Here is a 45,566-nt window from a genome sequence, read left to right on the forward strand (position 1 = left end):
ATCGGAAAGGTCCCACCTGTTCCCATCCCGAACACAGCAGTTAAGCTTTCCGAGCCGATGATAGTGCCCACCAGCGTGAAAGTAGGTCTCGCCATTTTTTTAAAAGCCCTTTGGTTCTTCGAACCAAAGGGCTTTTTTTATGCGCTGAATGTAGTGGGAATTGACAAAAACAGGCGTGGTGCGGACCGCGGATCGCCTAAAGGCTAGACTCCAGCGTGCATCCGGTTAGCCGTTACGCGCTAGCGTCGGTTCCGTCCCAGCTCTCCGCTCGGATTCGGCAAGCGGCGTCGATCTGGCAAAGTCCTCGAAGGAGACGGGAGTCCGTGTGGTTTTGTGAAACGTGTAGTTGTCGCTCGCGATGTCTCTCAATGGTCTCAGAGCCTCGGGGAACCGAGAATCGCCTCAAGGCGAGACACCAGCGGTTGGAGACTAGCCTTTAGGCGATTTTCGCTGGCGCACTCATTGCTTCGGCTGCATCCGAGCATAGCGTTCTTTAGAGAGGTGGCCACGAATGACGTCCCAGAGGATCCATTCGGCAACAACCATGATCATTGGGACGGTGAATAGCACGAACTGGATGATACTTCGTCGTTCGGCCCAATCGGGGTTTTTCTCTACGAACCAATAGACACAAAAAAGAGTGATCGATCCATTCGCGACGATCATTGTGGCAGTCACTAGGGCTGCAGCGGTGATCGAAACAGCGAGCATCGCGATTGGACGCCAGCGTGAACCGAATGATTGTTCGCGAATGTTCAAGGGATTGACGGAACTGTGTGTGGTATCGCTTCGAAGTGGCAAAACTCGAACGAGCTAGCGACGCCGGCGGCGCTCGCGTTCCAGTCGGATTCGGCAACCGATCGGCACTGTTTCGGTGACGTCGATTTTTTTCGCTTGCAGGATCCCGTCAACGGCATCACGAACGTAGTGCTCGTTGACTGCGTCGCCATCGGGGCTGTCATCGAACGCCCCCATGTAGACCAGTTTGTAATCGGCGTCGAGCACAAAGAATTCTGGTGTGTACTTCGCGCCAAAGTCTTTCGCGACCTGCTGCGATTCATCAAACAAGTATGTGAACGGATACGACTTTTCTTTTGCGCGTTCGGTCATTGCCGGCAACAAGTCTTCTTCGACTTTGTTGACATTGATCGCGACCACTGAAACTCCCTTAGGAGTGTACTGTTTCGTGAATTCGATGATTCGGTCTTCGGCGTCCAACGCATACGGGCACGAATTGCAGGTGAAGACAACGACGGTCGCTTTGGCGTTTTCAAGCTGATCGGATGAGTGAGTCTTGCCGTCCGTTCCGGGTAAGTCTTTCCAGGTTGGTGCTTTGTCGCCGATGTTCAAGACACTGTTGTATTTGCCGGCTATCGATGGCTGCGAATCGACTGATAACACGACAAGAATTGCGAACGCCGAAGTAACGGCAAATGCGATGGGGCGTAGGTGTAGTCGGTGCATAGGAAAGCTATTGGTGAATCAGGACAGCGGCCTGGTATTGTCGGTCCGCGGCAAGTGAGGTCGCCGACGCGCGGGGCAGCATGCAACTATGGCGTTTTGATCGTTGTTTGCTGGCTAACCGAATACCAGTCATCCAGTTTTCCTGCGAGGCGGGCGACGATATCGGGGTGCTGCCCGGCTACGTTTTTTGATTCCGTGGGATCTTCCAGTAGTTGGAACAGTTGCGGTCCACGCTCGGTGCGCGGATGGGTGGATTTGTATCGATTGACTTCGCCATCGTACGTCAGCAAGAGTTTCCAGGGGCCCTCGATGACCCATCGGTAAAGCAGGCTTGCTTCGGGATTTTCGATATCAGCGATGTCGTGTGCGAAGCCTTCACCATAGAGCGTATCGCGTTCGATCTTTTGACCGGTTTTCAGGGGCTCCAGCAGATTGAGGCCCGGGAGTTCCGAATCTGGTTGACCACCTGCCGCAGCCAGCATGGTGGGGTAAATGTCTAGGCTCGTTGCGAGGTCGTCTCGACGACCGGATTTGATTTGACCGGGCATCCAGTAAAGGATCGGTGTGCGCACGCCGCCGTCATACGGGGATTGTTTGCTGCGAGGTGCGTAGCCGTTGGCATTGGGATTTTGGATCCAACCGTTATCGGTGAGGTAGACGATCATGGTGTTGTCATCGAGCCCGCGCTCGCTGAGTGAGTCCATGATCTGTCCACAGGTTTCGTCAAACCATTCGCACATGGCGTAGTACTTCGCGACAGTCAGCGGGCGGCCATCGCGGTATTTGTCCAACAGACGCTTTGGCGGCGTGTGCGGGGTGTGTGGCATAAAAGGCGCATACCAAAGATAAAATGGCTTGTCCTGTTTGACAGCGGTGTCGAGAAACTGGTTGATTTCGGCAATGCCATTTCGCCCGATCTCCAAGCCGACGTCGCCATGACGCCCGCCTTTGTTGGGAAAGCCTTGCGTCATCCCGTGAGAGAACCCGGCGTTGGTATAGCTGCCTTCCCAGAGTTTGCCACTTTGGTGACTGAGGTAGCCCCGTTTTCCAAGAGCTTCGGGCAGCGTTTCGAAGCGATCGAGGTAGGAAATCAGTTGGCTGCGGCGCTGATTATAAAGATTGGAATCTTTCTCAGCGTACTTTGGCGAAGGGTCGTTGCCGGTGATTCCGTGCGTGGACGCGTAATGTCCGGTTAGCAGCGTCATTAACGATGGGCGGCAAAGACCTGTCGGGACGTATCCACGCGGAAACACCGCCGCTTGGCTAGCGAGCCGATCGAGGTTTGGCGTTTTGACATCGGGGTGTCCCATGAACCCATAGTCCGTCCATCCCATGTCATCGCTGAGAAGCAGGACTAGATTTGGCGGACGTTCTGTCGTCTGAGCAAAACTGCTGTTGGTAAGCGGTAGCCAAGCGAGGAGTACGAACGAAAGTCTTAGCAGGGAGACAAGGCGTGGCGATGGATTCATGGGGGAAGGTCGCAGGTGGGGAGGGTTATTGCGGGAGCAATTCTATCACGACGCCCTTGAACGCTGGGGTTTTACTTTGCGGATCCGCTTGGCGGCTGACCAACACGTTGGCTTCGGGGTAGTACATCAACGCGTTGCCACTGCGGATCGCGTCGTAGCCTCGAGCGTAAATATTGGGTAGCTCACCAGTCTCGCTGCGTACGGTGACCAACTGGTCGTGAACCAGCCCCAGACGTTTCAGATCGTCGGGATGCATCAACACGATGTCGCGTCGTTCTTGGTTGCGATAAAGGTCTTCTTCCTCGTAAACGACGGTGTTGAATTGACCTTCACTGCGAACTGTCATTAGACGTAGCTGCTTCGCATCGGTGCCTTTCAGATCGGGAATCGAATGGCAATGCATGACACCGCGTCCGTCGGCAGTTCCAAAGCTTGGTTGATGGAACGTTCGACCTTCGATTTGAAATTCTTCTTTGGTTTCATCGATTGCGCCGATCTTGGCATAACCGGGGACAACCGCAGCAATCCATTTGCGAATTGTCGCGGGTTGGCTGAGGTCGTCCCAGTCGATTCCGGGTACATCGGGAAGCAGTTGTTTGCCGATCGCTGCAATGGCGGAGATCTCGCTTCGTGGTCCGGGTAAACGCGCTGGCCCACCATCGCTCATCCGGACATAGTTGAACATTGATTCCTGGGTCGTCGGCGCGGGTTCTTCGTCGCGTGCGAGTACCGGCAGGATAATGGTTTCTTGGGCCAAGCCGTGGACATGTCCTGTGTTCATCGTCGTGCTGAGCATCACGTTCAATTGCAGATTCGAAAGTGCTTGGTCGGCGAACGATGAATCGGGGTTCGAACCATAGAGATTGCCGCCCAAACAAAAGCCGACTTTGATGTCGCCCACTGCCGCCGCTTCCATGCACTCGAGCGTGTCCATGCCGGGTGTGTCGGGAAGCTGGACACCGAATTTATCTTTCAACGCATCGAAGATCTGCGTCTTTAATTTCGGTGTCACGCCGACCGAACCGATCCCTTGGACGTTGCTGTGCCCGCGGATCGGCATCAGCCCGCAGCCTTCACGCCCGACCATCCCGCGGGCGAATGCGAGATTGGCGATCGCTTGGACGTTTTGGACGCCGTGGGCGTGATGGGTGATTCCCATCGTCCACGAGAACACGCATCGTTTCGAATTGGCGTAAAGTTTTGCGATCGCTTCGATTTCGCTCCGAGCCACACCGGACTTCGATTCGACTTCATTCCAAGAAAGCTCGTCGATTGCGCTCGACCATTGCTCGAATCCGTTGGTGTGGTTTTGCAAAAAGCTTGTGTCGAACGCGCCTAGTTGTTTGGTTGCTTTGGCAAGTCCCCAAAGCAACGCGAGGTCACCACCGATGTGTGGTTGTATGTAGTGTGAAGCGATCTTGGTGCCTTTTAGTAGCGAGATCGGATCGCTGGGCACGCGGAAGTTGATCAAGCCGGTTTCGCGAACGGGATTCACAACGATGACGTTGCCGCCGGAGCGGCGGACACGCATCAAGCTGGTCATTAGCCGTGGATGGTTGCTCGCTGGGTTGCCGCCAATCAGGAAGACCGTGTCAGCTTTTTCGAGATCGCCCAGCAAGATTGTTGCCGTGCCACTGCCAACGCTGCTTTGCAGTCCGACACCGCTGGCTTGGTGACAGTAATAACTGCAGTTGTTGACGTTGTTGGTCCCGTAGACGCGGGCGAGAAGCTGAAGCAGGAAACCGGCTTCGTTGCTGCTGCGGCCACTGAAGTACCAGAAGCTTTCATCAGGTTTAGTCTGAAGAAGACGGCCGGAGATTGAATCGATCGCCTCTTTCCAGGTAATCTCTTCGTAGTGTGTGGCACCCGCTCGGTATCGCAGAGGGTGGATGAGGCGACCGAGGTTTTCCAATTCGCGAGGCGTGCGTTGTTTCAGCGACTCGATCGAATTCTGTTTCCAGAAGTTTGGACTGATTCCCGGTTGCATGTCAGCAACCATGGCCTGCATGCTCTTCTTGCAGACTTCGAATGTGTGGCCGAGCTCGTTGACCATGCCGCCCTTCTGGCCACCCATTCCGACCGCACAAGTCTTGCAACTGTTGCGAGAACGAAGTGCTTGGTAGAGCTTCCAAACGCCTCCTGCTTCGCGACCTTTTTTGATGGTGTAGAGAATCGCGCGAAATCCGCCACCGCTGCCGACTTTCAATGGATCATCCCTCTAAAAAACGTCCTGCATCAGAAAACACCATCCTAGCAGAGCAATGCCGGGTAGGCAGCCACCAGCAGCCGTTCATGGCAACCCAACCGGCAATCTTTGCCGCGTCCGTGTTAATCCTTCGTTTGGCGAATTCGTTGTATCAATCGTGACCCTACGACCGACATGATTTGCGGTGGGTGTAGGCGACTTTTACATGTTCAGGAAAAGGTTGGAGACGACGCGATGCCACTTCGAAAGCTCTGGAATTCGATTCGTGGTAAATCGGAAACTGAGCCGAGCAGCGATGTTCAGCAAGAGGTTCAAGCAGAACTTCGAATCGCGGTTGAAACCACGCCGCCGGTAACGGCCAAGCTCAAATCGATCCCACCCCAACAATCACCAACGCCTGTTGCTGTTACCGACAAGGCAGTTTTAGCGCAGTCGAGTGTTGCCGATGCGACCGTTGCCAAAGCGGAGATCCCTCGACCGAAATTGAATCGGGCCGACAAGCAGCTTTGCAAGCAACTTGCTGATTCTTCCGCCAACACGGTGCTGGAAATCGGGATCGGAGATGGGAATCGCGGGCGTGGAATCGTGGACGCGCTAACTGGTCGGGAGCAATCGACACCCGTTTGCTACATTGCGGTGGACTCATTCGAGCTCGGTGGCAATCCGCTGACTCTACGAGAATTTCATCGCCAGCTCCGCGAATACCCAGCGAAAGTTCACTTGGTTCCGATGCCGGTCGAGCAGGGGCTCGATCGGGTGCTACGAACCTACGGCCAAGTGGACGTGATTTTGTGGTCGGTCGATTCCGTTCCAAGTGACTCCGAGAAGTCATTGTTGTCACGTTTGAGCAAGCCTGACACAAAGCTGATGAAGTGCGACGATGGATGCTGGTCGGTGTTGTCCGCGACGTCCGAATCGACGATTCGCAAAGCCGCCTAGGTTGGCATTTAATTCTTGCTCAATTCCGGTCCTGATGGATTCACTTCTTCCGGTTGAGCGGAACAATGGGCTGCACACCTGTAGCGAGAGCGGATCGCTGAAATAGTCTGCCTATTCGGCATTTCTTTCAACGTGAGCTACGCTTATAAATCGAAAGGTGTAGTGAATCTCTCCCCCCTCACAAGGTGAGCCCCGATCCATGTGTGGAATCGTTGGTTACGTCGGTGCCAATAATGCTGGCGACTTCCTGCTCAACGGCCTTCGTCGGCTGGAATACCGCGGCTATGACAGTGCCGGAATCGCGATTACCTGCGATCAGCAATTCCATGTGACACGAAGCGTCGGGCGAATCGATGCGTTGGCGTCGCGTCTGGGCAGTAACCCGGTCGACGGAAAGCTTGGTATTGGGCACACGCGCTGGGCGACACACGGCCCAGCAACGGAAGAAAACGCTCACCCGCATCTCGGCGGCGACGGCGAAGTGATTCTCGTGCACAACGGTGTGATTGAGAATTACCAGTCGATCAAAAACGAGTTGATCGAAAAGGGCTACGAATTTCATTCCGCGACCGACAGCGAAGTTGTCGCGCACTTGATTGCGGAAGGTTTAAAAGTCACGAAATCGAGTGACGGTGAGCCTAGTTTACGCTACGCACAAGCTGTCCAATGGGCGATCGCCCAGCTGCGGGGCACTTACGGACTGGTGGTGGCGTTTCGTGACCAGCCTGACCTTTTGGTAGCGGCACGTTTTGGCAGCCCCTTGGTTCTCGGTGTCGGAAGTGGCGAGTACTTCGTTGCCAGCGATTCATCGCCGCTCGCCGGTTGCACCGATCGCATCGTTTACATGGCCGATCATCAACTGGCGATTTTGACGCCCGACGGATTCACGGTTCTGCATCGCGACCAAGGAAAGGTCAACGTCCAGATTCAACCGCTGGAATCGGTCGAAGACGATGTCAGCCTGCAGGGTTATGACCACTACATGCTCAAGGAAATCTATGAGCAGCCCGAGTCGCTCCGCAATGCAATGCGCGGCCGACTGGACGAGGAAAACGCGACAGCTGTCTTCGGTGGTTTGAATCTTACGCCCCAGCAATTGCGCAGTGTGGAACGGATCATTCTGACCGGTTGTGGAACCAGTTGGCACTCGGCACTTGTGGGAGAGTACTTGATCGAGGAGTTGGCACGGATTCCTGTGAGCGTCGAGTACGCCAGCGAGCTACGGTACCGCAATCCGCCGATCGAAAATAACACACTTGTCTTCGGTCTGACGCAAAGTGGCGAGACGGCTGATACGCTCGCGGCATTGCGGGAAACGAAGCGAAAAGGGCATCGTACGCTGGCGATTTGTAACGTCGTTGGTAGTTCCATCGCGCAAGCAGCCGACGGCGGGGTGTACCTGCACGCAGGTCCCGAAATCGGGGTCGCAAGCACCAAGGCCTACACCAGCCAATGCACTGTGCTGGCGATGCTTGCATTGTATTTCGGACGCATCCGTCACCTCAGCTATGAAGCCGGAACGAACATCATCGCTGACTTGATGAAAGCACCGGGTGCTGTCCAAGAGGCGCTGACGTGCAACGAACACGTTAAAAAGGTTGCCGAGAAGTACCAGAATGCAACCAATATTCTGTACCTAGGCCGCCAGTTGAACTTTCCGACTGCCCTGGAAGGTGCACTCAAGCTGAAAGAAATCAGTTACGTCCATGCGGAAGGATACCCGGCCGCTGAAATGAAGCACGGTCCGATCGCGTTGGTCGACGAAAACACGCCAAGTGTGTTCATTGTTCCACAAGGGACGACGTACGACAAAGTTCTGGCAAACATGGAAGAGGTGAAAGCACGCGGCGGTCCGATTATCGCGGTGGCAAGCAAGGACGACCCCCATATCGAGGAGGTCGCTGACGACATCATCCACATCCCCGATGTGCCATCGTTGATCCAGCCAATTGTTACGGTTGTGCCGCTTCAGCTATTGTCGTACCACATAGCTTTGCTCCGCGGATGTGATGTCGACAAGCCACGGAATTTGGCGAAAAGCGTCACGGTGGAATAATGTCCGCGGGGGGCGTCTTGTCCCCGTGTTTTTTGGGTAGAAAGGGATTGCGGACCTTGCTCCGCAAATTACGCTTTATTTCTTGATGGTGCGGGGGCAAACACCAAGTGCATCTCTGTTCAGACTAGTTGGGATTTAACATGAACCGACACGGATTGACGTTTAACTCGCGCAAGGCCCTGATGAATAACATTGGCGAATCGGCTGGAACCGAAATCGCCAACCTGATCTCGGAGATGGCCGCTGAAATCGACGAGCTTCGTCGCACCAAGGTCAGCGTCACCAAGATCGTTCCAAATGCAGAGGAAATCCAAAGTGCCGCGATTCAGTCGCGTCTCTAACGGACTCGTCGCCTGGAACACCGCAACGTCTTCTTCAATTGGCGTGCGGGACCACAATCGAAAAACTGATCCGGCCCCAACGTGGGCCGTTCTTTTTTGGCTGCGACGATGCTTTTTTCGGCAGCCCGTGAAACGTCTGTTCTGCTGACAGGTTTTCAACAATCGCTTGATTGAATTGCCAACTCTGCAAGCAATCGGCTGATTTGATGCACAGTAAGTGTGCATCGCTCGTTTCGGTAGAGCGATCTGATCTGTACTGGTGACCAGTTGTCCGGAATATTTTTGCATTGGAAGAGACGCCAGGGTCACCGCATTCCGGCGTAACGCCGCCGATAACGCCCGTTAGTGATGTTTCCTGCCGATGGAAACAGACCACCTTCGTTCAGTGGCACGGTGTTTGCAAATAGCGGTCTGGTAAGGGAGGAAAGTATGGAGACGCACTTTCTTCAGGGATGATCGCTTGAAGCGTAACGGGGAATTACGCTTCGAGTAACAGATAGTGATGTGAGGTCTTGTACCGAGCTCACTGGATGTAATGGCTTTCGAGCCGGGTGATCAGGTTCCGGTGCCTGATCACCCGACTCTGCCATTAAGCTTCTGACACCGGAAACAAAAAAAGCCAAGGCGTTTGCCTTGGCTTTTTTCGTTGGTCTTCGGTCGGTGCGGCCGCGGTTAGTTGCCGAATGGGTCGCCGCCAAATGGGTCATCACCAGCGCCTGCTCCAAAGGGATCGCCTCCGGCAGGAGCTGAATCACCGAATGGGCTTCCCGAGGCACCGGCGCCGAATGGATCATCGGCGGCGGCTGGTCCCGCGTCAGCCGGCGCGGCAGCATCAATCGCTGGCTCGTCGTTTTCGAATGGGTTCCCAACAACGTCTTTCAGGAGGTCGTCGTTTTGGACAGACGCATTTGCTGGTGGGGCGTCGTCCAAGAATGGGTTGTCGACTTTGGGGTTCGCCGGAGCGGCAGGAGCTGGCGAAGGTGCCGTGGACCGCGCGACGGGCGGTGCCGGTCGGTTGCCGCGAGCATTCAACTCTTGCATGCGAATGTCCGAACGCTGCGAAGCGTTTGCAAGGGCTGCTAAGCGTGCCTTCTGACGGATGTTTTCAAGCTTTAGCCGAGCCGAGCCTTGGAAGCGAGAGAGTGAGCGACCGATATACTGGCTGCCGCCGTGCATCGCTTCGATTTCTGCTCCCGTTTCCCAGTCTGATTCCGCTTGCTCTGGACGCCCTTGCAAGTGAGAGACGATACCGCGGAAATAGTAGGCGCGTGGGTCACGGGATCCGCCATCGATCGCAGCGGTCAATTCGTCAAACGCACCGGCGTAGTCACCGGCATAATATGCGTGCACACCACGACCATAGACTTCGGCGAGGATCGATTGGTTTTGGGCGAACACGGGTTGGTTCACCAACGCGGTTCCTGAACTTAAAACCGCGGCAAGAGCTGCCATAGAGAGCAAACGTCGAGACATTGCGAGTGGATCCTTTTTCCCTGTGCGAGCGGGCAAGAAGTTCATTGCAAAAGAAAAGAGTAGAAGCGGACGGTTCTAGGATAGTTGTGCCTGCATCGATCGGCAAACGGTTTCGCACGGAGAAACGGGCACTCTCCAGGCAAAACCCACCCGGTTAGAATCGAGAAACCCGCTTGAAGAGCAGTGTTCTGGTCCGTCTGGGGAGCGTGTTTGTCGCTCGCTGTTGATCAGTTCGGCGCTGCGGGGCGGCCAACGGATTCCTTTAAAAGCATACCCACCGCGGCGCGGAGTGGCGGGTCATAGGAAAGTGCTTCTGGGCCTTCAGCAACATTCGCCGCCGCTTCATCGTTTAATTCGACATGATCCGGCGGAGGGGTGACAGCTGGCCTGTTGTGATTGTCGGGTTCCGCCGCGCCGGATTTCGGTTCAAGCGTTGAAAGTTCATCCGCGGGATTGGAAGGATCGGGGTCAATCGCGTCTGGGATTTCTTCGTCCGGCTGACTTGGTTGATTCTCTGCGATCGGTGGTGTCGGCTCGTCCGTGGGGGCTTGCTCAGATTCGATCGCGGGTACGACTGCTTGGGACGGATCTTCTTCTTCGATTCCTGCAAGCAGTGGATAAGACGCCCTGTCCCAGCGGATTGCCAGCTGTTGAAGCTGTTGCAAGTCCATTGGGATGTTGAAGCCGTCGGTAGGCTTCACGCCCCATTCATCGTCTTCGGTCGCGTCGGCATCTCGATGAATATTGCGATTGCTTGGCCGATAGTACTTCGCAACCGTCAAGCGAAGTGCGCTTCGACCGTATTGCAACGGCTTGATTTCCTGGACGGTTCCTTTGCCGTAACTGCGTGTTCCCGCGATGATGGCCCGACCGTTGTCCTTTAGACTGGCGGCAACGATTTCGCTGGCACTTGCGGAGTTTCCGTTGATCAGGATCGCGACTGGGCGGTCAGGATCAACCAACACGTCTGGACCGGCATGGTAGGCTTTTTCGAGTTTACCACCGCGTGTTCGTGTCGAGACAATCGTTCCTGAGGTCAAGAACATGTCAGCGACGTCTCGGGCGGCGTACAACAAGCCGCCGCCGTTATCACGCAGGTCGAGTACGAGCGCCGTGAAGTCATTGTTGAGCGATTGCAGAACCTGTTCAAGTTCGCGTACTGTCTTTTCGCCAAAGCTCTTCAGACGAATGTAGGCGACATCTGGGTTTGACTTCAGGCGAAACACCCAGGCGTTGTTTTCGTCGCGGTGATCACCCACAACGGATTCGAGTTCGATCGTGGCCCGTTCGACGGACATCGACTGTTCGCCAGAGTCACGTTTGATGACGAGGTTCACCGAAGTGCCAGGCGTTCCTTTCAACCGGCCGCTCACTTCGGGAAGCTTCATCTGCGAAACATCGACGCCATCGACTTTGATGATTTGGTCGCCTGGCAGCAGACCAGCTTTTAAGGCTGGCGACCCGACGAGTGGTGTAATCACGCGAACGGGTTTGCTCTCGTCACGCTGACTGACCAAGATGCCGATTCCGGCAAATTCTTGGTGCATGCTGTCTTGAAACGACTCGTAGGCATCGACGGCGAAGTAGCTGCTGTGTTCATCGAGTTCGCCGACGACACCTAGAATCGCGGACTTGAGCAGATATTCGCGATCGATCGGGTCAACGTAGTTGCGTTCAATTAAATCGATCGCTTCGCCGACAATGCTGGCGGTCCGCATCTTTCGATATTGGACATGGCATGCCCAACAGGAGACGACGGCAAACAAGATGATATTGAAGTTGCGCGATGGCATTTCGAACGTCTCGATTCTGGCCAGGCCAGACTAGGGCTTCAGCACCATGATTTCGACAGTTTTGAAATCGCAAGGGTGGCTTTCTGACTGTAGCGAGATCGTGCCGCCTTCGAGCAGCAGTCCGTCTTGCTTTGCGATCAAAGTTTTTGAGTGTTCGTCGGATTCATCGAGTTGCGGTTGGGTGTATTCGAGGACCGTCTTTCCGTCGATGATGTGGCGAATGACTTCGGACCCGCGAACTTCGATTTCCACGGTCACCCATTGGTCGCCGTGAAACGTTTCGGAATTCGAATTGGTGCAGTGTGGTCGGTGCAGTTTGCCTTGGTAAACGACGTTTGTTCCGGGGGTGCAAAGATTCGCTGTCGTGCGATCGTCTTTGCCATTTCCGCCAAGCAGTTGAACTTCGATTGACGCGGGAAAGTCCTGGTCCAATGTCATCGATTGTGGCGGCTCGCCATGGATCATGACGCCGCTGTTTCGAAACGCCCAACCAGGACCGCCTTCGGTCTGATCGCTGACGAAGCGATACGTCACACGGAACCGGTAGTGTGAAAAAGGCTGGTTGTAAAAGAGGTGTCCGAAACGCTCGTCGAATGTCGGGTATGCCGACTCGTCGTAGCGGACTTTTAACAGACCGTCTTCGACTCGGAAGGTGTTGCCGTAGTTTTCACCCGACTTGTGATAGCGGACTTTTGGAGTCCAGCCGTCGAGGTTTTTTCCATTGAACAGCGAAACCCATTCTCCCGCCGGAAAGTCCTCCGCATCGCTTGGTGTGCCCCAAACCGGGACGAGAAACAAACTGAGTAGGACGATCGGCAGGTAGTTTCGCTGTTGCATGATCAATTCTAGGTCGAGAAATAATCGGGAGGGCTACCAGCTGCGAGCAGCTTCGTAGGCAGCAATTTTATCCTCCACTTGCAGGGTCTGCCCGATATCATCGAGTCCCTGCAGCAGTTTTTCGCGACGACTTGGATCGACTTCGAACGACCGCTTCCATCCTTCGGAGTCATAGATCTCGAGCTTTTCCAAGTCGACGGTCAGCTCGTAGGTGCCTTTTGCCTCTGCTTTGGCGAACAGTTCATCGACGTCCGATTCGGGCAGCACGATTGGCAGGACACCGTTTTTGAAACAGTTGTTGAAGAAGATGTCCGCGAACGAAGGAGCGATGACGCTTCGGAAACCGTAGTCATCGAGAGCCCAGACGGCGTGTTCGCGGCTGGAACCGCTGCCAAAGTTACGACGTGCGATCAGGATCGATGCGTCTTTAACGGCTGGCTGGTTCAGTTCGAATTCAGGGTTCGGTGTTTCGCCGTCATCTTGGAAACGCCAATCGTAGAACAGGAACTGACCGAATCCGGTGCGTTCGATGCGTTTGAGGAATTGTTTCGGAATGATTTGGTCGGTATCGACGTTGGCGCGGTTCATGGTCGCGACGACGCCGGTGTGTTTGATAAAGCTTTGCATGGTTGTATCCCGGTGTAAGTCTTAGCCCTTGTAGCCCCAATCGCGAATGTCGACGAAGTGACCTTCGATTGCGGCAGCAGCTGCCATCGCGGGACTGACCAAGTGCGTCCGTCCGCCCTTGCCCTGACGGCCTTCAAAGTTTCGATTGCTGGTGCTGGCACAGCGTTCGCCCGGTGCCAACTTGTCGGGGTTCATCGCCAAGCACATGCTGCAACCGGCTTCACGCCAATCGAAACCGGCTTCGCGGAAGATCTTGTCCAGGCCTTCGCGCTCGGCGTGTTCTTTGACTTGACCGCTACCTGGGACAACCATGGCGCTGACTTTGTCGCTGACGCGATGGCCTTTGACAACAGCGGCGGCGGCACGCAAGTCTTCGATGCGGGCGTTGGTGCACGAGCCGATAAAGACGCGGTCGATTGAGATATCTTGGATCGCTTTTCCGGCTTCCAAGCCCATGTAACTGAGCGCGTCGCTGGTCGTCTTTTGATCCGTCGCGTCGTCAAAATCGGCAGGGTTGGGTGTCTTGCTGGTGATACTCAAAACTTGACCGGGGTTGGTTCCCCAAGTGACTTGCGGCTGGATATCCGAGCCGGCAAAGGTCAACGATTTGTCGTACGAAGCGCCAGCGTCAGTGCTCAATTCGCTCCAGCGTTTGACGGCCGCGTCGAAATCCTTGGGGACTTCGGGCAGGCCGCGCAAGTAGTCAAAGGTGACTTGGTCGGGGGCGATCATGCCGGCGCGGGCGCCCGCTTCGATCGACATGTTGCACACCGTCATACGTTCTTCCATCGTCAGCGCGCGAACTGCGTCGCCGGTGTACTCCAGAACGTATCCGGTCCCGCCCGCGGTACCGATTTGGCCGATCAGGTAAAGGATCATGTCCTTTGCCGTGACGCCTTTTGACAAGCTGCCGTCGACACGAAGTTCGAAGGTCTTTGGCTTGAATTGCAACAGCGTTTGCGTTGCCAGTACGTGTTCGACTTCGCTGGTTCCGATCCCAAAAGCGAGGGCGCCGAACGCGCCGTGCGTTGCGGTATGACTGTCACCACAAACGATGGTCATGCCGGGCTGGGTGTAGCCGTTTTCTGGGCCGATAACGTGGACGATCCCTTGGCGAACATCTCCGATGTCGAACAGTTGGACGCCAAATTCGGCACAGTTGGCACGAAGCGTTTCGATCTGCTTCCGACTGATCGGGTCGGCGATTGGCAGAGACCGGTCCGAGGTGGGAACGTTGTGGTCAGGTGTCGCCAATGTTCGCTCAGGGCGACGAACCGGGCGATTGTTTAATCGGAGGCCTTCGAAGGCCTGCGGGCTCGTGACCTCGTGTACCAAATGCAGGTCGATGTACAGAATTGCGGGGCCGGACTCGTCCTGGTGAACTACGTGCTGATCCCAGATTTTATCTAAAAGTGTCCGCGGGCCGGACGAAGATGCATCGGTCATCGAAGGGAATGGTAAGGGTGGGTACGGGAAAGCGGCTTTTTGCCGCCTCACTTTCGGCCGAAAGCCGTTTTTTGTCAATGAGCGGTTTCGCCGCACAGGGGGAATTCAGTTTTCGGAAGGAGCCCAATGAGGGCTGGTAACTCCGCATTGCGGGCCGTTTAGGGAGCACATCAGACAGGTTGCCATGACGGCACTCTTTTCGAATCCTCCCCTCTGGCGGGACCGGACGAACGCGAAGTTTCAAACAGCATCAACCAGTAAGGGCCATGGAACAGGCCTTTGGTCTGGCGCAGTCAAGAACCCGGTTCTACAAAATCCCCAGGAGCGTTTAAACTTCGCATTCCTGAGTGCCGTAAACCAGCACTCAAGACTATCGACCCGCTCTGACAATTGACGATTTCGCTATGGCCATTTGGATCGACCGCTTTTTAATCGCCTGCCTGATTCTGGTAGTTGCCGTTTTGACGGTAACGTCCGTTCCGGCACTTGGCGGACAGACTCTTGGTGGGTCAATGCTTTTGACCCACATGATGGCAAGCGGGATGCTGGTGTTCGGACTACCGCTCTTTGCATTCGTGATGGTGCGCTACCTGTCGCCGAGGCACTCAACTTCGTGGCTCTACGTGCTGGGTTACCTGTTGATCGTGGTCGCTGGACTCGGCACCATCGCAAGCGTTTTCTACTGCATGCTGCCGATTCCATCGACGGACCAGATGCACGAATTGATGCAGGTTCACAAATGGGCCGGCTTGGCGATGACGCCGGCCATCGTTTTATTCCTGATCGGGATGCGGCTTACACGATCAGCATCGCGTCCCCATAGCTGAAGAAGCGGTATTCGCTCTCGACCGCTTTGGCGTACGCTTCAAGGATCAGCTCCCGACCGGCAAGTGCGCTGACCAGGATCAGCAGCGTGCTCTTGGGCAGGTGAAAGTTGGTCATCAAAGCATCGACAACCTTGAACTGATAAGGCGGACGGATAAACAGGTCTGTCGTTCCGGACCAAGCATCCAACGCGCCGTCGAGTGCAGCGGCGGCGCTTTCAAGCGTTCGTACCGAGGTCGTTCCCACCGCGACACAGCGCCCACCGGCGGTGCGACGTTCGTTGATCAAGGCCGCGTTTTCTTCGCTAATTTCGGCCCATTCGGTATGCATCACATGGTCGTCGAGTGACTCCGTGGCGACCGGACGAAACGTTCCCAGTCCGACGTGGAGCGTTACCGATGCGGTCTCCGTGCCGCCCGACTGAATCTGTTTCAAAAGCGGTGGTGTGAAGTGCAATCCGGCAGTCGGTGCCGCCACACTGCCTGGCGTTTTGGAGAACACCGTTTGGTAACGTTCGACATCGTCATCTACCATGTGTCCGTCACGGATGTACGGTGGCAACGGCACTCGGCCGTATCGCTGCAGCCATTCGTGCGGCGGGCTGTCTTCGTCGAGACCCTCACTGGACATTTGACCGAACGATTCTGTCGCGGGTCGCGGCATGACCAGCAGATGCCCCTCGTTGGTTCGCGCGACGACTTCGAGACGCATGCCGGGTAATCCGTTGCGGTCCTCGACGGTGATGGTCTCACCGGCGACCAATTTGCCGCGGGTCTTGGTCAGAACTTCCCAGATCCCCGAATCTGCATCGGCACGCAAGAACAATCCTTGCCAACGTCCGCCCGTGCGCGTCCGAAAGCCGATCATACGGGCCGGGATCACGCGACTGTCGTTTAGAACTAACGTGTCTTCGCTACGCAACAGGTCGGGTAAGTCGCGTACGTGGTGATGCTCGATCGTTCCAGATCGGCGATTAACCAACATCAAGCGTGCGTCACTGCGGGTCGGCAGGGGCTGTTGGGCGACTAATTCACGCGGCAACTCAAAATCATAAATATCAATTTCGCTCATCGCCGCAGTGTACCTTCGGAACTACCAATCGGTACACAGGCCAACGCCGTCCTCGAGTCACAATCTGTACCTTGCCGAGCGAATCTTCTGGACAGATCGGGACTGTACAAAGCCACTCTGCTTTCAAGCGAAAACTGCTTCAAGCAGCTGGCATTGTGTAGATCGCGTGAACACCACGTGCGGGCCACTTGAAGTTGTGCTGTGGGGTGGGGTTTCGACAGCTGAAGACGTCGTCGGGTGGGGGCGAGGTGGTTACCCTAGACTTGATTGGCGAGGGGGATCTTTGGAAGGTTGCTGTGTGATTAACAACGGCGACTGAGTGATTGACGCATTGTCGTTGGCTAAGTGTGAATACGAAGTCGAAATCCGCGAGGCTTGTACTCGATGTCGCGTTTGGACAAGCAATTGGATCGTCTATCGGGAACGGAGCCGGTTTGTATCGAATGGGGTGCCGATGCCGATCTCGAGCAACTGCGTTCATTATTGGTGCGCGAGATCGATCGACGGACTCATCGCGTTCCACTCGATCTGCGCAAAGTCCCCGATGCACCGCCCGAGTTAGTCGAGCTATTGGTCGAGATGCGACGTTATGCGCTCGAACGTTCGAAGATCCTCTCGATGAGCTGGGTGTTGCCGCCGCTGCGTGATGCGATTGAACGGCGCATTCATCAACCGATCGGTACGACGGTCGCCCCGTCGGCCGATCCCGACTCCGAGCAAGCAAGTGATCGAGCCAAGGAGCTGCTCAATGTCGTCGAAAAACGTAGCGAATATGACCTTTCGAAAGCGGAAAAGATCGAGAGGTCAAATCGCGTCTATCGCAAAAAGGGACTCGCATCGCACGTGGTTCGATACCTGGCGATGTCGGGGCTGATCATTGCCGGAGTCGCAATCATTTCGGCCAGCTACTACTTTCTTACTAGCGAGCCACCGCGGATTCTTGATCGCAAAACCTTTGAGGAGGTTTCGGAATCCGCGGTGCCGTAAGGTCAACGGTCCTCGCCTTGGTGCGACTTCAAAGCCGTATCCGTTACTTCACCAAACGGTCAACGATTTCGTTCAACGTTTGGCTTGGACGCATCGCGTCGGAAGCCTTTTCGCAGTGTGGCTGGAAATATCCGCCCAGATCAACCGCGTCGCCTTGAGCCGCGTTAAGTTCGCCGACGATCGTGTCTTCGTTTTCACGTAGAGCGGTCGCGATTTCTGCGAATTGGTTGGCCAGTTCTGCATCGTCGGTTTGCTTGGCGAGTGCCTCCGCCCAATACAAAGTCATGTAGAAGTGGCTGCCTCGAGTGTCGAGTTCACCGACACTTCGTTTTGGCGACTTGTCCTCTTGCAGGAATATTTCGGTGCCAAGATCCAGTGCCGCAGCGAGGACTCCGGCTTTCGCGTTGTCAGTTTTCCGGGCGAGGTCTTCGAGTGAAACAGCCAAGGCCAAAAATTCGCCGAGCGAGTCCCAACGCAAGTGTCCTTCGGAGATGAATTGTTGGACGTGCTTTGGGGCCGAACCTCCGGCTCCCGTTTCGAAAAGTCCACCACCGGCGAGCAGCGGAACGATCGACAGCATCTTGGCACTCGTGCCGAGTTCCAGAATTGGGAACAAGTCTGTGAGGTAATCGCGAAGCACGTTGCCGGTAACAGCGATCGTATCCTTTCCATCCTTCGCACGTTCGCAAGCCAATCGGGTTGCGTCGACGGTGTCCATAATCTGGATGTCTAAACCGTCGGTGTCGTGGTCCTTCAAGTAGGTTTCGGTCTTAGCGATCAAGTTGCGATCGTGAGCTCGATTGCGGTCCAGCCAGAACACTGCGGTCGCTCCGGTCAAGCGTGCGCGTTCGACACCCAATCGGACCCAGTCGCGGATGGCGACGTCTTTGGTTTGGCACATCCGCCAGATGTCACCGGCTTGAACGGGATGTTCGAAGATCGTTTTGCCGTCTTGGTCGGTAACGACAACGGTGCCGTCGCTGGGGACTTCGAACGTTTTATCATGCGAGCCGTATTCTTCGGCTTTCTTTGCCATCAGGCCAACGTTGCTGACGCTGCCCATGGTGGTGACATCGAAGGCCCCGTTCGCTTTGCAGAAATCGATGACCGTTTGATAGACGCCCGCATAGGAGCGATCTGGGATCATCGCTTTTGTTGGGTGCAGCTTTCCGTCTGCCCCCCACATCATGCCGCTGCTGCGGATTGCCGCTGGCATCGATGCATCGATAATTACATCACTTGGGACGTGCAGGTTCGTGATGCCGCGGTCCGAATCAACCATTGCCAGTGACGGTCCGGCTTCGTAAGCGGCGGCAATGTCGGATTTGATTTCAGCGGCTTTGTCGGCGGGCAATTCGTCGAGTTTTTGCTCGAGCGATGCCATGCCGTTTCTCGAGCTGAAACCGATTTGCTTGAGCGTATCGGCATGTTTATCGACAACGTCGGCAAAGTAGATTTCGACGGCGTGGCCAAACAGAATCGGGTCGGACACTTTCATCATTGTCGCTTTGAGGTGCAGCGACAGTAGAATGCCGGACTCGCGGGCATCTGCGATTTGTGCGGCATAGAAATGACGCAAAGCGCTGACACTCATCACCGACGCGTCAACCACTTCGTCGGCTTCGACAGCCAATGGCGCACGCAAAGCTGTCTTGGTGCCATCAGCCGCGATTAAGTCGATGTTCAGCTTACCTGCGGCTTCGATGACGGCCGACTTTTCACTGCCATAGAAATCGCTGTCTGCCATGCTCGCAACGTGCGACGGTGAATCCGAAGACCAGGCGCCCATCGAGTGCGGGTTGGCTTTGGCGTAGTTCTTAACCGCCGCGGCGACACGTCGGTCACTGTTGCCTTCGCGAAGGACGGGGTTCACTGCGCTGCCGAGCACCTTGGCGTAGCGAGCCTTGATTTCTTTTTCTTCGTCGGTGGCTGGTTCGCCCGGATAGTCTGGGACTTTGTATCCGGCAGCTTGCAATTCTTTGATCGCAGCAGTCAGCTGAGGAATCGACGCGCTGATGTTGGGAAGTTTGATGATGTTTGCGCCAGGGGTCTTGGCGAGTTCGCCAAGCTGGGTCAACGCATCTTCAACACGCTGTGAGTCGTCCAGCGATTCAGGAAAGTTCGCGAGGATGCGGCCGGCGAGCGAAATGTCTTTCGTGGTGACGGTGACACCGGCGGCGTTGGTGAAGGCTTGAACGATCGGCAACCAAGAAAAGGTCGCCAACGCAGGCGCTTCATCGGTGAAGGTGTAAACAATACTCGAAGCTTCGTCAGACATTTCGATGACCGCTGGAGGCAAGTGTGATAATGATGGGCCAGTCACTGGCCCAAACGTACCAACCTGCCACCGAATTGTCACCTGGACTAGCCCAGACGAACTGCCCAGTCAAAGCGTCTGGGCGAGTCAACTGGGCTGGCAAGACACCCGGTCCTGTTGTTTACAGTTCGATGAGGCTTTCACCGGTCATCTCGGCCGGTTTTTTCAATCCCAGCAGCGCCAGAACGGTCGGCGCGATGTCTGCCAGTCGACCACCCTCACGCAACGTCTTGCCTTCCAAACCCGGTTCGACAACGATCAATGGCACGTCGTAGGTCGTGTGTGCGGTATGTGGACCACCGGTTTCCGGATTGACCATCTGCTCGCAGTTACCATGGTCAGCGGTGATTACCAAGGATCCGCCCTTCGCCAACGTCGCTTCGACGATTTTGCCGACACAGGCGTCGACCGTTTGAACCGCTTTGACGGCGGCTGCCAAAACGCCGGTGTGGCCGACCATATCGCCGTTGGCAAAGTTGACGATCAACAGTTCGCTGCGTCCCGATTCGATCTCTTTCAAGACATACTCGGTGACCTCCGCCGCTGACATCTCTGGCTTTTGGTCGTAGGTGGAAACGTCACGCGGCGATTGGGCCATTTCTTGGAACTGGCCTTCGAATGGATCGTCACGGTAATCATTGAAGAAGAACGTGACGTGCGGGTACTTTTCCGTTTCAGCACAACGGAACTGTTTCAGTCCGTTTTCGCTGACGTACTGGCCCAGAATGTTTGGCATCTTGGCGGGCTTTTCGAAAATCACCTTCACCGGCAAACCGGTTTCGTACCCCGTCATGGTGGCGTAGTAAAGGTTGTCAACCTTTTGTCCCCGATCGAATCCGCCACCGTCGATGTCCGCCCACGCTTGATCGTCGTAGACGAACGCCTTGGTGATTTCACGGGTGCGGTCACCGCGATAGTTGATGAACACGACTGAATCACCGTCTTCAACCAAGGCAGGGCTTTGTCCGTCAGAAACAATGGTGGTCGCTTCGATGAACTCGTCGCCGCTACGACTCGGTTCGGTCGGGTTGTCGTAATATGCCTGAATGGCTTCGAGTGCGGTCGCGGCCGTTCGGCTAGCCCCTTTGGTCAGAGCGTCATAGGCGGTTTGAACACGTTCCCAGCGAAGGTCGCGGTCCATCGCATAAAAGCGTCCGACAACGGTACCGATTCGACCGACACCGGCATCGGACAGTTTATCTTCGATCTTTTTGATGTAGTCCAACCCGCCGGTGGGCGAGGTGTCGCGACCGTCGGTGATTGCGTGAATGACCAAACGATCGGCGGGCAAACCGGTGCTCTTGTAGAGGTCGACGACGGCCAGGGCGTGGTCGAGGTCGCTGTGCACTCGGCCGTCGCTCATCAAACCCAGGATGTGCAGTTTGCCACCGGTCGTTTTGAGGTGTTCGAGAGCCCCAAGCAGAACCGGGTTTTCGAAGAACCGGCCTTCGCGGATCGCACGCGTGATTCGCATGACTTCTTGGTCGACGATCCGCCCCGCACCAATGTTTTGGTGACCGACTTCGCTATTGCCCATGACACCTGCTGGCAATCCGACGTCTTCGCCCGATGTCTTGATCAACACGTTCGGATAGGTCTTCATGAGATCGTCGGCGACAGGCGTTTCGGCCTGGACGACGGCGTTTGCGCTATCCCACTTGGGAAACGGGTTTTTGCCCCATCCATCTCGGACGATCAATACCACGGGTTTTCGACGTACTTCGGTCATAGCTTGGACTGTGCGGTGTGTGGGGAAGATGTACGGGGGTCTATGAAAATTGCGTGCTTCAGTTTCTCAAATCGTAGCCCAGATTCGCAAGCTTCCAAAGTGGGCGTGCGGCGGTCGATTGCAATCGCAATTGGGAAACGCGGCACGGAAGTGTCGAGAACGCAGATCAATCAAGTTGCCTTAACATCGATCAAGACTGACAAGCCACCTAGCCCACGGACCGCAAATCAGAGCCGTGGTGCGGTTGGGCACCGATGTTGCATCACCAGATCGCGAAAATCCGTTCCACCCATGTGAGCACGAGAGCCACGATGCCAGACAACGAACCACGTTGCCCTTTTCAAACTCAGCAATTCGGACGCCCCGTCGACGACAACCAACATTCGCAATCGGCTGGCCCTCGCGGGCCACTCTTGATGCAAGACGTGCACTTGGTCGAGAAGATGGCCCACTTCAATCGGGAGCGAATTCCTGAACGCGTCGTCCATGCAAAAGGCTACGGTGCGTTTGGCAAATTCACCGTGACGAACGACATCAGCGACTACTGCATGGCGGATCTATTCAGCAAGGTAGGTAAAGAGACGGAAGTCTTCGCCCGATTCTCAACCGTCGGCGGTGAATCTGGATCCGCTGACTCCGCACGCGACCCTCGCGGGTTCGCGTTGAAATTTTATACCGATCAAGGCGTTTGGGATCTCGTCGGGAACAATACGCCGATTTTCTTCATCCGTGACCCGCTGAAGTTCAGTGATTTTATCCGGACCCAAAAACGCGAACCGCAAAGCCACTTGAAGCCACACTGGCGCCGTTGGGATTTCTGGGGCGAAGTACCGGAGGCATTGCACCAAGTAATGTTCCTCTACGGCGATCGCGGGACGCCTAAAAGTGCACGGTTTATGAATGGATACGGCAGCCACACGTTCAGTATTTACAACCGTGACGGTGTACGGCATTGGGTCAAGTTCCACTTCAAAACGGAACAGGGAATCGAGAACTTCAGCGATGAAGAAGCGATTCAGATGGCCGGCGAAGCGCCCGACTACTCGACTCGAGATCTGTTCGACGCGATTCAATCGGGTGACTATCCCCGCTGGAAACTGTGTCTCCAAATGATGCCCGAAAAAGATGCCGAGACCTATCAATGGCATCCTTTCGATTTGACAAAGGTCTGGCCACACGAAGATTATCCGTTGATGGAAGTCGGCGTTTTGGAATTGAACCGCAACCCACAAAACTATTTCCAAGATGTCGAACAAGCAGCGTTTGAACCGGGGAACCTAGTTGACGGGATCGGGATTTCGCCCGACCGAATGCTGCAGAACCGAGTCCTGAGTTATCCGGACGCACACCGGTACCGCCTTGGCGTCAACTATCACCAAGTTCCCGTCAATTCACCTCGTTGTCCCTACGCGACGTACCACCGCGATGGCGCTATGCGAGTCGACGGGAATGGCGGTGGAAGCGTCGACTATGAACCGAACAAGATGAACGGCCCCAAGGAGACTGGTCACTGTTTCGAGCCACCGATGCCAGTTCATGGCGACGGTCGGCGATATGACGAGTTCGCTTGCGACGAACAGGACTACTTCGGTCAACCGCGTCTATTTTGGAACAACGTCTTGGACGAAGCGGCGCGAGAAAGGCTCTGTACTGCGATTGCCAATTCAATGGCGGACAGTCCAGAAAGAATCCGCGACAAAATGTTGCAGCAATTCGCAGCAGTCGACGATGAATTTGCCAAATCGGTTGCCTCGAAATTAGAAGAGCCAGCCGAAGAACCGATCCCGATTGCTTAGGCTGGGACGCTCCTTTTGGACGCAATTGCATCCGTCTGCATTCAACGCGGCCCGGCAAGACGATGACTTGCCGGGCCGCGTTTCGTTGAAGACCGATTCGTTAGTGCGTCTACGCACTACCAGATGCGGACACGTTCTTCGGGGGCGAGGAACAGTTGGCTGTCATCACCGATATTGAACGCTTCGTACCATGCGTCCATGTTGCGGACGACGCCGATGACGCGAAATTCGCTTGGACTGTGCGGATCGACGCTTAGACGTCGGACCATTTCGGCATCTCGATATTTACGACGCCAAATCTGTGACCAACCGAGGAAGAAACGCTGGTCACCCGTCAAGCCGTCGATGAGCGGCGCGTCTTTGCCTTCGAGAGACAGTTTGTAAGCCGCATAGGCGACGCTTAACCCACCGAGGTCACCAATGTTTTCGCCCAGTGTTAATTCGCCGTTTACGGTACGTCCGGCGATCGGCACATAGCTGTTGTACTGTTCGACCAAGCCTTGCGCCCGTCGTTCGAACTCCATGCGGTCTTCTTCGGTCCACCACATGCGCAAGTTTCCGTCGCCATCGAACTTGCTACCTTTGTCATCGAAGCCATGGCTAAGCTCGTGCCCGATGACCGCACCGATTCCGCCGTAGTTGACAGCATCGTCAGCGGCGAGATTAAAGAATGGCGGTTGCAAGATGGCGGCGGGAAAGACGATCTCATTCATCGTCGGGTTGTAATAGGCATTGATCGTCTGCGGTGTCATGTGCCACTCGTCACGATCGATCGGACCGCCAAGTTTGTTGATGTCGCGATCGTACTCAAATTTTGCCGATGCCAAGAGGTGATCTGCCAGCACGCCGTCGCGGATTTGCAAGTCGCTGTAGTCTTTCCATTTGTCTGGATAACCGATCTTGGTCGTGAATTTGGAGAGCTTTTCCAACGCTTGCTTCTTGGTGCCTTCACCCATCCAATCACGCGTCTTGATGCGTTCGCTGAATGCGAGGATCAAGTTGTCGACGAGTTCGTTCATGCGTTGCTTGGCGACGGGCTTGAAATGCTTTTCTACGTAAAGCTGCCCAACCAATTCACCGAGGACGCTTCCAGTGACGTTCACGCCACGCTTCCACATCGGCTGTTGCTCGGTGATGCCGCTGATTTCGGTATCATGAAAATCGAAGTGACGTTTCTCCATCGCTTCGCTCAAACCGCTGGCAAAACCGTCGATGGTGTGATATGTGAAATAGTCCTTCCACTGGTCAAGGGTGACGACCTTAAAGATTTCGGCGAGTCCTTCCATGTAACTCGGCTGGCGGATCACAACCGTTTCGACATCGCCGATCGAGGCCGCGTTGGCGTAGTCAAAGTATTTGAAAGCGCCCAGCAGATGATCCAGCTCTGAAAGGGTGCGCGGGTTATAAGTCGCAACCGGATCACGGTTTTCGGTCTTGGTCCAGTGGATCGTGGCCAAGCGTTCTTCGATCATGAAGACGTTGTTGGCGGCGGTTTCTGGATCGGGATGTCCGGCCGCCTTGAGCGTCTCGGAAATGTATTCCTTCAGCTTTTCACGAAGTTCGACGTAGCGTGTTTCGTCGTCGAGGTAATAGTCGCGGTCCGGCAGTGATAGACCAGACTGTGTCAGATAGACCGTGTATTGGTCGCTTTTTTTTGCGTCGACGGAGACATAGGGGACGAAGGGACCTCCCACACCGGCACGCCGCAAGATTCCGACAACAGAGGCTAGGTCGGTTGAATTTTCGATCGCAGCGATCTTGTCCAACAGTGGCTTGATCGGTTCCATTCCCGCTTCGTTGCGTGCTTCCACATCAAGCACGCTCTGGTACAGGTCGCCAACTTTTTGGCTAGGCGTCCCCGCTGCCGCTTGGGTCTTCGCGGCCTCTTCGATCAGGGCGCGTACTTGTTCACGCGTGTCGTCGTCCAAGACGGTGAAAATACCGTAGTTGGATTTGTCCGCCGGAATTTCCGTTTCGGCGAGCCACTTTTCGTTGGCGTAGAGGTAGAAGTTTTCGCCCGGCTTGACCGTCTCGCTGAACAGTGACTGGTCGATGCCGGAGACCTTACCGGCCGACTGTGCGAGCGCTGATGTGTCTTGCGTAAGAGTGCTTGCCACGAGAAGTGCCAAGCCGAGTGGTTTTAGATCCAATCGCATGTCGTTGTTATCTTTCCGTCGAGTGAAGGTGACGTGTGACATCTTCATTCTAGGCGGCAAGCGATAAATCCGGCTAGCGTAGACGCCGGGTGTCCCCCGAGGTCCGCGGCGCAGATGAGTTTGATCTGAACGCTGTGCCGCGGCAGTGGCGATCTAGCGGGCACTAACGATGGTCCGCACACCAGTCTTTCGTGCGAATTCCGCTGCGGATTCGCCATTCACGCAATTCGTCGAGCAGTCGCCGCTTCACATCGCGGAACGCATCATCATTCCAGCGATTGGAGATCTCGTCCGGATCATTTTGCAGGTCGAACAGTTGACCGTTCGGTTCGTCCAAGAAATGAACCAATTTGTAGCGCTGATCACGAACCATGGTCATGAATTCACACCCCGTCAGCACACCGTCTTTCGCCTGTTCGCAGTAAACGTAGGGGCGACCGGAAAACGACTCGGGGTTTTGGAAAGCGTCTGCGATCGAGATCGCTTCCAGCCCGGCTGGACATTCGACACCGGCCCATCGAAGAATCGTTGGCCCCAGGTCCATCTGTTGAACCAAGCCCGTTAATTTGGTGCCTGCGGCAAATCGATTTGGCGCCCAGACGATCATTGGGACGCGAGTGATTTGTTCATACATTGTCCACTTTTGGCTTTGCCCATGATCGGTCAAACAATCGCCATGGTCGCTGGTGAAAATCACGATGGAATTGTCGAGGTAGTCTCGTTGCTCCAGCGTCTCCATGATCTCACCGATCTTTTGATCGATCATGGTAACGTTGGCGAGATAGTATGCCCGTTGTCGATGACGCTGTGCTTGTGATACTTCAAGCGGCATCACGACCGAATCATGATCGATCTGCGAGTTGTGAACACGCAATTCGCGAAGTGCTGGCGGTTGCTGATCGAGTTCCTGTTGGCTGACCGGTATCAGCGGCAATTCCTTGTTCAAATACGGTTCGGCGTATCGCTCGATCGGATCATACGGTGGGTGAGGGCCTGGGAAACCGATTTGCAAGAACAGCGGGTCTTTCTTCGGCGTTGACTCGAGCCACCACTTTGCCATGTCACCGACAAAGAAGTCCGGGTGTGTGTCTTCAGGGAGTTTCCATTCGAAGGCACCGAGCCGTTGATCGTAGTCGTCGAGCTGACGATATTGCTCGCGCTGTTGTTTGACCAAACCGCGATAGCGAAGCGCCTTGTCCCATTCGTCAAAGAAGTAGCGTCCTTCGAGAAAGCGATCTTTGTTTTCTACCACAAAGCGTTCGTGAAATCCCAGTTCCGTTAAGTACGGCCAAGTGTGCATCTTGCCGATGTTGACGCAGTAGTAACCCGCGTCATTCAACTGTTCGATCCAGCTACGTCGCCAACGATCGGCATTCTTTAAGATTCCCGTGGTATGCGGGTAATAGCCTTTGAATAGACTCGCGCGTGCCGCCGCACAGGAAGCAGCGGAAACGTGGCATTGTTCCAGCGACACGCCCTCGCGAACCAACCGGTCGAGGTGCGGCGTGTCAACGTGGGGATAGCCGAGCGCGGCGATCGTGTCGTAGCGTTGCTGATCGGTGATGATCAGAATGATATTAGGGCGGGTCACAAAGTCGGCAGTTGATGCGGGAAATCTGGTTGTCAGTTGGCGACCAGTTTACCGCTTCGTACTACAGCGATTTTAGAAACCAAGCGACCTTCGTCGAGAATTGATCGATATCGGTACCCACCCATCGCTCAAAATCGGATAGTCGAGTGAATCGGTCGTACGGTTGATAAGTTCCGCGTGCGTTTGTACCGGCGAGCACTTTCGCATACGCATCGGGCTCGCGTTCGGCGAGGTAAAACATCATTGCCCAAGCGACCGAGTACGCTTTGTCGATCGTTTGCGATTGGTGGAACATGCCGTCGTTACCCACCAAGTCTCGAACCGCTTCGGAGAAGCCGGAATTGAAATCTGCTCCGTAGTCACGGCGAAGCACGGCAAGACTGTCTTGGTTGGCGCGATCGCGAGGTGTAAGGCCTGGGCGGGTATCAACCATGGTTTCCGGTTCAAACATCTGCCCGATGCCTTCGGTAACCCAACGGGGGGTGATCACCACTCGGCTGTGAACGTTGTAGTTGTAGGCTGACTGGTGCGCCGCTTCGTGGCGCAGTGTCGCGCCGATGTATCGTAGGTGTCCCCCGTCGTGAGTGATCACTCGATTGCTTTCGCGAGCGTAGATCCCCGCAACACGCTTGACGTCCACGTTCATCCGTTTCAGTTCCGCGTACATGGCGGTTTCGTCTGGCATGACGATCGCGACCATCGGGAACCGTCCACGTCGGATTTTTATGCCGCGGCGAGACATGTAGTTAATGAACGAGCGATGGGACTGCTCAAAGATCTCGGCCCATTTTTCGCCCCGACCACGCGGCTGTACCACCAAAAAATGTTGCGTGGCTAAGACTTCAAATCCGCGTCCGAATTCCTGCTGCAATTGGGATCGCATCTCCATCACTGTTGCCGGTGAGTACGTCGACGTGATCGATTGCAGTTGCTCGCGTTCTTCGCCACGGATCGAATGCAACTGTCCGTCGCGTCCCAAAACGATCGTTTCGTCGGGGAAGTCCATGATTGGGATCCCCTGGCGACGTTGGCCGTCATACTCAAACTCGACCATGGAAGGTGCTGCCGCGATTGCGGTCGCAGTTGGCGTGAGCGAAGTGACGATGAGGAGTGAAAAGAGCGATATTTTGACGAGCGTCACAGTCGTTCGATCCATAGGGGCGAATCACAAGTTGGAAAATTGGAAAAGGAACAAGACTTTCGCGGACGAGGCAAAGGCGGGTTTGGTACCATTCTTTAAGAGGAACTTAGCTCACAAACCCCCCGTCAACTGTTCAAGTAGTCAGCGTGGTAGGCAAATGAATCGGACGATTGTTTCGGTTATGACGACCGGATCGAACTCGCGGCATCACCGCCCTGGAATTGCCGCTCACTTTCACGGCGTCTTCGCTGTGATCGCGATGGTCGTGTGCTTGCACAGCTGCGTATCGAACAGTGTGTTCGCGCAAGATGCGCCGCCTGATCAGGCCAACACTGAAGTCTCAAAAGACGACGTGCTGCGTTGGCTGGAGCAGTTGGATGCGGCGCGAGCAGGCGACCGTCGCGGTGCCGAGAAAGCACTGATCGAAGCCGGACCTGATGTACTTCGCTATTTACCCGAGTCGCGTCCCGGATTTTCGATCGAAGCCAGCGAACGGTTGGCACGTGTCCGAGCGGCACTCCAAGCCAGTAAAACCGAGGTCCAGATCAAACCGGTTCGGATCAAGTTGACCGACGCGACGACACTCGAGGACGCATTGGAAGCCATCAGCGGTGAGAGCGGAATTGAGTTCGACCACAACGTCGATGAAACAATGCCCGTGCAGCCGACCGGGGCCCCGTTGTCGTTTTGGAATGCACTGGATTACGTGCTCGATCAGACAAATCTTGATGTCAACCACTACGGCGGAACGCCGGATACGATTGCACTCATTCCACGCAATGACGCCCGGCGGTCGCGGGTCAACGCAGCTGGATACAGCGGCGTGTTCCGAATTGAACCCATGTCGATCGCGGCACGACGTGTTTACAACGACGCACAGCAGAGCGGATTGAATCTGTCGATGGAGCTCTGTTGGCAACCAGGAATGACCCCGATTGGCATCACAATCCCGGTCGAACAATTGACCGGGAAGCTGGACGACGGCAACTCGCTTAAGCCCCAATCGACTCAGCGGACGATCGACATCTCGGCCAACCAGGAAATTCAGTTCAGCGAGTTTTATCTGCCATTCGAGTTGCCGACTGGAAACCCAACGAAAATTGAATCGTTGTCAGGGACAATCGAGTCTCTGCTACCGGGAAAACGTCACGACTTTGAAGTGCCACTCTCACAATTAGGGTTCAAGAAGACTGTCGACGCAATGACGGTTCAGCTTGAACGTGTGCAGCCCAATGGCGGAATCTACGAAGTCCGTTTCACCGTGGAAATTGATGACGCCGGCGACGCGCTCGAAAGCCACCGTCAATGGCTGTTTCAAAACGAAGTCTTCGTGATCGATTCGAAAGGCGATCGAAGAGAAAACCTTGGGTATGAGCTTTATAGCCGATCCGAATCCGGCGTCGGCATGGGATACCTGTTCGAGCTTGATAAACCGGATGAAGCAAAGCTGATTTATCGATCGCCGACATCGGTGGTTCGCGATTCCGTAGATTTCGTTTTGCACGATATCGCATTGCCATGATCACATTCTTACGACCTAAAACGTTCTCACAGCAGATCGCCGCCGCGACGGTGTGGCTGTTGCTGCTCGGCTGTTCGCAACCACTTTGTGCGCAGCCCAACTCGGGACTTCCTACCGACCCGGGCGAGCCTTTTGTCACGATCGATGGGCAGCCGATTCTGATCGGCGAGCTGAACTATGTTTTGCGTTCGAAGCTGAAAACGGATCGCGTTTCAGGGCTCCCCTTACCGGTCAAACAGGCGACGGCGAATCTGCTGTTGCGGCAACATCTTGCGTTGCGATGTTTGAAATCACAGGGAGGCGAGAAACTGCAACGATTAATCGATCGATACTGGGACGCGTATGTCGATTCGATCCGCCGGGGTGGCGAGTCGATCGATTCGATCTGCAAACGATACGAGTGCACCGAATCAGCGTTGCGAGCCGCCAAGGCTTGGGAGATCGGATGGCGCGAGTATTTGCGTAGCAAAATGAATGACGCAAATTTAGCGAAGTTTTACGCGAGCAATCGAGAACGGTTTACGCCGACCAGTTGGAAGGTGTCGCACTTCGTGATGTCACTCGAAGACGAAGACCAATTGCGTTCGGTATGGAATGAACTGACGCAATTTAAAGACCAGCCTGATGAACTGAGGGAACAGTTTGTCGCGATGACCGAGAAACACAGCAAGGGTTCAACGGCAAGTGAAGGCGGGTTAATTGGATGGGTGTCCGCGAGCGGAGATTTACCAGAGGCCGTCATGCGCGCAATCGCACGGACTGAGCCCGGGCAAATCACCTATCCAGTTCGCAGTCCGCTCGGCTTTCATTTCGTCTTGGTGCATGAGCGTGAGCAGAAACCTGTCCCCTTCGAGTCGCTTTCTGATCGATCGCAATTGAGACGCGAGGCGGCGGACTATCTATTCAATCTGCTGGTAAAATCAGGCGCAGAACAAGCGAAAATCACTTGGTATGTCAGCTCACTTCAAACGGAAATTGCGCAATTGACGCAAGCGTTTGATGAAGAGTGATTCAACTGTGATCGCTGTAGATCAGAGAGAAACGTGCCGCCGGGCCTTTAGCGGCGTGGAACCGACGAAGAAAGTCGATTAAGCTGTCGCCCGGCGTTCGCTGGGCGCATAAAAAACGCGTCCAGGAAGTTGGGGCAAAACCTCCTGAACGCTTCAGTGACAACTGCTGTCACTGCGAAAGAGGATACAAAGGACCGGGGCAATCGTCGAGTACAATCTTGTTTCTTTTGCAGGTTCTCGGGTGATTTGGTCCCCCGCCCCTTTGGTTTCTGTCACTTGGGCAAGAAATTTCATGCCGGGTGACGTCATTTTCCATCGTTCTGTCAGGTACCCGCCAGGATTTTTTAGTCAGTTACTCTCCCCGATCCTCTGGTATGTGCCACTGAGCACGTGCACCTGGTACGTGGATCGGCCCGTTCAAGTAGTTCGAAAGCGAAATTAGGTCACGATGCGGCACCGACTTGATAGAGCCCTAGAGATCCTCCGACTGGTCCATTCGGGGGTAGCGGCAGATCCCCATACGATCACATCCGAACTGAACGTCAATCGCCGGACGTTTTATCGCGATATCGCATTCCTAAAAGAGTTAGGTGTCGAGATCAGCTTCGACCATCGCGAAGGACGCTACAAGATTGCCGGACTCGCGGGCGCTGACCAGGGGGACGATTGCGAGCGATTCCAGCAAGTGATCGGCCAAGCAATCCGTCAGTCGGGTGAATCATCGACAGTGGTTTCTATCATCCGCCATGCGGCTGCAATCCTGACCGGTGAGGAAACGATCGCGGAAGAACAGGCGGACGTTCTAGCGACCGAAGCTGATGTCCAACTGGGGGCTGGTTTATCCCCGAGAGAGTCGTTGCCGCGTGTGCCCCATCACGATGGGTGGAGACCAACTCGTTCAAATCTCGGGTCTTTGACAGAGGCACTCGATCGAGGAAAACGGATCTTGTCGATCGCTGGCGATCCGAGCGGAATCAATCGGGACATTCAACACCTGCTCATTCGTCAGATTACGATCACAGCGGACAAGGTAATCGTCGAAGGGATCGATCAAAACGGGCGGCTTGTCCGAACAGCGTCATCGTTTATCAAGAAGGTTGACGATGGTGTTCTACAAAGCGTGGCGGCGGAGGCTGCTCGAACGCTTTAGTTCGGTTTGCAAGTGTTTCTCTGCCATTGTGGGGTCTTTGTGGCTATCAGGAATTCGACAATTTCTTCGCACGTGAGCTTCAAGAACTCACAGGGAGTTGCCGCAGATGGAACACTGGTGCGACTGTCTAGGCAAAACGTAGTCTTCGAAGTCTACAATCCTTACTCCATCGTCCAATTATCTGAAGTTCTCGATGAGCTGAAGATTCATCAAGGCAACCGGGCAACCTATGCCGGCCGAGCGGTGATTACCGGATTGCTTAACACCGGATTGATCTTGATCGTCTCGGCGTCGCTCGTTGATCCTTGGTCCGATCTTAAAGACCTGCAACCCGGTGAAACGCTGCGTTCTTTCGTTCGCGACTTTGTCGGCGATTGGGACGAAGCGAACACGCGTGTTGGCGAACGCTTTCGCACCTCGATCTCAAACCTGCGGAGCTACCTGCAGGAACTGCGACGGTGGCTTGAGCACTGGGAGATGGAAGCCGATATCGATCGGGAAGCAAATTCAAACCGTGTGTTGGACTTTGTGCGGGATGTCGACCAAGAGATCTATCCGAAGTTTGCTGACTTAAATGGTGAATTCGAAGAAGCGACTCGCCAGGTGCCACGCAAAGACGCCCCGTTCCATCGCGCGCTCGCTCAGCGTGAGCTACACCCGCTGTTGATGGTTTCGCCATTCATGAATCGAGCCTTCAATAAGCCGCTCGGATATGCGGGTGATTTCGAAATGGTCCGTATGATGTTGAACGATCCCTGGGAGGGAACGAACACGTACGCGAAGTTAGTCAATGCGTCCGCGTTACGTCATGACGCACCTGCCGCACACCGCAACCGAATCGAACTGCTGCAGCGCGCGATCACACGCGAAACGTACCGTACCCTGTCTGCTCCTGTCCTCGCGAATTCGCGTACCGATTTAACGCTCAGCGAAAGCGTGCCAAAACGGCGGGTACAGATTTTGAACATCGGCTGTGGTCCCGCCGAAGAGATTTCGCGGTTTATGAAATCTGAGCCGGCATCCGGCAATGTCGATTTCCGCTTGGTCGACTTTAATCGCGAGACATTGGATTTCGTGGAATCCACTTTGATACCGCGAGCGCGACATCAGCGTCCAGAAATGAACTTGGTCACCGAGCAGCGGAGCGTTCACGAAATACTCAAGATGGCCCAGGAATCGGGACACGAGAATGCTTTCGACCAGAAGTATGACGTTGTGTACTGTGCCGGGTTGTTCGATTACCTGCGCGACGCGACTTGCGGGTTTTTGATCGAGCTATTTTACGAATGGGTTCAGCCGGGCGGAATTGTGTTGGTAACCAATGTGACGCCAAACCATTCTTCGGTTGCGATGATGGGGATGGTGTTGGACTGGAACCTGGAACTTCGTAATCAGCAGGACATGCACAACTTGGTTCCTGGCTTAGGCGAGCAGCAAGCGTACGTGGATTCGACAGGCGTCAACGTGTTCTTGGAAATACGGAAGCCAGCCGAATGAGCGTAAATTCGGTGATTCGTGACTATGGGAAGCCCAGCGATCACGAAGCCTTCGTCAGTGCCGAACGCCTCAACCGATGCTATTGGGCAGACATCGGACTAACCCTTGGCTCAGTCTTGATGCCAGCCGGCGCCGTGCTGGATTGGTTTTTGTATCCTGACGCATTCACCAGTTTATTGGTGGGACGACTGATCGCCACAACGCTTCTTGTCGCGGGGCTGATGACAAGGCGACATTGGTCGGCCGGAAGATGGTTTTCACCGGTCAGTTTTCTCTTGGTCTTTATTCCCGGCGCGTTCATGTGCTGGATGATGCACGCGACAGACGCGGGGCAATCACGGTATTACTTTGGCCTGATTTTGCTGATGATCATCGTGCAAATGCTGGGCTTTAGTGCGGTCGAATCACTGATCTGCTGCTTTTCATTGATTGCCGTCTATGCGGGGACGCTAGTGGCGAACAACGGATTGTCAGTTCTAGCAACGGATGTCGCCATCGAAGGAATATTCTTTCTCTCGGTAAGCAGCGCCGCTTGTGTGACGGTTTGCTACACCTATCGAAAAAATCGGTTTGAGGCTTACTGCTTGCAGCAGGATTTGATCGAAAAAGAGCGTCAACGTCGTGAGTCGATCCTGCAACTACAAGACACCGAACAACAGTTGGTCCACAGTGAAAAGATGCGGGCGATTGCTGGGGTCGCGGCAGGGTTGCTGCACGAGATCAACAACCCCGTCAATTACTCGTTAATGGCGATCAAGGTCCTAAAAAAACGATTGGCGAAGGGTGGCGATCCGAGTGAAACGATCGCCGATATCGAGGAGGGGGTAACGCGGATCAGCCACATCGTGACTGACCTGCGGACCTTTGCTCATCCTGAGCAGCTAGCCGTTAAGTCAGATATCTTGCTAATCGATGCAGTCGAAACCGCGATACGTTTTTTAACACACGAACTTCCCGACGGGCGAGTACAGTTGGACGAACCGTCGCTGCGTGTGATCGTCAGTGCCGCACAAAGCCAGATCGTTCAAGTGTTGTTGAACTTGATTCACAACGGGGAACGCGCGATCCGCGATCGAGACAAAGACCAGCCGCCGGTACCAGGGCTGAGTGGTCAGCGATCCCAGTCAAGCGAAACAAGAAAGAAGCAAATCTATGTCTCGGCCGAAGTCGACGGTCCGCGCGTGTTGGTCACCGTTGCTGATGAAGGCGTTGGGATGTCTGACGAACAGATTGAACAGGCAATCAAGCCGTATTACACCTCCCACGTAGGTGAGGGATTAGGGCTGGGGCTGGGGATCTGTGAGACAATCGTATCTGCTCATGGAGGTACGATCCGGTTCGATAGCAATCTTGGCGTCGGTACAAAAGTGACGTTCGATTTGCCACTTGCAGCCACTGCCGTGTCATCCCGGGATGGGGCGAAGTCGACTTCCCAAACGATTCTGCCAAGCGATATGGCATCGACCTCGCGATAGTAGCCAGTGTTCGTCCGCGTTGCTCGATTGTCGAATGTCAAAAATGACAATTTGACACAGTGTGTTTAACACAGTGATCACGCTAGGTATTAAAGAATACACTAGCAACTTACGACTCTTCATTTTACTTCGTCTAGACGCATCTCCTTATGAACATCCAGTTGCCGACGGAAGACAAGCTTGTCCTTTACGTCGACGATGAAACGACCGCGCTGAAATATTTCGAACAGCTGTTCGGTGACGATTTTCGAATCGATACGGCGGCGAGTGGCGAAGAGGGTTGGGAATACGTTCAAGCCCATTCTGAAAAGATTGCCGTCTTGGTCACTGATCAACGGATGGGCGAAGTCAGCGGTGTCGATCTGATGGAACGTGTGCGTCATCGGTATCCCCATATTGTTCGGATTCTCGTTACTGCGTACACGCAATTGGATTACGCGGTTCAAGCGGTCAACGAAGGGGGGGCGTTTCGTTATCTGACGAAACCGATCGACGAAGGCGAAATGATCGGGACGCTGAAACGCGCAATCGATTTCCACGAATTGATCGTGCAACGCGAAAAACTACTCGAAGAAAAACTGAGCGTGTTTCATCGGCTGATCGTGATGGATCGTGTCCGTGGACTCGCGACTGCGATTGCCGCGTTCGGTCACCAACTCGGTGATTCTTGGGGCGCGTTCGAAAGTTACATGCAGCAGTCACCGATCGAGCACCGCTTGCAGGTCCAGATGGACGAATTGGCGGAACTCAATGTGGCAGCCGTTGCCAAAAAAGAAGCGTTGCAAATGGTTACTACCATTGACCAGCTGCTTCGGGAAACGGTTTCGACGTCGACTGGCTGGGAAGGCGATGTAGACCTGGCAAACATTGCCGAGGCGGTCGCCGGACGCAGTGCGCGTGAGATGGTTGATGACGACGTCGATGTCGCTGTGGCGGCCGAATCGCCGATGACGATTGAATCAGACGAAGGTATGCTTCGACAACTGATCGAAGTGTTGATTCGGCGCATGGCTGATGTACAGGACCAACCAACTAAGTTGACGGTGACCGTGTCCCCGCGCGGCAGCGACGCGTGTCTCGAAATCAAAGGCATGTTTCGGTCACTTGACCAAGATCAACTCGCCTCGTTTTTCTCGGCGGTGGTCCCGATTCGCCAGTGGCCGATCGGAATGGATATGGATTTGCTCAGTGCGTTTCTGATCGCACATCACTTGGGTGGAAAGCTTCGTATTGAACCTCACCCGCCGTCGGGGCCTGCGATTCGTGTGACGCTACCCCGCGCTCGATCCGGGAACTCGCATTCGGATCGCCGTATCACGGCTCATTCATTTGACCAAGTCTACCGATCGTTGGAGACTTGGATTGATGAAAACAGCAGGTTGCTCGGCCAGTAGCGGGCCGGTGCGCTCGTCTCATCGCTGAAACCGCGATTAGCTATTCACGGCTTGCGATCGCGCCTTCTTGTCAGCCGACTAGCGGGCAGAGCCCTCTTGTGAGCCGACTAGCGGTCGGTGTGCTTGGTCTGTGGCTTGATCTTTCCGACCATTCGCTCGGTCGCAAATTGCATCAAGAATACAGCCAGCAGGACGTTTGAGATCACCGTGGCGAACATCGAAAGGTTGCTGAAACCAAGAATGCCGGTGATCGAAGCGATTGCGAAACAGACGAAAGTTGCTCCAAGCATGGTTAACTCCTCAATTCTCAAATCAGTTTGGATTGAATGGTTTGTTTGGGTTTCCGGGGTAGTAAAAAGCGAACGCTGTGCCAGTGCCACCTCGCCCCTCTGGCAAAAATGAGCCTCGCTTTTTGTAGTCACCCTGAAAACCGGCTTGGTGGAAATCTCCACCATAGGCACTCCGTGGGTTTTCCGCCCTGTGAATGCTTCTTTTGCTGTCATGCTGAATATGTGATCAGCATTCAAGCAAAGACGCACACAAACTGTGCACCGTGTTGAAAACTCGTAAATTCACGGAAAAGAAACACAATGCGTTGTAGTGCGGCGTGAAAAGCTGGGTTGCCGCAAGTGCTATCGCCAGACGAAGAGTGCGATTTGAATGAGAATTTCGAGGCGGTTCACCCGCTCCGCTCGGACGGTGTTAATGGCGGGTAGCGGACCGCAATAATCGAGTGTTCATTAGCGATCCACTGGCAGCTTCCAATGTTTGAGTCTCCGGCGTTCTACCGGGGGGCTGCTCAAATCAGCTTGCGAGTCCTGCGAAATGCTCGCCCCGTCGGGGCAGACGTTGCGAACTCACCAACTCGAATCAAACACCCCGGTCATAGCTGCGCACGCCTTCGGGGTAGACTTCGTCGCCATCCGTGTGATCGGTTCTAGCAAGGCACGCCATCAGCTCGGAGAGCTGAATGACAATGTCGCTCGGTTCTCCGAACCGTATGCGCATCGAGCTACCAAGCGTTTCCGCACTACCTGAAGCAGGCTCATTCAGCGGCGGCAGTTTTGACTCCCGAGGAGTCCGCGTCGGTAGCTCGGGGTGGCAACCTCGAGATTACGACCCCAACGAAATGCTCGCCCCGGAGGGGCCGTCGGTGCGAATTCCCCAACTCGAATCAAACACCCCGGTCATAGCTGCGCACGCCTTCGGGGTAGACTTCGCTGCCATCCGTGTGATCGGTTCTAGCAAGGCACGCAATCAGCTCGGAGAGCTGAGCGACAATGTCGCTCGGTTCTCCGAACCGTCCGCGAGTCGAGCTGCCACGTTGCCTGAAGTGGGGTCATTCAGCGGCGCATTTGACTCCGGAGGAGTCCGCGTCAGTAGCTCGGGGTGGCAACCCCGAGATTGCGACGCGAACCACATACTCGCCCCGGAGGGGCCGGCGGTGCAAATTCACCAACTCGAAATCAAGCCCGCCAATCACTTCTTCGCGTGCCTACGGTATGGACTTCGGCGTCATCAGGATGCTTGTCGAGATCCGGTCTGTCCGGCCCGAGACATACGTTAGGTCGACGGCACCATCAATCTTCCCGTTTCACTCGCAAGACAACCTTTCCCCCCGCGTCTGCCTATCACAACGAGCTAGGCAGTTGCGCCAGGCATCCACTCGGTTGTGCGTTCCAATCGTTCGTCCGCCGCATTCTTCAACATCGGAAGTGCACCAGCGAATTACCTAATCCACATTCTCGGTGCCCGAAACGTTTTCATTGCCTTCTGAAAAGTCGGGCTATCCCCTTTTTAATCCAGTGCTCCAAGTGAAGGTGCCCTCTTTGACTTTGCGCTCAAGCCTGTTACTGAGATTGATCTCAACCTGACTGACAATCCGTGCCCGAACCGTATCCTGGGATCTTGCAGACGTGCTGCAAAGTAATGTGAATCCTAGAAACAAAGTTGTCTGCAAGTTTAGCTTCATTGTAGGTGCAACCACCGCTCTCTTGAAATGTGCACCGAACTTCAACGAACCGATTTCGACGGAGCCGAAAAAATATTTCTACATGTTTTCCAGACCGTAATGCTGCCCTGCGCTGCTGCCGCAATCTGTCGCATCAGTTCTGTCAGGAACGGTCAATCGACTCTCGATAGGTTTCACGATGTTCATCGATAAGCTGTGGATGTAACAAATAAGCACCCTCGACAATCCAAGGCGACAACCGTTGCAGTTCCCAAATAAGCTTAATTATTGGCTCGCAACGCAAATTCCCGGAGTTGTGATACGCTGCTACCGCGCGAGAGAATAGTTCGTGTACAACAAAATCAGCGACATGACCGGCTGGCGACAACTGTGGCAAAAGCCACCGAAGCCGGCTACTGAGCTGTTCAAAGCGGTGAGGGTCGAGCATGTCAAGCTGCAGGTCAAGAGCTAATCCGTCTCGTAAATCGTCTAGCAGGGTAGAGGTATCCTTGTCAGCATTTCGGGAGAGCAGCCATTCCGCAACAAACAGAACCTTGGCCTTTTCCAAGTCATCATTGGATGAATCCAAATTGTCGGATGACTGTTGACAGATTGACACAACGAGTTCTCTGAATTCGTCAGTTGATGTTTTGCGCACTGATTCGTTCTCCTATGCCGCACCCCGCATTGAACTGCCGTCGCTTAATGGCTTGATCCACCGTCCGACAGAGAGACTATTTTGAATTTTTCAAGTACTTGGCTAGATACAGTTCCACGCAGACCGCGCTGCCGCTGGGTCTTGGTTTGGCACTGGCCCAAGTTCTTCGGCAAGGCCTCGTGCATCGGCAGCCCAGAATCGATGCAAGAGCACGCAAGTCAAACAGGCCGGCAGTAACATTGCGGCCAAGTAATCGCGGCGGCCTGCTTCGACTAGCCTGTCGCTGGTCAAACTAGCCATCGCCAACGCACCAGCCACCGAATGAAAGTGAAAGCCTTCGGTACCACGCTGCGCCGCCGCTGGATCAAAACTCAGCTGCACGATCCTGAACGAGCCAGCTAATCGCGGCAGAGGCCCAGCGACCGCTTATTGTACCGCGAGCGCCGTGGTTCAAATACAACTCGCTTTTCTGGAAGATGGATGGCACCGTCCATTCCCCATCAGGAGAAATCGAATCGAAGTGTTCGACCGGGATACGTGTCTCGTGAGGAGCGTTTAGATTGGCTAGCCCACCGTATTTGGCGACGATCTTATCATCAATCGCAATAACTACAGGCGTTGATCCGAGCGCCGCAGCACGCTCTGCAGCCCAAGAGTCCGGATCGATGCAATAGCTGGTTCCATCCATCATCCCGGAAATCGTAGCTCCCTCCCCGTCAAACGAATCAGTCAGAGTGGCAATGCGCCCCTTTGGTTGCGGCGGAAGATGATCGAGTTCTGCAGTCAAGACGTGCGTCCGCAGATGGAAGCCCCATTTAAGAGTACTGACACTGTTGCCTTCATATACACCTTTTCCCTCATAACGACAACTATGTCTGGGGCACAACGAATATTGGAAAGTGGAACTCGATTCTGCACTCTTGGAGACGCAATCAGCTCGGAGAGCTGAGCGACAATGTCGCTCGGTTCTCCGAACCGTCCGCGAGTCGAGCTGCCACGTTGCCTGAAGCGGGTTCATTCAGCGGCGGCAGGCTTGACTCCGGAGGAGTCCGCGTCGGTAGCTCGGGGTGGCAACCCCGAGATTACGACCCCAACGAAATGCTCGCCCCGGAGGGGCCGGCGGTGCGAATTCCCCATCGCGACATCCATACCCTTCGATCACTGCTTCGCACGCCCACGATATGGACTTCGGCGTCATCAGAGAGTTTGTCGGTGCAGAGGACTGAGTCGAACGTCGCGACAGAAGCATCCCCGGTCGAATTCTTGCGGCCTTGTTTTTGCTTCTCGCAGTTCCGCGACTGCTGTTTTTCATTTTTCCCTCCCCGCCTCTTCCGTGCTGACTGGCTTGAGGTAAAACGCCGGCGATGGGACCTGCGCGCCACGAGTGATCGGTTGTGACAAGGCACGCATGAATCATGAGAGATACGAGAGCGAACACAACGGAGCCGGATATGGACGAAACAAACTCACCCGAAGGGACATTGTCCGCATCGCTGAGCCCGATGGATCACACCCTATTGATTGGCGGTAGTAACCGTTGCCGCCAAACTAATCAATCGGAAAGGCAAATCGCCCCTTTGGTTGCGGCAGAAGTTGCCCTGGTTCAACAGTCAAGTGCTGCGTCCGCCGCTGAACGCCCCATTCAAGAGTGCTGACACCGTTTCATTTCTTATTCATTTGCCAGTTTCATCTTCATCATGGCTTTCTTGACACTTCGATCGTCAGGATCAAACCTCCTCTGATATGCAATTTCATCAATCGCATAGATTGTGTTCGCGGAGTTCCAGTCAATTGTCGCCCCGCCAATGCTTTCGCCATTCTCAAAGAAATGAAGCAGCGTCACTGGGATGTGCCTGCATCGTTCTTTCAGCAGGGTCTTAGGTGCCGTCAGTACGACACTCGACCAAAGGACAGGGCCTTCGGCGAGTTCTTCTGAATGAATGATGCGAAAGTATTGGAAAGGGCCAACTCGCAAATCCCAGTCGGCATCTCTGGACACCAAATCGAATGCGCAATTCCGAACTATGCCTATTCTTTGACACAATTCTTGAAGGAAAATTATTCGTTCGTCCACTCTAGCTCCGGGTTGTATGGCAATACCGCCCGCCATTGCCGGCGCGAACGACGGAGGCGTGGTCGATCGTAGGGGAAGTTGGTTTTCGGCTGGATGGGTTAAGCGCGACCATTTCACCTGTTTAGCCGATGCTGGGTTCTCAAGCTTTCTATCGAGGTCTCAGGCGTCGTCTAAGTCCAACAAGGTCCAGTACCAATTCTAGTCAAAGGCTGCTAGTACAGCAGCTCGCACCGCAAAACACGCGCTTTTTGTATCTATCGCCGATGCTGTACGTGGGCTACAACTCGCTATCACCGACGGACAGCCTAGGGATCACCATTGCAAGAATAGCTCATTCCCTGGGCGCCGAGCCAAGTGGTGTTGGGTCCGCGCCCGTTCTCTTCTTGCCATGCGAGCATCGTGTTTTTAGCAGACTGATGTTCAATTTGGCTCAGCGAGTGCGAACCGATCCAACAATTCAAGCTTTCCGTTCGGTGTTGAGGCCGCTACATCGCAATCGTGAGCGATCGGCTACCGACAATTTGACTTGCCCTTGTCGTGTTTTGTGGGCGGCATCATCTGGCCTGTCCTGCATTCACCAAAGATGCGCGGTCGTCAAGAGTGGCGGGCATCCAGCCTGATGACTTCGTGTCATCGCTTTGGTTGCCGCGCGTCCCATCCACTTCATAGGTGGCGTCAACCTGAAGCGGACGCTGCAACGGAACCCAAACAGAAGCATTCCGACTTGGATTTTTCGCATTCCCTTGAGGTAGTGGCAGTTCAAAAAGTTCGCCATTTGCATCCGTGAACTTCAAGCACCCAACCGCTTCGTCGTAGATTGGCACTATCTGCCCATCCGCAATGATCTTGCCTAGCTCAGTGTTATCAATTTTTGCGAGTTGCTTGTTCAGCTCACCCATTAATTTCTGATCCTCTAAAACAATTCGCACGGCGAAGTCGCGAGAGTGTTCATCAACACCAGCGGTAAGCACAAGACGCCTTCTTGCCAAATCAAAGTGCCAGAACTTTGCTCGCAATTTCGTTTTAACGACCAAGTCAACCTTGTCTCGATCGCAAAGCCATGCCGACGAAAACTTTGTCAAATAGACAACAGATCCGTCCTCGAGGTCGAACGACTCAACATCTCCGAATACCGTTTGGTTGCTGTTAATCCTCGCATTCGTTCCTGCAACGAATAGCGTTGCATCTCCAGCTTTCTGAGCAAGGGAAGAAGGCTGCGCACAAACAAATCTCTTACCTTCCTTCCGTTCATATCGAACTGGAACTACTGGTGACCGCTCATCACTATGGCCAATTTCAACAAGCCCAGTTAGTAAAAACGCACAAATGCAAACATTTTTCAGCACTGCCTTACCTCCCGCAGTTTCGAATGAAGTCATTGCCAAGGATACCTGCATCCGGACGTCCGAGCGGGGCAATCCCCTGGTGTGTTCATGTGATCTCCAACGCAATTGCGCATTATCTCATGTGCAATTGTGCGGGCAAGATCACGCCTCAAGCCAGCATTGCGACACCAAACAACAATGTCTGTCGAACGTCGAGGCCATGCACCGCTGCTTCCTGGCGAGCTGACGCATAAGATGATCTTGCTTTCTGAAAGAACGGGATCAGGGAAAACCGTGTAGTCCTTCTGCCTTGGTTTACAGTCTTTCTTTTTACGGACTTCGTCTTTTCCTTTGACGTACGAGCGTCGTTCCACGGCTCGATACGCATCTTTGTTGCATGGGGTGTCCGTTCGGCACTCGAACGAAATTTTATCAATCGTATTTAAAAGACACTGATCCACGTTCTTCCGGCATTCGAGTTCGCGTTCGCTTGGTCGGTGAGGTACGAAACAGCTTCCACCTGCTGCGACTCGCTGTTGAACCAGCTGTTTAACTCGATTCTTTATATCGGTGATGCATGCATTCTCCCCTGCTGTGCACCCGCTCTCATTGCCCGTTCCTTCATCGAGAACTTGCACCGCCTGCAAACCGTCAAAGTCAACCATAATGAGTGGCCTATTGCCAACAAAACGATACAAAGAATCGTCAGCTTCATACCCGATTGGATCTCTGGAGCAGAACCGCCCGCACATCGGATCGTACATCCGGGCTCGATAGTGATAGAGCGACAATTCAGAGTCCCACCCACGCCCGGTATAGGTGTAGCGGTTGCCCTCGGCCGTTGCCGTACGTGCCGTCCCACTCCCGTCGAACACCGACAATCCGCCATAGGCATCATAGGCGTACCGCTCAACGATCCCACCAGACGAATCAGTCAGCGCATTGACGCTGTGCTGTTGGTTGCGATGGTAGTACCGCCCACCATTGGTTGCGCGAACGACGGGGGCGTCGCTGCCTGTTCGGCGAATTGGTTTTCGGTTGGATGAATTGAGCGCGACCATTACACCAGTTTAGCCGATGCTGGATTTTCGAGCTTTCTATCGAGTTCTCAAATTTCGTCTATGACCAACAAGGTCCAGTGCCAATCCTGGTTGAAAGCTGCTGTCGCAGCGGTTCGCACGGCAAAACACGCTGTTTTCATAAATTTCGCCGGTGCTATACCTGGGCTACACCTCGCTATCACCGACACAGACAGCCTGGCGATCACCTTTGCAAGAATAGCTCATTTCCCTCGACGCCGAGCCAAGTGATATTGCGTCCGCGCCTGTTTATCTTCTTGCACGGCAGGTACCGAGATTGTAGCAGACTGTTGCCCAAATCGACTTAGCGAGGGTGATCTGATCCAGCAGTGCAAGCATCCCGTCCGGTATTGAGGTGGCAATACCGCTATCGCGACCGATCGGCTACCGACGAGCTAACTTGACTCCGTCGTGTTTTGTGGGTGGCATCATCCGCAAATTAGCCGGAATCCTCTTTTAAGAGTCCTGACACCTTTTTCCTTTTCCATCGCTGTTCGCGTCACGACGCATCAAGTTTTTGAGTGGCACCAATTGGCCATTCGTTTGTTGAAGCGTCGCTTCACTCCGATTCACCCGGTCCTTTCTCCGAAACTCCCGCCGTCCTGTTTGATTTCTCCCGAACGAACGTAAATGTCGCTTCCGAAAAGGAATTTGCGGAAAGACTCCTGTTCAAAGCCTTTTCAACATCACTGTTTTCGCCTGCCAACAACACCCTACCCGCCGACAATGAAACGGTCATAACGTTGTCACCGTGCAAATCATCGACTGCCCGTTTGTTACTGGCAGCAATCTTAAGCTCCTCGCCCTCTGCTGAAATCTTTAAAACATGAACAGCGGGCAGGTGAGTGTACCGTAAATGAAATGCATCCGAGGTAGAAGATGCAATTTGTGCAACACCAATAGTCGTTCTTTCCAACCTGTAGAAAGACACCCAAAAATCCAATGACCATGCGATACTTTCAAGCCGAATCGAAACAAGATTGTCTGGCCCTGGGGTAACAAGAAGCTTAACAGACCCTAAACCGTCAGGACTCTGCACGTTTTTCTCCCATCGCCCAAAAATCTCATCGGGCGGTTTCGCTCTCGCCGATTCGAAGGGATCCACTGTCAATACCAGAATGGCTTGATCTTCTGCTTTCGCGGTCGTGCACCAACTCACCGCCGAGCATCCAATGACAAACCAAAGAGTCAGTTTAGAAAACATTTATTACCACCGTAACATTTCCAGAAACACCGTAAACAAGCGGAAGTCCGTCGCTAATCGGCACTTTGATCGTGTCAGTGCAATCCGCGCCTACTGGATTCGGCGCAGGTCCAACGATCGACGACAAGTGGAAGTTTGCAGGTTTCGGACTAAATAAGCCTCCGTAAATATATGTTCCGACTCCCTTCCCCCAACTATTCACTGCATCTACAAACCAGAAATCTAGATTTGTCAAAGATGCGTCGACCGTGAGATGATTGCACGGACATGGTTTCTTGTAGCAAGTGACCGAAACGGAAATGTCGAACTTTTGGTCAAACTTACCAAGAGCTACTCCGCCCTTTTTGAGTCCATATGCAGATTTTCCGTAAACGGTAGTCTTCGCTGCAAGCGAACAAGTGGCCACTCCAAAGAACGGTTTTGAGCCTGCGGTATACGGACCAATTGAAGCGGGGTCATCAGGAACCCACTTACCCTTTTTTTTGTAAAAGAGGTTCGCCGAGAACGTAACCTGGCATTTGCACGCAACAAGGCCAGATGGATCGGTACTTGCAAGCGGATCGGAGTCGATGAATTGGTACAAGTTGTGCGCGCTTCCGCGAAACCCAATTGGATCTCTGGAGCAGAACCGCCCGCACATCGGGTCGTACATCCGAGCCCGATAGTGATAGAGCGACAGTTCGTCGTCCCACTCCCTGCCGGTATAGGTGTAGCGGTTGCCCTCGGCCGTCGCCGTACGTGCCGTCCCGCTCCCATCGAACACCGACAGATTGCCATAGGCGTCGTAGGCATAGCGTTCTTTGATCGTACCCGACGAATCCGTCAGCGCGGTGATGCTGTACTGTTGGTTGCGATGGTAGTACCTGTTGCCGCCGCTTCCTGACCGCATGACCGGTTCGTCGATGTAAGACGCATAGACGTAGTCGTAGGTGGGACTGGAGGCCGCCGCACCTGAGGTGTAGT

The 45,566-nt window shown here is 54.5% G+C and carries 36 protein-coding genes and 1 rRNA gene; 13 read left to right on the plus strand and 24 right to left on the minus strand.

The features are described from left to right. A 5S ribosomal RNA gene (gene rrf / locus CGZ80_RS17690) occupies positions 1 to 97 on the plus strand; the annotation flags it as partial. Positions 98 to 459: 362 nt separating this feature from the next. Here the strand turns inward: rrf and CGZ80_RS17695 are convergent. The 4 genes from CGZ80_RS17695 to CGZ80_RS17710 all read right to left on the minus strand — a co-directional run bounded on the left by CGZ80_RS17695 (position 460) and on the right by CGZ80_RS17710 (position 5,139). Continuing rightward, a complete protein-coding gene (locus CGZ80_RS17695) occupies positions 460 to 759 on the minus strand; it encodes a hypothetical protein (RefSeq protein WP_143544008.1) in 300 nt (99 codons plus the stop codon). Between the two features lie 54 nt (positions 760 to 813). Next, a complete protein-coding gene (locus CGZ80_RS17700) occupies positions 814 to 1,464 on the minus strand; it encodes a thioredoxin family protein (protein ID WP_094416884.1) in 651 nt (216 codons plus the stop codon). Between the two features lie 86 nt (positions 1,465 to 1,550). Next, positions 1,551 to 2,933: a sulfatase-like hydrolase/transferase gene (locus CGZ80_RS17705; RefSeq protein WP_094416886.1), complete on the minus strand. Its 1,383-nt coding sequence runs from the start codon at positions 2,931 to 2,933 to the stop codon at positions 1,551 to 1,553. Between the two features lie 25 nt (positions 2,934 to 2,958). After that, positions 2,959 to 5,139 (minus strand): FdhF/YdeP family oxidoreductase, encoded by a 2,181-nt coding sequence (locus CGZ80_RS17710; RefSeq protein ID WP_094416888.1) that lies wholly within the window; start codon positions 5,137 to 5,139, stop codon positions 2,959 to 2,961. A gap of 234 nt (positions 5,140 to 5,373) precedes the next feature. On the opposite strand from CGZ80_RS17710, the gene CGZ80_RS17715 reads away from it, so the two are divergent. The 3 genes from CGZ80_RS17715 to CGZ80_RS17725 all read left to right on the plus strand — a co-directional run bounded on the left by CGZ80_RS17715 (position 5,374) and on the right by CGZ80_RS17725 (position 8,475). Beyond that, complete coding sequence (locus tag CGZ80_RS17715) at positions 5,374 to 6,078, plus strand: hypothetical protein (RefSeq protein ID WP_094416890.1); 705 nt, start codon at positions 5,374 to 5,376, stop codon at positions 6,076 to 6,078. A 199-nt stretch (positions 6,079 to 6,277) separates the two neighbouring features. Beyond that, complete coding sequence (glmS, locus tag CGZ80_RS17720) at positions 6,278 to 8,134, plus strand: glutamine--fructose-6-phosphate transaminase (isomerizing) (protein WP_094416892.1); 1,857 nt, start codon at positions 6,278 to 6,280, stop codon at positions 8,132 to 8,134. A gap of 140 nt (positions 8,135 to 8,274) precedes the next feature. Continuing rightward, entirely contained in the window at positions 8,275 to 8,475 is a 201-nt protein-coding gene (locus CGZ80_RS17725) for a hypothetical protein (RefSeq protein WP_094416894.1), read from the plus strand. Between the two features lie 672 nt (positions 8,476 to 9,147). Here CGZ80_RS17725 and CGZ80_RS17730 read toward each other — a convergent pair. The 5 genes from CGZ80_RS17730 to leuC all read right to left on the minus strand — a co-directional run bounded on the left by CGZ80_RS17730 (position 9,148) and on the right by leuC (position 14,651). Further along, positions 9,148 to 9,948, minus strand: a complete 801-nt coding sequence (locus tag CGZ80_RS17730) for a hypothetical protein (protein ID WP_143544009.1) — start codon at positions 9,946 to 9,948, stop codon at positions 9,148 to 9,150. 227 nt (positions 9,949 to 10,175) lie between these two features. Beyond that, a complete protein-coding gene (locus CGZ80_RS17735; protein WP_094416898.1) occupies positions 10,176 to 11,741 on the minus strand; it encodes a S41 family peptidase in 1,566 nt (521 codons plus the stop codon). Between the two features lie 30 nt (positions 11,742 to 11,771). Continuing rightward, entirely contained in the window at positions 11,772 to 12,578 is an 807-nt protein-coding gene (locus CGZ80_RS17740) for a DUF1080 domain-containing protein (RefSeq protein ID WP_094416900.1), read from the minus strand. 33 nt (positions 12,579 to 12,611) lie between these two features. After that, the gene (gene leuD / locus CGZ80_RS17745) at positions 12,612 to 13,205 is read right to left on the minus strand and encodes a 3-isopropylmalate dehydratase small subunit (RefSeq protein WP_094416902.1); all 594 of its coding nucleotides are present in this window, start codon (positions 13,203 to 13,205) and stop codon (positions 12,612 to 12,614) included. Positions 13,206 to 13,226: 21 nt separating this feature from the next. Then, positions 13,227 to 14,651: a 3-isopropylmalate dehydratase large subunit gene (gene leuC / locus CGZ80_RS17750; RefSeq protein ID WP_094416904.1), complete on the minus strand. Its 1,425-nt coding sequence runs from the start codon at positions 14,649 to 14,651 to the stop codon at positions 13,227 to 13,229. 404 nt (positions 14,652 to 15,055) lie between these two features. Here leuC and CGZ80_RS17755 point away from each other — a divergent pair, with 404 nt between their 5' ends. Next, the gene (locus tag CGZ80_RS17755; RefSeq protein WP_094416906.1) at positions 15,056 to 15,478 is read left to right on the plus strand and encodes a hypothetical protein; all 423 of its coding nucleotides are present in this window, start codon (positions 15,056 to 15,058) and stop codon (positions 15,476 to 15,478) included. Here CGZ80_RS17755 and queA read toward each other — a convergent pair. Continuing rightward, on the minus strand, positions 15,447 to 16,547 hold the full coding sequence (gene queA, locus CGZ80_RS17760; protein WP_094416908.1) for a tRNA preQ1(34) S-adenosylmethionine ribosyltransferase-isomerase QueA: 1,101 nt from the start codon (positions 16,545 to 16,547) through the stop codon (positions 15,447 to 15,449). The genes CGZ80_RS17755 and queA overlap by 32 nt on opposite strands. Before the next feature lie 384 nt (positions 16,548 to 16,931). Here queA and CGZ80_RS17765 point away from each other — a divergent pair, with 384 nt between their 5' ends. Further along, complete coding sequence (locus tag CGZ80_RS17765; RefSeq protein WP_094416910.1) at positions 16,932 to 17,534, plus strand: hypothetical protein; 603 nt, start codon at positions 16,932 to 16,934, stop codon at positions 17,532 to 17,534. Between the two features lie 43 nt (positions 17,535 to 17,577). Here the strand turns inward: CGZ80_RS17765 and CGZ80_RS17770 are convergent, their stop codons facing one another. Next, positions 17,578 to 19,812 (minus strand): NADP-dependent isocitrate dehydrogenase, encoded by a 2,235-nt coding sequence (locus CGZ80_RS17770; RefSeq protein WP_094416942.1) that lies wholly within the window; start codon positions 19,810 to 19,812, stop codon positions 17,578 to 17,580. Positions 19,813 to 19,972: 160 nt separating this feature from the next. Then, positions 19,973 to 21,580, minus strand: coding sequence for a 2,3-bisphosphoglycerate-independent phosphoglycerate mutase (gene gpmI, locus CGZ80_RS17775; RefSeq protein ID WP_094416912.1), 1,608 nt, complete (start codon positions 21,578 to 21,580; stop codon positions 19,973 to 19,975). Positions 21,581 to 21,891: 311 nt separating this feature from the next. Here gpmI and CGZ80_RS17780 point away from each other — a divergent pair, with 311 nt between their 5' ends. Beyond that, positions 21,892 to 23,376, plus strand: a complete 1,485-nt coding sequence (locus CGZ80_RS17780) for a catalase (RefSeq protein WP_094416944.1) — start codon at positions 21,892 to 21,894, stop codon at positions 23,374 to 23,376. Between the two features lie 116 nt (positions 23,377 to 23,492). Here CGZ80_RS17780 and CGZ80_RS17785 read toward each other — a convergent pair whose 3' ends face one another. The 3 genes from CGZ80_RS17785 to CGZ80_RS17795 form a co-directional block, all read right to left on the minus strand. Continuing rightward, positions 23,493 to 25,574 carry a M13 family metallopeptidase gene (locus CGZ80_RS17785; RefSeq protein ID WP_233148493.1) on the minus strand — a complete coding sequence of 694 codons (2,082 nt, stop codon included), beginning with the start codon at positions 25,572 to 25,574 and terminating at the stop codon, positions 23,493 to 23,495. A 121-nt stretch (positions 25,575 to 25,695) separates the two neighbouring features. Then, positions 25,696 to 27,123, minus strand: a complete 1,428-nt coding sequence (locus tag CGZ80_RS17790) for a sulfatase (RefSeq protein ID WP_094416916.1) — start codon at positions 27,121 to 27,123, stop codon at positions 25,696 to 25,698. Positions 27,124 to 27,184: 61 nt separating this feature from the next. Further along, complete coding sequence (locus tag CGZ80_RS17795) at positions 27,185 to 28,279, minus strand: DUF1570 domain-containing protein (RefSeq protein ID WP_094416918.1); 1,095 nt, start codon at positions 28,277 to 28,279, stop codon at positions 27,185 to 27,187. A gap of 142 nt (positions 28,280 to 28,421) precedes the next feature. Between CGZ80_RS17795 and CGZ80_RS17800 the strand changes: the two genes are divergently transcribed. The 6 genes from CGZ80_RS17800 (at position 28,422) to CGZ80_RS17825 (ending at position 36,312) form a co-directional block, all read left to right on the plus strand. After that, positions 28,422 to 29,786 (plus strand): hypothetical protein, encoded by a 1,365-nt coding sequence (locus tag CGZ80_RS17800; RefSeq protein ID WP_233148494.1) that lies wholly within the window; start codon positions 28,422 to 28,424, stop codon positions 29,784 to 29,786. Next, on the plus strand, positions 29,783 to 30,796 hold the full coding sequence (locus CGZ80_RS17805) for a peptidylprolyl isomerase (protein WP_094416920.1): 1,014 nt from the start codon (positions 29,783 to 29,785) through the stop codon (positions 30,794 to 30,796). The genes CGZ80_RS17800 and CGZ80_RS17805 overlap by 4 nt, the downstream gene beginning before the upstream one ends. Before the next feature lie 448 nt (positions 30,797 to 31,244). After that, positions 31,245 to 31,946 (plus strand): HTH domain-containing protein, encoded by a 702-nt coding sequence (locus CGZ80_RS17810; RefSeq protein WP_094416923.1) that lies wholly within the window; start codon positions 31,245 to 31,247, stop codon positions 31,944 to 31,946. A gap of 117 nt (positions 31,947 to 32,063) precedes the next feature. Beyond that, positions 32,064 to 33,443, plus strand: a complete 1,380-nt coding sequence (locus CGZ80_RS17815) for a class I SAM-dependent methyltransferase (protein WP_143544010.1) — start codon at positions 32,064 to 32,066, stop codon at positions 33,441 to 33,443. Next, the gene (locus CGZ80_RS17820; protein WP_094416927.1) at positions 33,440 to 34,918 is read left to right on the plus strand and encodes a sensor histidine kinase; all 1,479 of its coding nucleotides are present in this window, start codon (positions 33,440 to 33,442) and stop codon (positions 34,916 to 34,918) included. The genes CGZ80_RS17815 and CGZ80_RS17820 overlap by 4 nt, the downstream gene beginning before the upstream one ends. Positions 34,919 to 35,067: 149 nt before the next feature. Beyond that, positions 35,068 to 36,312 (plus strand): response regulator, encoded by a 1,245-nt coding sequence (locus CGZ80_RS17825; protein WP_094416929.1) that lies wholly within the window; start codon positions 35,068 to 35,070, stop codon positions 36,310 to 36,312. Between the two features lie 107 nt (positions 36,313 to 36,419). On the opposite strand, the gene CGZ80_RS27670 is transcribed toward CGZ80_RS17825, so the two are convergent. From CGZ80_RS27670 to CGZ80_RS17880, 9 genes are all read right to left on the minus strand, one after another. Further along, entirely contained in the window at positions 36,420 to 36,815 is a 396-nt protein-coding gene (locus tag CGZ80_RS27670; RefSeq protein ID WP_143544011.1) for a hypothetical protein, read from the minus strand. A 1,611-nt stretch (positions 36,816 to 38,426) separates the two neighbouring features. Continuing rightward, entirely contained in the window at positions 38,427 to 38,921 is a 495-nt protein-coding gene (locus CGZ80_RS17840; RefSeq protein WP_094416935.1) for a hypothetical protein, read from the minus strand. Between the two features lie 102 nt (positions 38,922 to 39,023). Beyond that, on the minus strand, positions 39,024 to 39,302 hold the full coding sequence (locus tag CGZ80_RS17845; RefSeq protein ID WP_094416938.1) for a hypothetical protein: 279 nt from the start codon (positions 39,300 to 39,302) through the stop codon (positions 39,024 to 39,026). Beyond that, positions 39,286 to 39,708: a hypothetical protein gene (locus CGZ80_RS17850; protein ID WP_143544012.1), complete on the minus strand. Its 423-nt coding sequence runs from the start codon at positions 39,706 to 39,708 to the stop codon at positions 39,286 to 39,288. The genes CGZ80_RS17845 and CGZ80_RS17850 overlap by 17 nt, the downstream gene beginning before the upstream one ends. Before the next feature lie 882 nt (positions 39,709 to 40,590). Continuing rightward, positions 40,591 to 40,920 carry a hypothetical protein gene (locus CGZ80_RS17855; RefSeq protein WP_143543680.1) on the minus strand — a complete coding sequence of 110 codons (330 nt, stop codon included), beginning with the start codon at positions 40,918 to 40,920 and terminating at the stop codon, positions 40,591 to 40,593. A 629-nt stretch (positions 40,921 to 41,549) separates the two neighbouring features. Continuing rightward, a complete protein-coding gene (locus CGZ80_RS17860; protein ID WP_143543681.1) occupies positions 41,550 to 42,374 on the minus strand; it encodes a hypothetical protein in 825 nt (274 codons plus the stop codon). Further along, positions 42,371 to 43,381, minus strand: coding sequence for an RHS repeat domain-containing protein (locus tag CGZ80_RS17865; protein ID WP_094410960.1), 1,011 nt, complete (start codon positions 43,379 to 43,381; stop codon positions 42,371 to 42,373). Before CGZ80_RS17865 ends, CGZ80_RS17860 begins: the two co-directional genes overlap by 4 nt. Before the next feature lie 577 nt (positions 43,382 to 43,958). Then, on the minus strand, positions 43,959 to 44,603 hold the full coding sequence (locus tag CGZ80_RS17875; RefSeq protein WP_094410962.1) for a hypothetical protein: 645 nt from the start codon (positions 44,601 to 44,603) through the stop codon (positions 43,959 to 43,961). After that, positions 44,593 to 45,566 (minus strand): RHS repeat-associated core domain-containing protein (locus CGZ80_RS17880; RefSeq protein ID WP_143544013.1); only part of this gene is annotated, 974 nt, incomplete at its 5' end. The genes CGZ80_RS17875 and CGZ80_RS17880, both read right to left, overlap by 11 nt.

This window comes from Rhodopirellula sp. MGV, from assembly GCF_002251265.1.
GTDB classification, from domain to species: Bacteria; Planctomycetota; Planctomycetia; order Pirellulales; family Pirellulaceae; genus Stieleria; species Stieleria baltica_A.

Excerpts from the sequence above, each read along its gene's own strand:
- CGZ80_RS17715 (WP_094416890.1), top strand. The coding sequence starts at position 5,374 with ATGCCACTTCGAAAGCTCTGGAATTCGATTCGTGGTAAATCGGAAACT.
- CGZ80_RS17875 (WP_094410962.1), bottom strand. The coding sequence starts at position 44,603 with ATGTTTTCTAAACTGACTCTTTGGTTTGTCATTGGATGCTCGGCGGTG.
- CGZ80_RS17860 (WP_143543681.1), bottom strand. The coding sequence starts at position 42,374 with ATGACTTCATTCGAAACTGCGGGAGGTAAGGCAGTGCTGAAAAATGTT.
- queA (WP_094416908.1), bottom strand. The coding sequence starts at position 16,547 with ATGAGCGAAATTGATATTTATGATTTTGAGTTGCCGCGTGAATTAGTC.
- CGZ80_RS17700 (WP_094416884.1), bottom strand. The coding sequence starts at position 1,464 with ATGCACCGACTACACCTACGCCCCATCGCATTTGCCGTTACTTCGGCG.
- CGZ80_RS27670 (WP_143544011.1), bottom strand. The coding sequence starts at position 36,815 with ATGACAGCAAAAGAAGCATTCACAGGGCGGAAAACCCACGGAGTGCCT.
- CGZ80_RS17865 (WP_094410960.1), bottom strand. The coding sequence starts at position 43,381 with ATGGTCGCGCTCAATTCATCCAACCGAAAACCAATTCGCCGAACAGGC.
- CGZ80_RS17725 (WP_094416894.1), top strand. The coding sequence starts at position 8,275 with ATGAACCGACACGGATTGACGTTTAACTCGCGCAAGGCCCTGATGAAT.
- CGZ80_RS17785 (WP_233148493.1), bottom strand. The coding sequence starts at position 25,574 with ATGTCACACGTCACCTTCACTCGACGGAAAGATAACAACGACATGCGA.
- glmS (WP_094416892.1), top strand. The coding sequence starts at position 6,278 with ATGTGTGGAATCGTTGGTTACGTCGGTGCCAATAATGCTGGCGACTTC.
- CGZ80_RS17730 (WP_143544009.1), bottom strand. The coding sequence starts at position 9,948 with ATGTCTCGACGTTTGCTCTCTATGGCAGCTCTTGCCGCGGTTTTAAGT.
- CGZ80_RS17740 (WP_094416900.1), bottom strand. The coding sequence starts at position 12,578 with ATGCAACAGCGAAACTACCTGCCGATCGTCCTACTCAGTTTGTTTCTC.
- CGZ80_RS17780 (WP_094416944.1), top strand. The coding sequence starts at position 21,892 with ATGCCAGACAACGAACCACGTTGCCCTTTTCAAACTCAGCAATTCGGA.
- gpmI (WP_094416912.1), bottom strand. The coding sequence starts at position 21,580 with ATGACCGAAGTACGTCGAAAACCCGTGGTATTGATCGTCCGAGATGGA.
- CGZ80_RS17755 (WP_094416906.1), top strand. The coding sequence starts at position 15,056 with ATGGCCATTTGGATCGACCGCTTTTTAATCGCCTGCCTGATTCTGGTA.
- CGZ80_RS17705 (WP_094416886.1), bottom strand. The coding sequence starts at position 2,933 with ATGAATCCATCGCCACGCCTTGTCTCCCTGCTAAGACTTTCGTTCGTA.
- CGZ80_RS17825 (WP_094416929.1), top strand. The coding sequence starts at position 35,068 with ATGAACATCCAGTTGCCGACGGAAGACAAGCTTGTCCTTTACGTCGAC.
- CGZ80_RS17770 (WP_094416942.1), bottom strand. The coding sequence starts at position 19,812 with ATGTCTGACGAAGCTTCGAGTATTGTTTACACCTTCACCGATGAAGCG.
- CGZ80_RS17805 (WP_094416920.1), top strand. The coding sequence starts at position 29,783 with ATGATCACATTCTTACGACCTAAAACGTTCTCACAGCAGATCGCCGCC.
- CGZ80_RS17765 (WP_094416910.1), top strand. The coding sequence starts at position 16,932 with ATGTCGCGTTTGGACAAGCAATTGGATCGTCTATCGGGAACGGAGCCG.
- CGZ80_RS17795 (WP_094416918.1), bottom strand. The coding sequence starts at position 28,279 with ATGGATCGAACGACTGTGACGCTCGTCAAAATATCGCTCTTTTCACTC.
- CGZ80_RS17800 (WP_233148494.1), top strand. The coding sequence starts at position 28,422 with ATGAATCGGACGATTGTTTCGGTTATGACGACCGGATCGAACTCGCGG.
- leuC (WP_094416904.1), bottom strand. The coding sequence starts at position 14,651 with ATGACCGATGCATCTTCGTCCGGCCCGCGGACACTTTTAGATAAAATC.
- CGZ80_RS17735 (WP_094416898.1), bottom strand. The coding sequence starts at position 11,741 with ATGCCATCGCGCAACTTCAATATCATCTTGTTTGCCGTCGTCTCCTGT.
- CGZ80_RS17820 (WP_094416927.1), top strand. The coding sequence starts at position 33,440 with ATGAGCGTAAATTCGGTGATTCGTGACTATGGGAAGCCCAGCGATCAC.
- leuD (WP_094416902.1), bottom strand. The coding sequence starts at position 13,205 with ATGCAAAGCTTTATCAAACACACCGGCGTCGTCGCGACCATGAACCGC.
- CGZ80_RS17810 (WP_094416923.1), top strand. The coding sequence starts at position 31,245 with ATGCGGCACCGACTTGATAGAGCCCTAGAGATCCTCCGACTGGTCCAT.